We start from the raw sequence: 56722 nt of genomic DNA on the forward strand, positions 1-56722 counted from the left end.
GCGCCGTACCTGCGCGGCCGTTCGCGCCAGCTGTTCGACGACCTGGTCTCGGGCAAGCTGCCGAAGCGCCAGTTCACCGACTACCTGCCGCCGCGCGACGGCTCGCCGCGCCCCGCCGACAGCCCCGTCGTCACCGGGCAGGCACCCGCCAAGGATTCCAAGCAATGAAGGCAGTCTGCGTTTACTGCGGCTCGTCGCCCGGCGTGCGGCCCGTCTATGCCGACGCCGCGCGCGCATTCGGCCGCGCGCTCGTCGATGCGGGCCTCACGCTCGTCTACGGCGGCGGCCGCGTCGGCCTGATGGGCGTGATCGCCGACGAAGTGATGGCTGCCGGCGGCCATGCGGTCGGTGTGATCCCGGAACTGCTCGTCGACAAGGAAGTCGGCCATACGGGGCTGTCGGAACTGCACGTCGTGCCCGACATGCACCACCGCAAGAAGATGATGGCCGACCTCTCCGACGCGTTCGTCGCGATGCCCGGCGGCGCCGGCACGCTCGAAGAGCTCTTCGAGGTCTACACGTGGGCGCAGCTCGGCTATCACCGCAAGCCCGTCGCGGTCTACAACATCGATTCGTTCTACGATCCGTTGATCGCGCTGCTGCGCCATACGGTCGACGAAGGCTTCATGCGTCCGGCCTATTTCGACGCGCTGTGCGTCGAATCCGAGCCCGTCGCGCTGATCGAGCGGCTGCGCCGCTACCAGCCGCCCGCCCGCGACAAGTGGGCGCCCGACGCCGCGAAGTAATCGTCACCGGAAGCCGCACGCCATGACCGCACCGTCCGATCGCAAGGCCGTCCTCATCACCGGCGCGAGCCGCGGCATCGGCCGCGCGACCGCCGTGCTCGCGGCCGAACGCGGCTGGGACGTCGGCATCAATTACGCACGCGACGCGGCAGCGGCCGAACTCACCGCGCAAGCCGTGCGCGACGCGGGCGGCCGCGCGTGCATCGTCGCGGGCGATGTCGCGAACGAGGCGGACGTCATCGCGATGTTCGACACCGTCATGGCCGCGTTCGGACGCCTCGACGCGCTCGTCAACAACGCCGGCATCGTCGCGCCGTCGATGCCGCTCGCCGACATGCCGGTCGACCGGCTGCGGCGGATGTTCGACACCAACGTGCTCGGTGCGTACCTGTGCGCCCGCGAAGCCGCGCGCCGGCTGTCCATCGACCGTGGCGGCCGCGGCGGCGCGATCGTCAACGTGTCGTCGATCGCGTCGCGGCTCGGTTCGCCGAACGAATACGTCGACTATGCGGGGTCGAAAGGCGCGGTCGACTCGTTGACGATCGGCCTGGCGAAGGAACTCGGCCCGCACGGCGTGCGCGTCAACGCGGTGCGCCCCGGCCTGATCGAGACCGATATTCACGCCAGCGGCGGCCAGCCGGGCCGGGCAGCCCGCCTCGGCGCGCAAACGCCGCTCGGCCGCGCGGGCGAAGCGCAGGAGATCGCCGAAGCGGTCGTCTGGCTGCTCGGCGACGCGGCGTCCTACACGACGGGCGCCCTGCTCGACGTCGGCGGCGGCCGGTAATCTCGCCCGCGCGGCGCGCGCGACGCGCCGCCAGCAGCGATCTGTCGTCACGACACCACAAATCTCCACAATTTCGTGACGGTTTCAGTAAACATCCGTAATAGTTCCGTGCTCTACTAGCGGGCAATCAGACAGGCGTCGTAAACGCTTGGACTTCGCCACCCTGATGTGGCCCTTATCGGTCCTGCCCAAGTCGCGGACCGCTCGACTCGACCCGAGATCTTTTCCATGCCTGGAACCGCAGCGCCCAGCCGGCGACGCACGTCTGTGCCCGCGCCGGCCCAGCTCACCCGTTCGACCGCCGACGCCGACACCGCCGCGAAGCTCGACGCCGCCGGCACGCCCGTCGTGGCGTCGACCGCCGCCCCCCGCACCGTGCGCGACCGCTCGGCCCTGCTCGGCTGGCGGGCGTGGCTGTTCGTCGTCGCGCTGGTCTGCGCGTACACGCTGCCGGGCGTGCTCGGCCACGATCCGTGGAAGCAGGACGAAACCTACACGTTCGGCATCATCCAGCACATGCTCGAGACCGGCGACTTCGTCGTGCCGACCAATGCCGGCCTGCCGTTCATGGAAAAGCCGCCGCTTTACGCATGGGTCGCGACGAGCCTCGCGTGGCTGCTGCAGCGGGTGATGCCGCTGCACGACGCGGCGCGGCTCGCGAGCGCGCTGTTCGCCGCGCTCGCATTCGGCTTCATCGCGCGCGCGGCGCGCGTCGCCAGCCGTGCGGACAGCTGGTTCGACCTGCGCGTGCTCGGCCCCGTCGTGCTCAGCGCGGGCACGCTCGTCGTCATCAAGCACGTGCACGACATGATGACGGACGTCGCGCTGTTCGCCGGCACGGCGATGGGCTTCTGCGGGCTGCTCGAACTCGTGATGCAGCACGTCGCGCGCGCACAGCAGATGCGCCACGGGCTGCCGGTCCGGCCGTCGGGCCGCTGGGCGGCGCCGATCTTCGGCGCGGGCGTCGGCATCGCGCTGATGACGAAAGGGCTGTTCGTGCCGCTCGTGTTCGCGGCCACGCTCGTCTGCACGCTGGTGCTCTACCCGGCCTGCCGCACCCGCTCGTTCGCGCGCGCGCTCGGCGTCGCTGCGCTCGCGTTCGCGCCGTTCGCGCTGATCTGGCCGACCGCACTGTTCCTGCGCTCCGAACCGCTGTTCATGACGTGGTTCTGGAACAACAACGTCGGCCGGTTCTTCGGCTTCTCCGTCCCCGAACTCGGCGCGGAAAACGACAAGCCGTTCTTCATCCTGCGCGCGTTCCTGCTCGTCGGCTTCCCGGTCGCGCCGCTCGCGATCGTCGCCCTCGCGCGCGGCGCATGGCGCGACTGGCGCACGCCGCGCATCGCGCTGCCGGTGCTGTTCGCCGGTATCGGGCTCGTGGTGCTGCAAGTGTCCGCGACGTCGCGCCAGCTCTACATCCTGCCGTTCTTCGCACCGCTCGCGCTGGTCGCCGCGCAGGCGATCGAACGCCTGCCGCGCCGGCTGCATCTCGCGTGGGACTACTTCAGCCGCGTGCTGTTCGGCACAACCGTCGCGCTCGCGTGGGCGATCTGGGCCGTGATGGCCGATCCGGCCGCGTCGCGCGCGGATCTCGCACTGCTCGGCCGCTGGCTGCCGCTCGACTGGACGATGCCGATCCAGCCCGCGCTCGTGATCGGCGCGCTCGCGCTGACCGTCGGCTGGCTGACGCTGCTGCCGAAGCTGCGCACGACGGGCCTGTGGCGCGGCGCGCTGTCGTGGGGCGCCGGCGCACTCGTCGCCTGGGGCCTCGTCTATACACTGCTGCTGCCGTGGCTCGACGTCGCGAAGAGCTATCGCTCGGTGTTCGACGACCTGAACGCGCATCTCGCGCTCGAATGGACCGACGGCGACTGCATGGCGAGCCTGCACGGGCTCGGCGAATCGGAAGCGCCGATGCTGTACTACTTCTCCGGCATCCAGCACACGCCGATCGACGACGCGAAGTCGACGCGCTGCACGTGGATGATCGTCCAGGGCGTGCGCGCCGTCGATCCGGCGCCCGGCAACGAATGGAAACTGTTCTGGACGGGTGCCCGCCCGGGCGACAACGAGGAACTGCTGCGCGTGTACGTGCGTACGCCCGAACAGCACCTGCAGTAACGCGCGACGGCGCGATGCGCCGTCATGCCTGCCTTCATCTTTCGCAACGGTAGAGCGCGCCCGTCCGGCCGGTGCGCGACCTTTGCGCGATACCCGCCTTCGAGGCACCCGCGCCAATCCGCGGGAACGCCCGGCCCCTGCGCTTTACGCCGCTGCCCGGATCGTCAGAACGACGAACCGGGCTCGCGCAGAAACGCGGTCTCCTCGTCGGTCGAGGCACGACCGAGAATCGCGTTCCGGTGCGGAAAGCGGCCGAAGCGCTCGACCACGGCCGCGTGCAGCAGCGCGAAACGGTGATAGCTCTCGCATCCGGCCTCGTCGCGAATGCCCGCGCACAGGCGCACGGCTTCGCCTTGGCTCTCGACCGATTCGTCGTGCTCGAACGGCAGGTACGCGAACGCGCGGTGATGGCCGCTCGGCAACTGCGCGTCCCAGCCGGCCGCGACGACCCGGCGTGCGAGCGCGAGCGCCTTCGGATCGGCGGCAAACGCGCGCGGCGTGCCGCGATGGATGTTGCGCGAAAACTGGTCCAGCACGACGATCAACGCCAGCGCACCCAATGGCGAGTCGGCCCAGTGATCGCAGGCGCCGTCGCACGCGGCGTCGAGCAACGCGCCGTAGCGCGTGCGCAGCACATCGTCGAACGTCGCACCGCCGTTGAACCACACCTTGCGTTCCTGCCCGAATTCGGCCGAGCCCGGCTCGCCGAACCAGAAATCCAGAATCTCCCGCGCTTGCGGATCCAGCACCGCCGCGCCGGCCTTGCCGGTGTCGATCGTCATGCAAACTCCAGTACGAGGCGCCGTGTCCGCGCGCTCTTCTTTTCCAGTTTCGCGACCCGCAGCCCGCCGATTTCGGACGTGTTGCGCACATGCGTGCCGCCGCACGGCTGCAGGTCGACATTTTCAATGCGCAACAGCCGCACGCGGCCGAGGCCCATCGGCGGCTTCACGCTCATCGTGCGCACGAGTTCTGGCCGCTCGGCCATCTCGTCGTCGGTGATCCATTCGGTCGTGACCGGATGCGCGCCGCCGACCAGCCCCGCGAGGCGCCGCTCGACGTCGTCGCGGTCGATCGCATCGGACGTCGCGAAATCGAGCCGCACGTAGTCGGCCGTCACGCTGCAGCCGTCGACCGCATACGGCAGCACCGCGCACATCAGGTGCGCGGCCGTATGCAGGCGCATGTGCCGGTAGCGGCGAGACCAGTCGATCGCCGCGACCACGCGCGTGCCGGGCGCGAGCGTCGCGACGCTCGCCGCCTGCCCCGGCGCCGGCACGTGCACCGCATCGTCGGGCGTCGCGCCTTCGAACTTCGCCTTGCGCGTATCGGCGATCGCGATCGTGCTGCCGTCGGGCAGCGTCAGCGTGCCGGTGTCGCCGGCCTGCCCGCCGCCGAGCGGATAGAACACCGTGCGGTCGAGCCGGATGCCGTCGTCGCCGACGGCCTGGACGACCGCGTCGCATTGCGTGAGGTACGCGTCTTCGCGAAACAGTGCTTGTGTCGTCATCGGGCGAGCCTCGTGTCCATGGGGGGAAACGGCCAGTGTCGCGCGACGCCGCACGTGCGCCCAGACGCAGATCGCCCGGCGCACGGGCAGCGGCGTACCGGTCGATCAACCGGGCCGGTTGCGCATCCAGTCGGCCGTGTCGTAGAACGAATGCATCAGCCGCTCGCGCAGCGGCTCGGCCAGCCCGACATCCTCCATCGCCCACGCCATGCAGCGCAGCCACTGGTCGCGCTCGACCGACGCGATCGGGAACGGCAGGTGCCGCGCGCGCAGCCGCGGATGACCGAACCGGCTGATGTAGTGGTCGGGGCCGCCGAGCCAGCCGCACAGGAACCAGAACAGCTTGTCGCGCGAGCCGTCGAGCGACGGCGGATGCAGCGCGCGAATTTCCGCGAACTCGGGCTCGAGGTCCATCAGGTCGTAGAAGCGGTCCACCATGTCGCGCACGCGGGCTTCGCCGCCCACGAGCTCGAACGCCGTCGGCTGCGACGGCGCATCGTCATTCACATCGGTCATACGGATAGTCGGAAAACGGGATCTTCGGGGCCGCCGGCGACGCTCATGCGTCGCGCAGCGACTGCAGCGCGGGGCGCCGCAACACATTATGCAGGCTCAGCCAGCCGGCCGCACCGGCGCACGCGACGCCGGCCGCGATGCCGGCCGGCACGAGCCACGGATCGACGGCGAGCTGGAAATCGAACACGCGCAACGCGAGCACCCAGCCGACCGCGATCGCGCCCGCCGATGCCAGCGCGCCGGCCAGCGTGCCGACCACGACGAATTCCGCGCGCTGCACCGCATTGACCTGTGCGCGCGACGCGCCGAGCGCACGCAGCAGCGCGGCCTCGCGCACGCGCTCGTCGCGCGAGCCGGCGAGCGCCGTGTACAGCACCAGCACGCCGGCCGCGAGCGTGAACAGGAACAGGAACTGCACCGCGCCGACCACCTGCAGCATCATCCGCTGCAATTGCGCGAGGATCGGCGCGACGTCGATCGCGGTCAGGTTCGGATAGCGCGCGATCAGCGGATCGAGCAGCGCGGCGTTCGACGCGGGCAAATGGAAGCTCGTCAGGTAGACGGCCGGGAAATCCTTCAGCACCGGCGGTGGCATCAGCACGAAGAAGTTGACGCGGAACGAGCCCCAGTCGAGCTTGCGCACGCTCGTGACCGGCGCGTCGACCGTCAGCCCCGTCACGTCGAAGCGCAGCGTGTCGCCCGGCTTCACGTTCAGCGTCTTTGCAAGGCCGGCCTCGATCGATATCTGCGGCGTGGCCGCGGTGCCGAACCAGTCGCCTTCGACGATCCGGTTGTCGGACGGCAGTTCGGTCGTATACGACAGGTTGAACTCGCGGTCGACGAGCCGGCGCGCCTCGTCGGACGGATACGCATCCGGATTCACCGGCTTGCCGTTGATCGCGACGAGGCGGCCGCGCACCATCGGCGCGGGCGCCGCATCGCGCACGCCGTGCGCGGCCAGATAGGCGGCAACGTCGTCGCGCTGGTCGGGCTGGATGTCGATCAGAAACTGGTTCGGCGCATCGGGCGGCGTCGACTGCCGCCAGCCCGCGACGAGATCGTTGCGCGTGATCGCGATCAGCAGCAGGCACATCAGGCCGAGCGCGAGCGCGGTGATCTGCAGCGCGCTGGCCGTGCCGCGCCGGTGCAGCGACGCGAGCGCATAGCGCCAGCCGACGCCGGCGGCCACGCGCGCGTTGCGTACCGCACGGGCGGCCGCGAACAGCACGAGCCGCGCGATCATCGCGAAGCCGACCAGCGCGCCGGCGAAGCCGCCCGCGACGATCAGGCCGAGCTTCAGGTTACCGGCCGCGACGATCAGCAGCCCCGCGAACAGCACGACGCCGATCGCGTACGCAGCCCATGCGGTGCGCGACGCATCGCCCCACTCGCGTCGCAGCACGCGCACCGGCGGCACGCGCGTGAGCGGCACGAGCGGCGGCAGCGCGAAGCCGAGCAGCAGCACGAGCGCGGCGCCCATGCCGATCAGCGCCGGCCACAGCGTGGGCGGCGGCAGCGCGACGTCGATCAGGCTGCCGAGCGCGGCCAGCAACGCCCAGTGACCGCCGTAGCCGAGCAGCGCGCCCGCGGCGCCCGAGACGATGCCGATCCCGGCGAATTCGAGTGCGAACAGCGCGCCGAGCGTGCGGCGGCTCACGCCGAGGCAGCGCATCGTCGCGCAGCCGTCGAGATGGCGCCGCATGTAGCGCTGCGCGGCCATCGCGATCGCGACCGCCGCGAGCAGCGCGGTCAGCAGTGCGACGAGCGTCAGGAAATGGCGCGCGCGATCCAGTGTCTGCCGCACCTGCGGCTGGCCTTCCTGCAACGACTCGAGCCCGACGCCGCGCAGTTTCCCGCCGTCGACGCGCGCGTGCGCATACGCTTCGAAACGCGCGACGGCCGCTGCGTCGCCGGCGACCAGCAGCCGGTAGGTGACGCGGCTGCCGTAGCCCGTCAGCCCGGTGGCGGCGAGGTCGTCCGCGCGCATCATCAGCCGCGGCGAAAAATTGACGAACGAAAAGCCGCGATCGAGCTCGCGGGCAATCGACGCGGCGACCTTGAACGTGCGCAACCCGACGCGCACCGTATCGCCCGCCTTCAGGTGCAGCGCGTCGAGCAGCGCGGGATCGGCCCACACGGTGCCGGGCGCGGGAATCGCCGCCGCCTTCTGCGCGGCGGCGGCGCCGGCCGGCACGATATCCACGGCGCCGCGCAGCGGATACCCGGGCGACACGGCCTTCACGGCCGCGAGGCGCGACGGTGCGGCCTCGGCCGCCTGCCCGCCCGGGGCAGACGCGATCATGCTCGGGAAAATGGCGGTCGTCGCGGTACGCAGGCCGAGCGCCCGGGCCTGCCGGTCGAACGACGGATCGACGGGACGATCGGCGCGCACGACGAAATCGGCGCCGAGCATCTGGCGGGCGTCGCGTTCGAGCCCCTGGCGCAGGCGGTCGGCGAGGAAACCGACGCTCGTCAGCGCCGCGACGGCCAGCACCAGCGCGAGGACGAGCAGCGTCAACTCGCCCGCGCGCCAGTCGCGCGCGGTCATCCGCGCGGCCTGGCGGATCAGGTCGTGCAGGCCGAAGCGACCGGCATGCGCGGGCCTGTCATGGCCGGGCTGCCCGGCCGGCGGCTGCGCCGCGGGTTGCCGCTCGTTCAATCGCGCTTGCCCCCGATCGAGTTGAGCCGCGACACCATGTGGTTCGCCATCCCGCGGAAGCCGCCCGACACGCCGCGCCACAGGCGCGGCAGCGCCCACGCCGACGCCGCGATGAACGCGGCGAGCAGCACGAGGAACGCGAGCGGGACGAAGAATGCCAGCACGAGCCCGCCGACGACGAGGCCGTCCTCGGTCGACGAGGCGACCCAGTTCGAAATCGGTTCGGGAGACAGGTTGATCAGCGCGCGCGTACCGGCCTTCGCGACGTGCGCGGCACCGGCCAGCGAGCCGCCGGCGAGCCCCGCGACCGCGAGCACGGTCGGATCGGCATGGCCGAGCGCACCGGCTGCCAGTACGGCGCCGGCGGGAATGCGGATGAAGGTATGCACGGCATCCCACAGCGAGTCGAACGCGGGGATCTTGTCGGCCAGGAATTCGGTGATGGTGAGCACGGCCGCCGCGCCGATGACCCACGGCGACATCAGGACGGCCAGCGTATCGGGCAGATGGAGCCAGCCGAACCGCGCCAGCACGCCGGCGATCAGCACCGTCAGGTACAAGCGCAGCCCGCTCGCCCACGCGAGCCCCGCGCCGAGCGAAATGGCTTCGATCATCGCCCTCTCCTTGCACTTTCCGTGCGATTTGCCGATTGATCGGATCGAGTCGGACAGGCCGGCCGCAGGGCGCGTGGCGACCGGCACCGCGTGCCGCGAGAAGCGCGACGGAATTCAGGCCCGAATGCGTTCCATTATAGACAGGCTATCCGGGGGACCGGCGCAATTCCGCAGCGCGATATCGTGGGCGGGCGCGCACTCGGACGCCGACGCCCGAATGCCCCGCGTCAGGCGGCCGACGACAGCTTGAGGCCGATCAGCCCCGCGACGATCAGCGCGGCGCTCGCGACGCGCGCGGCGGTCAGCGCCTCGCCCATCATCACGATGCCGAACACGAACGCCCCGACCGCGCCGATGCCCGTCCACACCGCATAGGCCGTGCCGAGCGGCAACTGGCGCATCGCAACCGCGAGCAGCCCGAAGCTGGCCAGCGCCGTCACGATCGTAAACACCGACGGACCGAGCTTCGTGAAGCCGTCCGACGATTTCAGGCCGGCCGCCCAGGCCACTTCCAGCATACCGGCGATCAACAACCATACCCACGCCATCTCGACGTACTCCGTATCGGATGGGGCCGTCCCCGTTGAAGCGAATGACCCGGGGTCGTCCCCGGGCGGCGCCGAGTATAACAAGTTGCTTACGGACGCATCGACTGCGGGGCAGGCCGACGGCCGATCGGGGGCGCGATCGGCCGGGCCCGGCCAGTTCGGTCAGTTCGACACGCGCTTCGGCGCGCCGCCGCCGACGCAGCGGTCGTCGCGGTACAGCGCCCATTCCTCGCACACGCGGCCATCCTTGAACACGCACATGCCGACCTGCCCGCTCGACAGGTTGCGGATCACATGGCGACCGCCGAGCTTCTCGCAGTTGACCGACGCAGGATTGGCCAGCGCCGCCTTCGCGGGCGGCTGCTGCCCGGGTGGCAGCGGCTGGGCGAACGCGCCGGGCGCGGCGAGCGCCAGCGCACAGATGACGACCAGACGGACGGACATTGCACGCTCCTCGTTTTCGTTCGCGGAACGGTCAGGATAACGGGGAATGAGCGCGCGGTGTGCGAGGCCGGCGCAGGTCACAAAACTGTCGCGCCGGCGCAACCGTGCCGGTGCGCAACGTCATGCGCCCGTCCGCCGCTGGCGCCCGCCCCGCCCCTTCACGCGGCGCCGACGAGCCGGTAGCCGACGCCCGTCTCGGTGACGATGTACTCGGGCTGCGCGGGATCGAGTTCGAGCTTCTGCCGCAGGTGCGCCATGTAGATGCGCAGGTAGTGATGGCTTTCGACGTGCGACGGCCCCCACACGTCGCGCAGCAACTGGCGGTGCGTGAGCACGCGCCCCGCGTGCCGCACGAGCGTCGCGAGCAGCCGGTATTCGAGAGGCGTCAGGTGCACGATCTCGCCGTCGCGCCACACCTGGCGCAGCGCGAGATCGACGATCACCGTGCCGAAGGTCACCTTCGGCGACTCGTTCGCGCCGCCCTGGTTGCGCCGGCGCAGCTGCGCGCGAATCCGCGCGCGCAGTTCGGACACGCCGAACGGCTTGGTCAGGTAGTCGTCGGCGCCCGCGTCGAGCGCGGCGACCTTCTCCTCTTCCTGGGTGCGGGCCGACAGCACGATCACCGGCACCTCGGACCAGCCGCGCAGTTCGCGGATCACGTCGAGGCCGTCGGTATCGGGCAGGCCGAGGTCGACGATCACGAGATCGGGCTTGCGCGTCGCCGCGTCGATCAGCCCCTGCTTGCCCGTCTCGGCCTCGAACACCGCGATGTCCTCCTCTTCGAGCGCGGCGCGCACGAAACGGCGGATCTGCTTTTCGTCCTCGATCAGGACGACGGTCAGGCTGGGTTCACTCATGGTCTGGCAATGACTCGGATGGGGACGATGCGCCCGGCACATCGGATTCGTCGTCGGGCACGGCAGGCGCGGCCGGCGGCGTCTCGATCGGCAGCGTGAACCAGAAGCGCGCGCCCGTCACGCGGCCGTCGGGCGCGGTGCGGTTGAGCGCGCCGATTTTACCGCCGTGCGCCTCGACGATCGCACGGCAGATCGCGAGGCCGAGCCCGATGCCCGGCGTCGCGGACTCCTTCTCGCCGCGCGTGAACTTGTCGAAGATACGCGTTTCCATCCCGGCCGGCAGGCCCGGGCCGTGATCGTCGACATGCACGCGCACGAACGGCAGCCCGTCGTCGGTCACGCGCTCCGCGCCGATCTCGATCGGCGTATCGGGCGGCGTGTACTTCGCCGCATTCTCGAACAGGTTGGTGAACAGGCGCTCCATCAGCACCGCGTCCATCTGCAGCAGCGGCAGGTCGGCCGGCAGCGCGACGCGCGCCGGATGACGCGCGAGCACGCGCTTGCACGCGGCGAGCGCGGCGCCGACGGTCTCCTCGAGCAGCGACCACTGGCGCTTGAGCTGCAGGCTGCCGGCCTGCAGCCGCGCCATGTCGAGCAGGTTCGTGACGATGCCCGTCATCCGCAGCGCCTCGTCGTGGATCGCGTCGACGAGTTCGCCCTCGCGCTGCGCGAACCGCTCGGCCGCCGCCGTGTCGCCGCCCTGCGCGGCCGCGCGCCCGTTCGCGAGCATCGACGAGAAGCCGACGATCGTCGTCAGCGGCGTGCGCAGGTCGTGCGAGATCGCCGACAGCAGCGAGTTGCGCAGCCGCTCGGATTCCATGTTGACGAGCGCGTCGCGCGCGATCTCCACGTAGTGCACGCGTTCGAGCGCGAGCGCGATCTGCGCGGCGAACGCGTCGAGCATCCGCTGCTGCTCCGGCACCTCGAGTTCGCGCGGCTCGCGCGACGCAACCGCGAGCACGCCGCGCGTGCGCATCGGCGCCTTCAGCGGCAGGTACAGCGCGGCCGTCGCGGGCAGCGTGTCGGTGCCGCGTCCGGCCGGCCTCTGCTGGTCGTACACCCACTGGCCGACGTCGCTGTCGAGATCGGCGCCCGTCAGCGTGACGGCCGCATCGGGCTCCTCGATCTTCTGGCGCACCTTGTCCGCGCTGTCGGGCAGCAGGAACGCGACGCGCGCACGGAACACCTCGCCCACGTGGCGGCTACCGATCTCGACGATCTGCTCGGTCGTCAGCGCCGCGCCGAGTTCGCGCGCCATCGCGTAGATCGCGCCGGTGCGGCGCTCGCGGCGCTGCGCGACGCTCGCCTGGCGCGTCAGCGTCGACGTGAGGTGACTGATCACGAGCGAGGTCAGCAGCATCCCGAAGAAGGTCAGCAGGTATTGCGTGTCGCTGACCGAGAACGACATGCGCGGCGGCACGAAGAAGTAGTCGAACGCGGCCACCGACAGGAACGACTGCAGCACGCCCGGGCCGCGACCGAGCCGCACGGCCGAGAACACGACGCCGAGCAGGTACAGCATCACGAGGTTCGTCAGGTCGAGCCGCTCGGACACGAGGCTCGCGACGACCGTGATCGCCGCGCAGATCGCGGCCGCATACACGTAGTGCCGCGGCGGCGAACGGTGCGTGCCGAACTGCGCGAACGCATCGCGCCAGTCGCGCGCCCGCGCATCGAGCGGCGCGGCGCGCGCCTCGTCGCTCGCGGACGCACGAATCAGCATCAGGTCGACATCGCCCGCGCGTTCGGCGAGCTGCTCGCCGAACGGCCGCGCGAGGCGGCGCATGAGCCCGGCCTTCGGCGAGCCGCCCGCGACGATCTTCGACACGTTGCGCACCTTCGCATAGCCGATCAGCGCGGCCACCGCGTCGGCGCCGGCGAGCGTGGCCGTTTCCGCGCCGAGTTCGGCCGCGAGCTTCAGCGCATCGAGCGTGCGCTGCCGCCGCGCATCGGGCAGCCGCTGCAGGCGCGGCGTCTCGACATAGACGGCCAGCCAGTCGGCCTTCAGGCTCGCGGCGAGCCGCGCGGCCGCGCGCACGAGCGTCGGCGCCTCGGCGCCCGGCCCGACGCACACGAGCAGCCGCTCGCGCGCCTGCCAGATCCGCTGGATCGAGCGGTCGGCGCGGTATTCGCGCATCTGCGCGTCGACGCGGTCGGCCGTGCGCCGCAGCGCGAGTTCGCGCAGCGCGATCAGGTTGCCCTTGCGGAAGAAGTTGCGCACCGCGCGCTCGGCCTGCTGCGCGAGGTAGACCTTGCCGTCGCGCATCCGCTCGAGCAGCTCCTCGGCCGGCAGGTCGACGAGCGTGACTTCGTCGGCCGCATCGAACACGCGGTCGGGCACGGTCTCCCACACGCGGATGCCGGTGATCGCGCCGACCACGTCGTTCAGGCTTTCGAGGTGCTGGACGTTGACGGTCGTGTACACGTCGATGCCCGCGTCGAGCAGCTCGTAGACGTCCTGCCAGCGCTTCAGGTGCCGCGCGCCCTGCACGTTCGAATGCGCGAGCTCGTCGACGAGGATCAATTGCGGCGCACGCGCGAGCGCGCCGTCGAGATCGAATTCGGCGAGCGTGCGGCCGCGATAGTCGATGCGCGCGAGCGGCAGCACGTCGAGGCCGTCGAGCAGCGCGGCGGTCTCGCCGCGGCCATGGGTCTCGACGATGCCGACGACGACGTCGACGCCTTCCTGCAGCCGCTGGCGCGCGGCCTGCAGCATCGCGTAGGTCTTGCCGACACCGGCCGATGCGCCGAAGAAGATCTTGAGCTGGCCGCGCCGCTGCTTTTCTTCGTCTCGCTGCAGCTTGTCGAGGAGTTGGTCTGGATCGGGACGGTTCATGCGTCAGGAAAGCGGAGCGCCCGGATGCGCGCGAGTACGAGCATTGTTGTTCCAAATCGCCGCAAAAGGCAAAGACGGCGCAAGCGCCGTCGGGAAAAGGCGCGTCCGGCGCGGATCATGCCGCACCGGACGCCGGACACCGGTCGTCGCCGGAAGCCCGGCCGCGCGCTCAGTGCGCGGCCTGCGCCGCGTCGAGCGCGAGGTTCAGCTTCAGCACGTTCACGCGCGGCTCGCCGAGCACGCCGAACTGGCGGCCCGCCGTGTTCGCGGCGACGAGCTGCGCGACCGCGTCCGGCGCCAGGTTGCGCGCCTTCGCGACGCGCTCGACCTGGTACGCGGCGGCGGCCGGCGTGATCTCCGGATCGAGGCCGCTCGCCGATGCCGTCACGAGGTCGACCGGCACGGGCTTCGACAGGTCGGTGCCGGCGTCGCGCAGCGCGGCGATGCGCCCCTTCACCTGGTCGGCGAGCGACGGGTTCAGCGGGCCGAGGTTCGAGCCGCCGGAGCCGGTCGCGTTGTACGGCATCGGCGCAGTGGCCGACAGCCGGCCCCAGAAGTACTTCGGCGCATCGAACTGCTGGCCGATCAGCGCGGAGCCGACTGCCTTGCCGTCCTTCTCGATCAGGCTGCCGTTGGCCTGCGACGGGAACACGGCCTGGCCGAACACGGTCATCACGGCCGGGTAAGCCAGGCCCGTCACGGCGGTCAGGACGACGAAGAGCACGATGAGCGGGCGAATCAACGTTTTCATGATGTTTCCTTCAAGTACGGCCGGATCAGGCCCAGCCGAGTGCGGCGAGCGTCATGTCGATCAGCTTGATGAACGGGAACGGCAGCAGCACGCCGCCGAGGCCGTAGACCAGCAGGTTGCGGCGCAGCAGCGACGCGGCGCCGAGCGGCCGGTACGTGACGCCCTTCAGCGCGAGCGGGATCAGCGCGACGATGATCAGCGCGTTGAAGATCACCGCCGACAGGATCGCGGACGCCGGCGACGTCAGGTGCATGATGTCGAGCACGCGCAGTTGCGGGTAGGTCGTCACGAACGCGGCCGGGATGATCGCGAAGTACTTCGCGATGTCGTTCGCGATCGAGAACGTCGTCAGCGAGCCGCGCGTCATCAGCATCTGCTTGCCGATCTCGACGATCTCGATCAGCTTCGTCGGATTCGAGTCGAGGTCGACCATGTTGCCGGCTTCCTTCGCGGCCTGCGTGCCGGTGTTCATCGCGACGGCCACGTCGGCCTGCGCGAGCGCCGGCGCGTCGTTGGTGCCGTCGCCCGTCATCGCGACGAGCCGGCCGGCGGCCTGGTGTTCGCGGATCGTCGCGAGCTTGGTTTCCGGCGTCGCTTCCGCGAGGAAGTCGTCGACACCGGCTTCCGCGGCGATCGCCGCGGCCGTCAGCCGGTTGTCGCCCGTCACCATCACGGTCTTGATGCCCATCTTGCGCAGTTCCGCGAAGCGCTCCTTGATGCCGCCCTTCACGATGTCCTTCAGCTCGATCACGCCGAGCACGCGCGCCGCCCCTTCGTGCAGGTCGGCCACGACGAGCGGCGTGCTGCCGCGGCGCGCCACCTCGTCGACCGCACGGCGCACTTCCTCCGGGAAGCGGCTGCCGTGCGTCTCGACGTAGCGGCGGATCGCATCGGCCGCGCCCTTGCGGATTTCGCGGCCGGGCAGGTCGACGCCGCTCATCCGCGTCTGCGCGGAAAAACCGAGGAACGTCGCATGCAGTTGCGCCATGTCGCGCTGGCGAATGTTGAAGCGCTCCTTCGCGAGCACGACGATGCTGCGGCCTTCCGGCGTTTCGTCGGCGAGCGACGACAATTGCGCGGCATCGGCCAGCGCTTCCTCGGTCACGCCCGGCGCCGGCACGAACGTCGACGCCTGGCGGTTGCCGAGCGTGATCGTGCCGGTCTTGTCGAGCAGCAGCACGTCGACGTCGCCAGCCGCTTCCACCGCGCGGCCCGACGTCGCGATCACGTTCGCCTGCATCATCCGGCTCATGCCGGCCACGCCGATCGCGGACAGCAGGCCGCCGATCGTCGTCGGGATCAGGCACACGAGCAGCGCGACGAGCGCGGTGATCGTCACCACGTGGCCGGCCTTCATCGCCTCGACCGAGAACATCGAGAACGGCAGCAGCGTGGCAGTGGCCAGCAGCATCACGATCGTCAGCGCGACCAGCAGGATCGTCAGCGCGATCTCGTTCGGCGTCTTCTTGCGCTTCGCGCCCTCGACCATCGCGATCATCCGGTCGAGGAATGCCTCGCCGGGGTTCGCGGTGACCTTGACGACGATCCAGTCCGACAGCACGCGCGTGCCGCCCGTCACCGACGAGAAGTCGCCGCCCGACTCGCGGATCACCGGCGCGGATTCACCGGTGATCGCCGATTCGTCGACCGACGCGACGCCGTCGACGACCTCGCCGTCGGCCGGGATCACATCGCCGGTCTCGACCAGCACGACGTCGCCTTTACGCAGGTCGGACGCGGTCGTGATGCGGATCGGCGACTTCGGATGCGGCTCGTTGAGCTTCTTCGCCATCACGTCCTTCTTCGCGCTGCGCAGCGAGGCCGCCTGCGCCTTCGAACGCCCTTCGGCGAGCGCCTCGGCGAAGTTCGCGAACAGCACGGTGAACCACAGCCACAGCGCGATCGCGAGGATGAAGCCCGCGGGCGCCTCGGCCTGGCCGGCGAGCGCCGCGATCCACAGGATCGTGGTCAGGATGCTGCCGACGTACACGCAGAACATCACCGGGTTGCGGAACTGCGTGCGCGGCGTGAGTTTCTTGAACGAGTCCACGATCGCGGGGCGCAGCAGCGCCGGATCGAACATGGACCGTGTTGCGGAATGTTGAGTCATTGCGATCTCTTCAAGCTCTTCAGTCTTTTCAATGTGTCGCCATGCGGGCGCGCATCACGCGCCCAGCCACATCATCAGGTGCTCGACGCCCGGGCCGAGCGCAAGCGCCGGCACGTAGGTCAGCGCGCCCACCAGCAGCACGGTGCCGAGCAGCAGCACGACGAACAGCGGACCATGCGTCGGCAGCGTGCCGCTCGTCACCGCAATGCGCTTCTTCGCGGCGAGCGAACCGGCGATCGCCAGCACCGGCACGATCGTGCCGAAGCGGCCGAACCACATCGCGATCGCGGTCGTCCAGTTGTAGAACGGCGTGCCGACCGTCAGGCCCGCGAACGCGCTGCCGTTGTTGTTCGCGGCCGAGCTGAACGCGTAGAGGATTTCCGAGAAGCCGTGCGGGCCGGGGTTCGCGATGCCGGCCTTGCCCGCATCGGCGAGCACGGCAATCGACGTGCCGACCAGCACGAGCAGCGGCGTGAGCAGCACGACGATCGACACCATCTTCATCTCGTACGCTTCGATCTTCTTGCCGACGTATTCCGGCGTGCGGCCGATCATCAGGCCGGCGACGAACACCGCGAGCAGCGCGAACACGAGCATCCCGTAGAGGCCCGAGCCGACCCCGCCGAACACCACTTCGCCGAGCTGCATCAGCAGCATCGGCACGAGGCCGCCGAGCGGCGTCAGCGAATCGTGCATCGTGTCGACCGCGCCGCACGATGCAGCCGTGGTCGCGACCGTGAAGATGCCGGTCTGCGCGATGCCGAAGCGCGTTTCCTTGCCTTCCATGTTGCCGCCCGGCTGCAGCGCGTTCGCCGACTGGTCGACGTGCAGCGCGGCGAGCGTCGGGTTGCCGCCCTGCTCCGCATTCACCTCGACGCCGATCGCGATCACGAATGCGACCGTCATCGCCGCGAGCACCGCGATACCCTGCCGGCGGTCGCCGATCATGCGGCCGAACACGAGGCACAGCGCGGCCGGGATGATCAGGATCGCGAAGATCTGGATGAAATTCGCAAACGGTGTCGGGTTCTCGTACGGATGCGCGGAGTTCGCGTTGAAGAACCCGCCACCGTTGGTGCCGAGCATCTTGATCGCTTCCTGCGACGCCACCGGGCCCATCGCGAGCGTCTGCTTCGTGAGCGGGGTCGGCACCGTGACCGCGTTACCCTTGTCGTCCTTCACCGGGTTGCCCTGCGCGTCGAGCTTCGGCGCCGCATAGGTGCTCGCCTGCAGCACCGGCACGTCCTGGTAGGCCTTCATGTTCTGGATCACGCCCTGGCTCATCAGCAGCGCGGCGATCACGACCGACATCGGCACGAGCACGTACATCGTCACGCGTGTCAGGTCGACCCAGAAGTTGCCGATCGTCTGCGCGGTGTGGCGTGCGAAGCCACGGATCAGCGCGATCACGACGACGATGCCGGTCGCCGCCGACAGGAAGTTCTGCACGGTCAGGCCGAGCATCTGCGTCAGGTAGCTGACGGTCTGCTCGGGCGTGTAGTCCTGCCAGTTCGTGTTGGTGACGAAGCTGACAGCCGTGTTGAACGCGCCGTCGACCGTCATCGCGCCGAATTGCTGCGGGTTGCCGGGCAGGACGCCCTGCAGGCGCAGCAGGCCGTAGAGGAACAGCGCCCCGAGCGCGTTGAACGCGATCGTCGCGACCGCGTACTGCTTCCAGTTCATCTCGCTGCCGGCGTCGACGCCGGCGATGCGGTACAGCGCGCGTTCGAGCGGCCCGAACACGCGCACGACGCGCGAGCTGCCGTCCATCACCGCCGACAGGTAGCGCGCGACCGGCACGGCCGCCGCGAGCAGCACGACGATGAAGAGCAGCGTTTGAAAGAGATTGTTCGCGTTCATTCGATGTCCTCCGCGCGCAGCAGCGCAAAGACGAGATACGCGAACAGCAGGGCCGTCGAGGCGCCCGCCAGCCAAAGCATCCAGGTCATGCCCGCCCCCCGCGACCGTATTGCACGAGCTTGTCGCAACCGGCAACCAAGCCGAGGATCAGCGCGGTGAAGAGCACCAGAGCGCCGATGAAAACCCCATCCATTTTGTGTTCTCCGTCGTCGAAATCAGACGACTAGAACATTATGGGAACGCACGTAAAGGACGGGTCAAAGGTGTCGGGGCGGATATAAAAAACGTGTAAACACGCGGACGGGGCAAACCGGGAGGCGGGACGGACGGCGCCGCAGCGCCGCCCGCATGGGCGCGTGCCGGCATGACGCCGGCACGGGGGGGAAGGCTCAGGGAACGAGGATCGTCGAGCCGGTGGTCTTGCGCGCTTCGAGATCGGCATGCGCCCGACCGACTTCCGCGAGCGGATAGCGCTGGTTGATGCTGGTCTTCACCTTGCCCGACAGGATCACGTCGAACAGCTCGGCGGCCCCGGCTTCGAGATCGGCGCGCTTCGCGATGTACGAGAACAGCGTCGGCCGCGTGAAGAACAGCGAGCCGCGCGACGAGAACTCCTTCGAGTCGATCGGCGGCAGCGGGCCCGACGCGCTGCCGAAGCTGACGAAGTAGCCGAGCGGCGCGAGGCAGTCGAGCGAGCCGAGGTAGGTGTCCTTGCCGATCGAATCGTAGACGACCGGCACGCCCGCGCCGTTCGTGATCTCCTTCACGCGCTGCGTGAAGTTCTCGCGCGTGTAGACGATCGGGTGATCGCAGCCGTGCGCCTTCGCGAGTTCGGCCTTTTCGTCGGAGCCGACCGTCCCGATCACGGTCGCGCCGAGCGCCTTCGCCCACTGGCACACGAGCAGGCCGACGCCGCCGGCCGCCGCGTGGATCAGGATCGTGTCGCCGGCCTTCACCGGGTAGGTGCGGCGCAGCAGGTAGTGCGCGGTCAGGCCCTGCAGCATCACCGATGCCGCATCGTCGTAGCTGATGCCGTCGGGCAGCTTCACGAGCCGCTCGGCCGGCATCACGCGCTCCTGCGCATACGCGCCGGGCGGCTGCCCGACATACGCGACGCGGTCGCCCACCTTGAGCGCGGTCACGCCGTCGCCGACGGCCGTCACCTCGCCCGCCGCCTCCATCCCGAGGCCGCCGGGCAGCGGTTGCGGATAAAGGCCGGTGCGGAAATACACGTCGATGTAGTTGAGCCCGACCGCGTGCTGCCGGATGCGGACTTCGCCCGCCTTCGGCTCGCCGACCTCGACATCGACCCACTTCATCACGTCCGGGCCGCCCGGCTGGTCGTATCGGATTGCTTTCGGCATCGTTTCGCTCCTCGTCTGTCAATCGGTCAGAAAAATCGGGGTCGCCGATGCGCGGGCCGGCCGATTCATGCAGGAACCGGGCGGCAGGTGCGCGTCGCGACGCACGATTCTCGCGCGTCGCCACCGTCCGTGCATGGCCCTGCCGCGAGCAGGGGCAATCGGCCGCGGTGCGTGACCAGCTAGCAAACGTCCTGCATGTTGCGCGCCAGGTCGTCGAGCAGCATGCGCGCGGTGGCGACGTTGGTCGCAACCGGCACGTCGTGCACGTCGCACGCGCGCACGAGCGCGGTGATGTCGGGGTCGTGCGGCTGCGCGGTCATCGGGTCGCGCAGGAACACGACGATGTCGACGCGGCCCTCGGCCAGTTCCGCGCCGATCTGCAGATCGCCGCCGAGCGGGCCCGACAGCTTGCGCTCGACCTCCAGCCCGTGCGCGGCCGCGATGCGGCCGCCCGTCGTGCCCGTGCCGACCAGCCGGCATTGCGCGAGCGTCGCGCGATACTCGCCCGCGAGCGCGACGATCTCGTCCTTCTTCGCGTCGTGCGCAATCAATGCGATGCGGGGTTTGCTCATCTCCAGTTCCTTCGTCGTTCGGTTGTCGTCGTGATCATGAATCGCAAGGCGCGGTCAGAACGTCCCCGGATACGCGCCGCCGTCGAGCAGCCAGTTCTGCCCGGTGATGTAGCCGGCATGCACGCTGCACAGGAACGCGCAGGCGGCGCCGAATTCGGCGCGCGTGCCGAGGCGGCCGGCCGGAATGTCGTGCGCGCGCCGCGCGCGCATTTCGTCGACCGTCACGCCCTGCGCCTTCGCCGATGCGGCGAGCGTCGTCGCGATCCGGTCGGTGTCGAACAGCCCCGGCAGCAGGTTGTTGATCGTCACGCCCTGCCCTGCGACCTTGCGCGACAGCCCGGCGACGAAACCGGTCAGCCCCGAGCGCGCGCCGTTCGACAGCGCGAGTACGTCGATCGGCGCCTTCACGGCCGAACTCGTGATGTTGACGATCCGGCCGAAGCGGCGCGCGATCATCCCGTCGACGGTCGCGCGGATCAGCTCGATCGGCGTCAGCATGTTCGCCTCGAGCGCGCGGATCCAGTCGTCGTGCGAGAAGTCGCGGAAGTCGCCGGGCGGCGGGCCGCCGGCATTGTTCACGAGAATGTCCGGCTGCGGGCATGCGGCGAGCGCGGCCGAGCGGCCTTCCGGCGTCGTGATGTCGCAGGCGACTGCCGTGATCGACACATTCGACGCCGCGCGGATCTCCTCCGCGGTTTCCTCCAGCGTGTCGCGCGTGCGCGCGACGATCACGAGGTTCACGCCCTCGGCGGCCAGCGCTTCCGCGCAGCCGCGACCGAGACCCTTGCTGGCCGCGCATACGAGCGCGGTCTTTCCTTCGATACCGAGATCCATCGTCGACTCCCTGGTGGCGACGCGCGCCGGGACGTCCCCGCCGCGCCGGTGGACGGCGAACGGGCGGGCGCGGCGCGCGGATTGTCGTGAGACGTCGATAATATCCGGATCATGCGGCGCGCCTTGGTAAAATTGCGGCCATAAGCGGCAGCCGGCTTGCGCCCGCCGCCGCCCCGATCCCCTTTTGCCGCCAGCGCGCCCCCGTCATGAAACAGGACAGCCGTTTCCCGAATCTCTTCATCACCGATCACCCGCTGATCCAGCACAAGCTCACGCACATGCGCGACAAGGACACGTCCACGCGCACGTTCCGCGAGCTGCTGCGCGAAATCACGCTGCTGATGGGCTACGAGATCACCCGCAACCTGCCAATCACGACCAAGCGGGTCGAAACCCCGCTGGTGGCGGTCGACGCGCCCGTGATCGCGGGCAAGAAGCTCGCGATCGTGCCCGTGCTGCGCGCGGGCATCGGGATGTCGGACGGCCTGCTCGACCTGGTGCCGTCCGCGCGCGTCGGCCATATCGGCGTATATCGTGCCGAAGACCACCGCCCGGTCGAATACCTGGTGCGCCTGCCCGACCTGGAAGACCGCATCTTCATCCTGTGCGACCCGATGGTCGCGACCGGCTATTCGGCCGTGCACGCGGTCGACGTGCTCAAGCGCCGCAACGTGCCGGCCGCGAACATCATGTTCGTCGCGCTGGTCGCCGCGCCCGAGGGCGTCCAGGTGTTTCAGGACGCACACCCCGACGTGAAGCTGTTCGTCGCATCGCTCGATTCGCACCTGAACGAGCACGCGTACATCGTGCCCGGCCTCGGCGACGCGGGCGACCGCCTGTTCGGCACCAAGAACTGAGCGCCGGCGCGGCCGCGCGGCGCGCGGCCCGGTCCGCGGCGGCCTGGCCGGCCGTTCGGCCAGGCGCGGCGGCCCCGAACCGGCGGTCGCCGCGTGATAAAATCACGATCCACTCGATACGCGCGGCCCCGCGGCTTCATGCCCGCCGACACGGCCGCCGACTCAACGACACATTGAAACAATCGCCCGCGCAGCGCGCCCGGGCACGGAGAAAGGTATGGCTGGTCATTCGAAATGGGCCAACATCAAGCATAAGAAGGCAGCGGCCGACGCGAAGCGCGGCAAGATCTGGACCCGCCTGATCAAGGAAATCCAGGTCGCGGCGCGCCTCGGCGGCGGCGACGTCAACTCGAACCCGCGCCTGCGTCTCGCGGTCGACAAGGCAGCCGACGCGAACATGCCGAAGGACAACGTCAAGCGCGCGATCGATCGCGGCGTCGGCGGCGCGGACGGCGCGAACTACGAAGAAATCCGTTACGAAGGCTACGGCATCAGCGGCGCGGCGATCATCGTCGACACGCTGACCGACAACCGCACGCGTACGGTCGCGGAAGTTCGCCACGCATTCTCGAAATTCGGCGGCAACATGGGCACCGACGGCTCGGTCGCGTTCATGTTCGATCACGTCGGCCAGTTCCTGTTCGCGCCCGGCACGTCGGAAGACGCGCTGATGGAAGCCGCGCTCGAAGCCGGCGCGAACGACGTGAACACGAACGACGACGGCTCGATCGAAGTGCTGTGCGACTGGCAGGAATTCTCGAAGGTGAAGGACGCGCTCGAAGCCGGCGGCTTCAAGGCCGAACTCGCCGAAGTGACGATGAAGCCGCAGAACGAAGTCGAGTTCACCGGTGACGATGCGGCGAAGATGCAGAAGCTCCTGGACGCGCTCGAGAACCTCGACGACGTGCAGGACGTGTATACGAACGCCGTCATCATCGAGGAATGAGATGCCGGCCGTCGCGCGCAGCGTTGCGACGGCGGCCCGACCGATTTCGCGGCCGGCGCGCCTGAGCGTGCCGGCCGCCCTGTTTTCTAGTCTGCGGGGAATCCCATGAAACTACTCGTCGTCGGTTCCGGCGGCCGCGAACATGCGCTGGCGTGGAAGCTCGCGCAATCGCCGCGCGTCCAGATGGTCTACGTCGCGCCCGGCAATGGCGGCACGGCGCAGGACGAGCGTCTGAAGAACGTCGATATCACGTCGCTCGACGCACTCGCCGATTTCGCGGAAAGCGAAGGCGTCGCGTTCACGCTCGTCGGGCCGGAAGCACCGCTCGCGGCCGGCATCGTCAACCTGTTCCGCGCACGCGGCCTGAAGGTCTTCGGCCCGACCCGCGAAGCCGCGCAGCTCGAAAGCTCGAAGGATTTCGCGAAGGCGTTCATGAAGCGCCACAACATTCCGACGGCCGACTACGAAACCTTCGCCGATGCGACGGCCGCCCACGCGTACATCGACGCGAAGGGTGCGCCGATCGTCGTGAAGGCCGACGGCCTCGCGGCCGGCAAGGGTGTCGTCGTCGCGATGACGCTGGAAGAAGCGCATGCAGCGGTCGACATGATGCTGTCGGGCAACAAGCTCGGCGATGCCGGCGCGCGCGTCGTGATCGAGGAATTCCTCGACGGCGAGGAAGCGAGCTTCATCGTGATGGTCGACGGCAAGCACGCACTGGCACTGGCTTCGAGCCAGGACCACAAGCGCCTGCTCGACGAAGACCGCGGCCCGAACACCGGCGGCATGGGCGCGTATTCGCCCGCGCCGATCGTCACGCCGCAGATGCACGCACGCGTGATGCGCGAGATCATCATGCCGACCGTGCGCGGCATGGAGAAGGACGGCATCCGCTTCACGGGCTTCCTGTACGCGGGCCTGATGATCGACAAGGACGGCAATCCGCGCACGCTCGAGTTCAACTGCCGGATGGGCGACCCGGAAACGCAGCCGATCATGGCGCGCCTGAAGAGCGATTTCTCGAAGGTCGTCGAGCAGGCGATCGCGGGCACGCTCGACACCGTCGAGCTCGACTGGGACCGCCGCACCGCGCTCGGCGTCGTGCTGGCCGCGCACGGCTATCCGGACGCGCCGCGCAAGGGCGACCGCATCAACGGGATCCCGGCCGAGACCGAACAGGCCGTGACGTTCCATGCGGGCACGACGCTCGGCGAAGGCGACAAGCTCGTAACGTCGGGCGGCCGCGTGCTGTGCGTGGTCGGCCTGGCCGATTCGGTGCGCGAAGCGCAGCAGCATGCGTACGACACGATCAACCAGATCAATTTCGAGGGCATGCAGTACCGCCGCGACATCGGCTTCCGCGCGCTCAACCGCAAGAGCGTGTGACGTCGCCGTCGCCGCCCCGTCCTCGCGCGGCGGCGGCTCCTCTGCCGGGGTTCGATAGAATGCCCGGCAGATGCCTTTTTTACGGCCCCCGCTTCGGGCGGGGGCACCCAGTCCAGACATGACCGATTCGACCTACGACGTGGCGCGCGTGCGCACGTACCTCCAGGGCCTGCAGACACGCATCGCCGACGCGCTCGGCGCGCTCGACGGCACGCCGCTCGCCACCGACACGTGGCAGCGCGGGCCGGACGAACGCCTGCGCGGCGGCGGCTGCACGCGGATTCTCGAAGGCGGCCGCGTGTTCGAGCGCGCGGGGATCGGCTTTTCCGACGTCGCGGGCGACGCGCTGCCGCCGTCGGCGAGCGCGGCGCGCCCGCAGCTCGCGGGCCGCGGGTTCGAGGCGCTCGGCGTGTCGCTCGTGCTGCATCCGCGCAATCCGTACTGCCCGACCGTCCACATGAACGTGCGGATGCTGATCGCGACGAAGCCCGGCGAGGAGCCCGTGTTCTGGTTCGGCGGCGGCATGGATCTGACACCGGTTTACGGTTTCGAGGACGACGCGCGTCATTTCCACCAGACCTGCAAGGATGCGCTCGACCCGTTCGGTGCCGAGCTCTACCCGCGCTTCAAGCAGTGGTGCGACGAATATTTCTTCCTGAAGCACCGCAACGAGATGCGCGGCATCGGCGGGATCTTCTTCGACGATTTCTCCGAGCCCGGATTCGAACGCTCGTTTGACCTGATGCAAAGCGTCGGCGATGCGTTCCTGCAGGCTTACCTGCCGATCGTCGAGCGCCGTGCCGAGCTGCCGTACGGCGAGCGCGAGCGCGACTTCCAGGCGTATCGTCGCGGCCGCTACGTCGAATTCAACCTCGTGTTCGACCGCGGCACGCTGTTCGGCCTGCAAAGCGGCGGCCGCACCGAGTCGATCCTGATGTCGATGCCGCCGGTCGCGAACTGGCGCTACAACTGGCAGCCCGAGCCGGGCACGCCCGAAGCGCGCCTGTACAGCGACTTCATCGTGCCGCGCGACTGGGTCTGAGCCCGCGCGCCCCGCTGCCCCAAGGAAAGGACGCCGTTTCTGGACACCACCGCCCGCCCCGCCCCGCTGCCGCGTCGTATCGGCTTGCTGGGCGGTACTTTCGACCCGATCCACGACGGCCATCTCGCGCTCGCGCGCCGGTTCGCCGAGTTGCTCGGCCTGACCGAACTCGTGCTGCTGCCCGCCGGGCAGCCGTACCAGAAGCGCGATGTGTCGGCCGCCGAGCACCGGCTCGCGATGACGCGTGCGGCCGCCGGGTCGCTGTCCGTGCCGGGCGTGACCGTGACCGTCGCCACCGACGAGATCGAGCACGCCGGCCCGACCTACACGGTCGAGACGCTCGCGCGCTGGCGCGAGCGGATCGGCCCGGACGCGTCGCTGTCGCTGCTGATCGGCGCCGACCAGCTCGTGCGGCTCGACACGTGGCGCGACTGGCGCAAGCTGTTCGACTACGCGCACATCTGCGTGTCGACGCGCCCGGGTTTCGACCTGGGCACGGCGCCGCCGGACGTTACGCGGGAAATCGCCGCGCGGCAGGCCGGCGCCGACGTGCTGAAGGCCACGCCGGCCGGCCACCTGCTGATCGATACGACCCTTTCGTTCGACATTGCCGCGACCGACATCCGCGCCCACCTGCGCGAATGCATCGCGCGCCATGCGCAAATGCCCGATGCGTCGGCCGAGCATGTGCCGGCCGCCGTATGGGCCTATATTCTTCAACATCGCCTCTACCATTCCTGAATCCATGGATATTCGCAAACTGCAGCGCGTGATCGTCGACGCCCTCGAAGACGTCAAGGCGCAAGACATCAAGGTGTTCAACACCAGCCACCTGACCGAACTGTTCGACCGCGTGGTCGTCGCATCGGGCACCTCCAACCGCCAGACCAAGGCTCTCGCGTCGAGCGTGCGCGACAAGGTCAAGGAAGCCGGCGGCGACATCGTCAGCTCCGAAGGGGAAGACACCGGCGAATGGGTGCTGGTCGATTGCGGCGACGCGGTCGTGCACATCCTCCAGCCGGCCCTGCGCCAGTACTACAACCTCGAGGAAATCTGGGGCGACAAGCCGGTGCGGATGAAGCTCGGCGGCGGCAAGGGCCCGAACGGCTTTGCCACGGCCAGCGAAGACGAGGAAGACGAAGAGGAAGCCGCGCCCGCCCGTCCGGCGCGCAAGACGGCCGCCCGCCGCCGTTAAGCCGTCACGCGTCTTCCGATGAAGCTTTTCATCCTCGCGGTCGGCCACAAGATGCCGGGCTGGATCGCATCCGGCTTCGACGAATACACGAAGCGGATGCCGCCCGAGCTGCGCATCGAGTTGCGCGAGATCAAGCCCGAACTGCGTTCGGGCGGCCGCAGCGCCGAAAGCGTGATGGCGGCCGAGCGGCAGAAGATCGAGGCGGCGCTGCCGAAGGGCGCGCGCCTCGTCGCGCTCGACGAGCGCGGCCGCGACTGGACCACGATGCAGCTCGCGCAGGCACTGCCCGGCTGGCAGCAGGACGGCCGCGACGTCGCGTTCGTGATCGGCGGCGCCGACGGGCTCGATCCGGAACTGAAAGCGCGTGCCGACGTGCTGCTGCGCATCTCGAGCATGACGCTGCCGCACGGGATGGTGCGCGTGCTGCTCGCCGAACAGCTTTACCGGGCGTGGAGCATCACGCAGAATCACCCCTACCACCGCGCATGACGTGTCGTCCTCGAGACGCGCGCCGCGCGCGCTCAACGAGATAACGACACCATGCCGTCCAGCACGTCCCCCGCGCTTTTCCCGATCCTTTACCTCGCTTCGCAAAGCCCGCGCCGCCAGGAGCTGCTGCAGCAGATCGGCGTACGCTTCGAACTGCTGCTGCCGCGCCCCGACGAAGACGCCGAAGCGCTCGAAGCCGAAGTGCCCGGCGAAGCCGCCGAGGCCTACGTGCGGCGCGTGACCGTCGCGAAGGCCGAAGCCGCGCGTGCGCGCCTCGTCGCGAGCGGCAAGCCGGCCGCGCCGGTGCTGGTCGCCGATACGACCGTGACGATCGACGGCGCGATCCTCGGCAAGCCGGCCGACGCGGACGACGCGCTCGCGATGCTCACGCGCCTCGCGGGCCGCGAACACGCGGTGCTGACCGCCGTCGCCGTGATCGATGCCGGCGGAGAACTGCTGCCGCCCGCGCTGTCGCGCTCGTCGGTGCGCTTCGCGCCCGCGTCGCGCGACGCCTACGCGCGCTACGTCGAAACCGGCGAGCCGTTCGGCAAGGCCGGCGCGTACGCGATCCAGGGCCGCGCGGCAGAATTCATCGAGCGAATCGACGGTTCCCATTCAGGTATCATGGGTCTGCCCCTTTTTGAGACTGCCGCGTTGCTGCGCACCGCACGCGTCGCCTTCTGAACCGCACATGAACGAAGAAATCCTGATCAACCTCACGCCGCAGGAAACGCGGGTCGCACTCGTCCAGCAAGGCGCGGTGCAGGAGCTTCACGTCGAGCGCACGCTGTCGCGCGGGCGGGTCGGCAACATCTATCTCGGCAAGGTCGTGCGCGTGCTGCCCGGCATGCAGTCGGCGTTCATCGACATCGGCCTCGAGCGTGCGGCCTTCCTGCACGTCGCCGACATCTGGCATCCGCGCCTCGCGGGCGAGCCGCAGTCGGGCGCGCCGCACCAGCCGATCGAGAAGATCGTGTTCGAGGGCCAGACGCTGATGGTCCAGGTGATCAAGGATCCGATCGGCACGAAGGGCGCGCGGCTGTCGACGCAAGTCAGTATCGCGGGCCGCACGCTCGTCTACCTGCCGCAGGAACCGCATATCGGCATCTCGCAGAAGATCGAGAGCGAGGCCGAACGCGAGGCCGTGCGCGCGCGCCTGACGGCCGTGATCCCGCCGGACGAGAAAGGCGGCTACATCGTGCGCACGATCGCCGAGGATGCAACCTCCGACGAACTGGCCGGCGACGTCACGTACCTGCGCAAGACCTGGGCGACGATCGTCGCCCAGGCGCAGCGGCTGCCGGCGACGAGCCTGCTGTACCAGGATCTCGATCTTGCGCAGCGCGTGCTGCGCGATTTCGCGAACGACGACACGACGCGCATCCAGGTCGATTCGCGCGAGACGTACCAGCGCCTGTCGGAATTCGCGGGCGAGTTCACGCCGGCCGTGAGCCCGAAGCTGCACCACTACACCGGCGAGCGGCCGTTGTTCGACCTGTACAACATCGAGACGGAGATCCAGCGCGCGCTGTCGCGCCGCGTCGACCTGAAGTCGGGCGGCTACCTGATGATCGACCAGACCGAGGCGATGACGACGATCGACGTGAACACGGGCGGCTACGTCGGCGCGCGCAACTTCGACGACACGATCTTCAAGACCAACCTCGAGGCCGCGCATACGATCGCGCGCCAGCTGCGGCTGCGCAACCTCGGCGGGATCATCATCATCGACTTCATCGACATGGAGAACGCCGAGCATCGCGACGCGGTGCTGTCCGAGCTGAAGAAGGCGCTGTCGCGCGACCGCACGCGCGTGACGGTCAACGGCTTCTCGCAGCTGGGGCTCGTCGAGATGACGCGCAAGCGCACGCGCGAATCGCTCGCGCACGTGCTGTGCGAGCCGTGCCCGACCTGCCAGGGCAAGGGCCAGGTGAAGACGTCGCGCACCGTGTGCTACGACATCCTGCGCGAGATCCTGCGCGAGTCGCGGCAGTTCAATCCGCGCGAATTCCGCGTGATCGCCGCGCAGCAGGTGATCGACCTGTTCCTCGACGAAGAGTCGCAACATCTCGCGATGCTGATCGACTTCATCGGCAAGCCGGTGTCGCTGCAGGTCGAGTCGAACCTGAGCCAGGAGCAGTACGATATCGTGCTGATGTAACGCTGCGCTCTGCTGCGGTTGCGCGATTCCTGCCCGGCATGGGAGGGAATTCGCGCAACCTGCATGCAATGGCGAACGGCTATTCCGCGCGGCCCCCTTCCCGTGCGAAACGCTCGATCGCTTCGGTATCCCATCGGCCGAGACGCATCGCTTCTTCCAGCATGCCGAGTGTAAGCGGTACACGCGGCGGCTTACGGTAACGCTCCGAAAACAGCGCGAGAAACGTCGTCACCATGTCCTGGCCCTCAGGGCCGAAGTAGCGGTCGTAAGGGAACTCAGTGACATACACACCGAACGTTTCTGCCCACTTGTCGATGAACTCGACTGCGTCGACTCCCGTCACGCCCAGATCCTCTTCGAGGCGTGAGAATGGTTCGATCCTCAGCTGACCGCCGAACAACGGTCGACCCAGCTCTTCACGTGTAAATATGGCCAGCTTTTCCCACATATCGGTCGGCACGATCAGAACACCCTGTCTTCTGGTTTGGCGACGGCGTCGTACCGGCGCACCGTGTTGACTGCGATCCAGAAAAGCAACTCCCCCGGCGTGAGATCCTCACGCCCCTCGTACGAATAGCGATTGTCCGACATACGGCCCTCGTTGTTGTTCGAATGACCGCAGACCTTAGCAAAGCGGAACACGCTCGCCATCCCTGTATCATTCGGTCAGGCGTGCAATAGGCCGCTTGACCAGGCCACACGGCGAAAGGCGCATCGCGCAATTGTTTAAGAACAGTTTCGAAAACGGTCCTGCGATACACCCGCTTTCGCCGCCAGCCTCGCCCATGCCGCATGTCGACTGGGCGCCCGCGCCATCCGCCGCGCTATCCTTTCTCACCTCTCATTCACTCATCACACACCATGAGCCAAGGCCACAACCGCCGCCAGCGCAAGAAACTCCACATCGGCGAATTCCAGGAACTCGCGTTCAACGCCACCGCGCATTACCGCAACGAAATGACCGACCTCGCGCGCGGCGAGCTGATCGACGCGTTCATCGACTTCGTCGAAGCGAACGGGCTGATGACCGTCGCGTCCGCGGACGAAGGCATCGGCGCGTATGTGATCTCCGGCGCGCCGCGCGGCACGACGACCGACGCCGATCGCGAACTCGTGCGCGGATGGCTCGCCGCCCGCCCGGAACTGACGGACGTCAAGGTCAGCGAGTTCACCGACGCGTGGTATCCGGACGCCTGATTTCCCCCCCCTTCACCCTGCTTCACGCAGCGCTCGCGCCTGCCCGCCATGACGGCGGGCCAGGCCGGTGCGGCACCACTCCCGCCTTCGCCCCCCGCCTCTCCGGCACCGATTCACACGATTCGCATCGCGTCGACCGTGATTACCCCGATTTCCGCATTGAATCGGACGCTTACTTCAATTTAACGATCATTAAAAGACGCCTCGCATCGGCGGACCTACTCTGATTGCCAGGAATCCGGTGTTTTCCGGCGCGATCGGCAAGCAATACGAAAGAATGTGAATCGCTCGCCCGACAGGCGCTCCGGATTCCGGTACGGGCGAAATGCGACACGGCGACGGGCAATCAGGGAGACAACCGACAACGCGCCAGCCGCTTCCCGTTCGCAGCGACGACACGTCGGCGCACGCGACGGCCGCCTGACCCATTCCATCAAGCGAGACAAGACGAGGACGACATGACGACGCCGACCATCCATCAAGCAGGACTCCGAATGATCATGATCGCGGCGGGCGCCGCGGCGCTGATGTCGCTGTCCGCCTGCGGCGGCTCCGGCTCGCTGAGCCAGGGCACCGGCGGCAGCGGCTCGGGTTCGGGCGACACGACCGCGACGACCGGCGGCACGGGCGCCGGCAACGGAAGCGGCAGCGGCAGCACGTCGGGCAGCAGCTCGACCGCGGGCGGCACGGGGAGCGGCACTGGCAGCACGTCCGGCACCAGCAAGTCGGCCAATGCGCTCGGCCAGACGATCGATGCGTCGAGCAACGTCGTGACGGCCGCGGGCGGCACCGTATCGGGCGTCGGCACGGTGATCGCGGGCCAGTCGCTGCCCGGCACGAACGCGGCGACCACGCAAGGGCTCGGCACCGTCGTGCAGGATGCCGGCGCGGCCGTCACGACGCTCGGCACCGGCATCGGATCGGGGCTCGGCCAGCTCGGCGCATCGTCGAATCCTGTCGGCACGACGGTCGCGAGCACGGGCGGCGTGGTCACGAATCTCGGCAACGCGGTCGCGGCGACTGGCGGTGTCGTGTCGAGCCTCGGCGCCAGCGGCTCGGCACTGGCCCCGCTCGCCCCCATCACGTCGCCCGTCGGCGGCGCGATCACGACGCTCGGCAATACGATCGCGGGCGGCGGCGCAACGCTCGGCACGCAGCTGTCGACCGGCCCCGTCGCGCAGGTCACGGGCGCCGCCAGTTCGGCGATCACGCCGATCACGACGACGGTCGGGTCGGTCACGCAGACCGTCGCGGCGAGCACGCCGCTCGGCGCGCCGCTCACGAACCTCGTGACGACAGTCGGCAACGGAGTCGCGAACGCCGGCACGACGATCGCGAAGACCGGCGGCAATCCGGTCACGACCGGCATCGGCAACGTGGTGACGGCAACCGGCAACACGGTGGCCACGGCCGGCACGGCGCTGCTCGGCGGCGGCGCTGCCGCGGCGAATCCGCTCGCGCCGGTCACGGGGCTCCTGTCGACCGGCGCACTCGGCGGCGCGACGGGCGGCAGCAACCCGGCCGGCGCGCTCACGACGGCGGTCGGCACCGTGACGGGCGCCGTGTCGGGCGCGGCCGGCGGCTCGCCCGTCGCGGGATTGACGGGCGGCACCGGTACCGGTGCGCTCTCGAAGACGGTGGGCGGCGTGCTCGCCCCGGTCACGACGACGCTCGGCTCGCTGGTCAAATAAGCCGCTCGAAGACGCGGCGCCCGCATCGTCACCGACGATCGGGCGCCGCGGCTGCAACCCTCCCCGGGGCGCATCCGGCCGCGCCCGCCCCCTCCGATCCCTACCTTTTCCCCACAGTCCGCCTGCAACCGGCCATCGAAATCGGTCCGGAAAGCAAGACACGTTAAACTCTCACCTCGCGTGGTGCGCCGCCCGCACCCGCCATCCATCGCCAGCCGCGTGCCCTCGGGCCGCCCCCGACCCATGGAGTGAGTGTCAATGAGCGGCGGACTCCCGTTTCCCGCATCCCGCAAGTCGTTGCCGTCCTCGACGGTCTTCCTGATTCTCGCCGCCGTCGCGTTGCTGTCCGGCTGCGGGCTGCTGCCGGTCCAGAACCCGCCCGCGCCGATCAGCGAGGCGCTCGTCGAGCCTGTCGAGGAAACCGCCGGCGAGCCGCTGACGATGCCGCCCGTGCCGGCGCCGACGCAACCGGAGGCGCCGGAAGCGCCGAAGAAGCCGCACCGCGAAGTGACGCGGCCGAAACCTGTGCAGCACCCCGAAACACCGACGCCTGCGCCGCCTCCGCCCCCGCCGATCGTCGCGACGCGCCCGCTCGACCGCACCCAGATCCATGCGCTGCTCGACAGCGAAGTCGCGCGCCGCAACGGCAAGGTGATCGGCCGCGCGGTCGACATGGTGACCGATGCGAGCGGCAAGCCGCGCGAGATGATCGTCAACCTGCAGGGTTTCATGGGCGTCGGCGACCGCAAGGTCATCTTCCCGTGGAACGTGTTCCGCTTCACGCCGGGCGGCAAACAGGAGCCGATCGTGCTCGACGTGCCGTCGGGCGACCTGCCGCCGGCCGCGCGGCCGAAGGCCGTGCCGCTGTCGGGTTCGGCCGCGGCCTCGCCCGCGACGCGGCTGCCGATGCTCGACAGCGATGTCGAGCGCCCGAACGGCACGAAGATCGGCCGCATCGTCGACGTGCTGATCGACCGCGCCGCGCAGCCGCAGGCCGTCGTGCTCGACCTCGGCGGCCTCGTCAATACCGACCGCCGTTCGATCGCCGCGAGCTGGGGCGCACTGCGCTTCGTCACGCGCGACAAGGCGCTGCACCCGCAGCTGGACCTGAACGACGCGCAGATCAAGGCATCGCCGCCCTACGCGGCCGACAAGCCGATCGTCGCGGTCTTCCCGCCCGTTGCCCCGGCCCCGGCTTCATCTGCGAGTGCCACCCGATGACGATCAAGCATTCCGTCAGCGTTCGCAGCCTGCGGTCCCTCGACTGGCTCAACTTCTTCGTTGCAAACGTGCAGACCGGGTTCGGCCCGTTCATCGCGTCCTACCTCGCGTCGCACAAGTGGACGCAGGGTGAAATCGGCATGGTGCTGTCGATCGGCACGATCAGCGCGATGGTCAGCCAGGTGCCGGGCGGCGCGGCCGTCGACGCGCTGAAGAACAAGAAAGGCGCGGCCGCCTGGGCGATCGCGGCCATCATCCTGTCCGCGGTGCTGCTCGCGTCGAGCCCGACGATCGTGCCGGTGATCGCCGCCGAGGTGTTCCACGGCTTCGCGAGCTGCATGCTCGTGCCGGCGATGGCCGCCATCTCGTTCTCGCTGGTCGGCCGCGCCGACCTCGGCGACCGGCTCGGCCGCAATGCGCGCTGGGCCTCGATCGGCAGCGCGGTCGCGGCGGGCCTGATGGGGCTCACCGGCGAATACTTCTCCGCGCGCGCGGTGTTCTGGCTGACCGCCGTGCTGGCGCTGCCCGCACTGTTCGCGCTCGCGATGATCCAGCCGACCCACGAAGTGATCCCGCAGTCGTCGAGGCCCGACGATCACCACGACGAAGCCGGCGAACGCGAGACGCTGCTCGAGCTGCTGCGCGACCGCCGGATGCTGATCTTCGCGGCGTGCGTCGTGCTGTTCCACCTGTCGAACGCGGCGATGCTGAACCTCGCGGCCGGCGAAGTCACGGCCGGGATGGGCGAAAACGTGCAGCTCGTGATCGCCGCGTGCATCATCGTGCCGCAGGCGATCGTCGCGATGCTGTCGCCGTGGGTCGGCCGCTCCGCGCAACGCTGGGGGCGCCGGCCGATCCTGCTGCTCGGTTTCTCCGCGCTGCCGGTGCGCGCGCTGCTGTTCGCCGGCGTGAGCAGCCCGTACCTGCTCGTGCCGGTACAGATGCTCGACGGCATCAGCGCGGCCGTGTTCGGCGTGATGCTGCCGCTGATCGCGGCCGACGTCGCGGGCGGCAAGGGCCGCTACAACCTGTGCATCGGGCTGTTCGGGCTCGCGGCCGGGATCGGCGCGACGCTCAGCACGGCCGCCGCCGGCTATGTCGCCGATCACTTCGGCAACGCGGTCAGCTTCTTCGGGCTCGCGGGCGCCGGCGCGCTCGCGGTGCTGCTGGTCTGGCTCGTGATGCCCGAAACACGCGTCGAGAACGGCGACACGGCGGCCGACGAACCGGCTGCCGCATCGCCCGAACAGGCGCACTGAACGCGGCGCGCCGCCGTTACCCGCTTCTTGGCCGACTCACGATGGATACGATCAGGACACTCAACGAAGCCCGCCAGCAGATCCAGCAGTCGATCTTCGATCTGTTCAAGGGGCTGTCATTCAGCGAACGGCTCGCGCAAGGCGGGCTGATGGCGCTCCAGGCCGTCTGCAGCGCGTGCCTCGCGTATGCGATCGGCCGTGCGATGCACACCGAGCAGGCCGTGTGGGCGGCGATCACCGCGATCGCCGTCACGCAGCACAACTACTCGGACACGATGTCGCTGTCGCGCGACCAGTTCGTCGGCGCGATGGTCGGCGGCGTGCTCGGCTTCGCGGGCGCGGCGGTCGGCGGCGATCGCCTCGTCACGTATGCGATCACGGTCGCGGTCGTGATCGTCTGCTGCTGGTGCCTGAACGTCGGCAGCGCGGCACGGCTCGGCGGCGTGACCGCGACGATCGTGCTGCTGTTTCCGGGCAACGGCCCGCTGTGGGATGTGCCGCTGATGCGGCTCGGCGAGGTGACGCTCGGCACCGTGTGTGCGCTGGGCGTGTGCTGGGTGATGTCGAGGATCGAGCGGCGCTGGTTCCGCCACGCGCAAGCGAAGTGACGCGGCGGGCCGGCTGCCCGGCGCGCATCGCGGCATCGCGGCATCGCGATACGTGCCGGGCGATCGGCAAGGTCAGTCGCCGATTCGCAGCACGATGCCGGAACCGATCTGCACCAGCAGGTGATCCCCGCCGACGCCGACCCATTGATAGCCGCGCGGCGGCGGGCTCAGGCGATAGCCGCGCCAGTCGTCGATCACGTATTGACGATCGCGGAACTCGGGGGGAAGCCGGTCGCCCTTGTGCCACTCGCGGCGCGGCTGGTCGGCCCAGCGCTGCGGCACGTCGTCCTCATGACGCATCTGGCCGGGCGGCATGTGTTTCGGGCCGTGGCCACGCTGCATGCCGTGGCCGCCGTGGTCGTCGTGGTTGTCGTGGTCCTGCGCCATCGCGGCCGGCGCGGCGAAACCGGCCGCGATCACCGCGGCCAGCACCATCCCGTGCATCTTGTTCATCGTGCTTTCCCTCCGTGTTGTCACGTCGAACGAACACTCGAACTGCCCGATGGAGACTAGCACACGGCACTGCGCTGGCGCATGACCGCGCGTCAAGCCGCCTGCTGCTGGTACTGGATCCGGTGCAGGTGCGCGTAGAGGCCGCCGTGGCGCAGCAGTTCATCGTGGCTGCCCTCCTCGACGATCTTGCCGGCCTCGAGCACGAGGATGCGGTCCGCGCGCTCGATCGTCGACAGCCGGTGCGCGATCACGAGCGTCGTGCGGCCTTCCATCAGCCGTTCGAGCGCCGCCTGCACGTGGCGCTCCGATTCCGAATCGAGTGCCGACGTCGCTTCGTCGAGGATCAGGATCGGCGCGTCCTTGTAGATCGCGCGCGCGATCGCGAGCCGCTGGCGCTGGCCGCCGGACAATCGCATCCCGTTGCCGCCGACGAGCGTGTCGAGCCCGTCGGGCATCGCGGCGACTGCATCGGCGAGATTGGCGGCCTCGAGCGCGGCCTGCACGCGCGCGCGGTCGGGCGTCTGCCCGTACGCGACGTTCGCCGCGATCGTGTCGTTGAACAGCACGACGTCCTGGCTGACCATCGCCATCTGGCTGCGCAGCGCATGAAGGTCGTAGTCGGAAACCGGCACGCCGTCGACCAGGATCGCACCGTCGGTCGGGTCGAAGAAGCGCGGCAGCAGGTTCACGAGCGTCGTCTTGCCGCTGCCGGACGGGCCGGCCAGCGCGATCATTTCACCCGGCGCGACCTTGAACGAGATGCGGTCGAGCGTCGGCCGCTCGGCCGCGCCATAGTCGAACGACACGTTGCGGAATTCGATCTCGCCGCGCGCGTGCGGCAGCGGCCGGCCGCCGCCTTGCGGTTCGGCCGGCTCGTCGATCAGCCCGAAGATCAGCTCGGCGGCCGTCATCCCGCGCTGCAGCGGCTGGTTGACGTCGATCAGGTGCTTGAGCGGCGAGATCACCAGCAGCATCGACGTGACGAACGCGACGAAGCCGCCGACCGTCGTCTGGTCGTTCGACGACTGCACGACCGCGATCGTGATCACGACCGCGAGCGCGATCGACGCGAGGAACTGCGTGAGCGGCTGCGCGAGGCCGCCCGAGATCGTCATGCGCATCGCGTAGCCGCGCAGGCGCTTGCTCATCGTCGTGAAGCGGTCCATCTCGTACGCTTCGCCGTTGTGCACCTTGACGACCTTGTAGCCGCCGACCGTCTCCTCGACGATGTACGACAGCTCGTTGGTGAGCGTCTGGTGCTCGCGGTTCAGGCGCCGCAGGCGGCGGTTGATCTTGCTGACGAGCCAGCCGATGCCGGGCAGGATCACCGCGACGATCAGCGTGAGCCGCCAGTTCAGGTAGAACAGGTAGCCGAGCAGGAAGATCACGGTCAGCGAGTCGCGCACGAGCGTCACCATCACGCCGGTCAGCACCGACAGGATCTGGTTGACCTCGAACACGATCGCGTTGATCACCGTGCTCGCGGTTTCGCGCTGGAAGAACGATGCGCCGGTGTGGAGCATCCGCTGGAACATCTCGAGCCGCAGTTGCAGCAGGATGCGGTTCGATACGTAGTTGAGCAGGTAGTTCGACGTGTACTGCGACACGCCGCGCACGAGCGCGAGGCCGATCACCGCGATCGGCACGTACCATTTCGCGCTGTCGCTGCCGTGCGAGCCGAAGCCGTGGTCGAGCAGCGGCTTGAGCAGCGCCGGGATACCGGCTTCGGTGGCCGCGACGACGCCCATCGTCATCACGGCGAGCACCACGATGCCGATCAGCGGCCGGATGTACGGCCACAGGCGCTTGAGGACCGTGACCGGCGAGGTGCCGGTGCCGTCCATCGGTTTGCGAAGTGTGTTCTGGGTTTCCAAGGCAATCCTTCTTGAGCCGCGATGCGGCGCCCGGCGCGTGGCCGCCCGGGAGTTCGCCCCCGTCGGGCGGATGCCTAAAAGGGCCCAACATTATAGCCGCACCGCCCCCGCCGGCACGGGCATGGCCGATGCGGCCGGCGGCCGGGCCGCGGGTATACTGCCGCTCACCGTTTTCTCCGCCTTTCCGACGATTTCATGGCTGAATCCTCCCTCGGCGTCGCCCTCATCGCCCTCAACGCGTCCGCCCGGCTCGCGCAGTGCCTCGATGCGCTGTCGTTCGCCGACGATGTCGTCGTCATCGACGGCGGCAGCACCGACGATACCGTCGCGATCGCGCAGGCGCACGGCGCGCGCGTGATCGTCGAGCGCGACTGGCCGGGCTTCGGCCCGCAGAAGAACCGCGCGCTCGACGCGCTCGGCACCGACTGGATCCTGTCGCTCGATACCGACGAAGTCGTCACCGCGGAGCTCGCGCAGTCGATCCGCGACACGATCCGCACGCCGGCCGCGCAGGTCTATGCGGTCGACCGGCTGTCGAGCTTCTGCGGCCAGTGGATCCATCACAGCGGCTGGTATCCGGACTGGGTGCCGCGCCTGTTCCGGCGCGGCGCCGCGCGGTTCTCGGACGACCTCGTGCATGAGCGCCTCGTGTTCGACGGCGCCGCGCAGCGCCTGGCCGGCAAGCTGATGCACTATTCGTACGAGGACTTCGAAACCGTCGTGCGCAAGCTCGACGCGTATTCGACGGCCGGCGCGCGCCAGCGCCGCGCGGCCGGCCAGCGCGGCGGCTTCGGCAAGGCGGTCGCACGCGGCGCATGGGCGTTCGTGCGGACCTACGTGCTGCGGCGCGGGTTCCTCGACGGCCGCGCCGGCTTCATGATCGCCGTGTTCAACGCGGAAACCGTGTATTACCGCTTCCTGAAACTCGGCCACGAAGCCGCGCGCTGAGCCGCCCGCCCCGCGCACCGCCGGCGCGCGCGCGGCCCGGCGTTACAATGCCGGGCTGCCCGCGCCGCGCGAGCCCGCCCGAGAGGCGCCGCCGCGCGCCGCCCGCCACGACGACCACCGACTCCGACCGCCATGTTCTCCATCATCATTCCGACCTGGAACAACCTGCCGTACCTCAAGCTCGTCGTCGACAGCCTGCGCCGCCATTCCGCCCATGACCACCAGGTCATCGTGCACGTGAACGACGGCTCGGACGGCACGCTCGACTGGGTACGCAGCGAAGGCATCGAGCACACCGCGTCGCCGGCCAACATCGGCATCTGCCATGCAGTGAACTGGGCCGCCGCGCGTGCGACGCGCGACTACGTCGTCTACATGAACGACGACATGTACTGCTGCCCAGGCTGGGACGCGGCGCTCGTGCGCCGCATCGAACAGATGCCGACCGACCTCTTCATGCTGTCGGGCACGATGGTCGAGCCGGTCGACACGCGCAACCCGTGCGTCGTCGTCAGCAATTTCGGCCGCGACGCCGAGCAGTTCGACGCGGCGGGCCTCGTCGCGGCGACGCCGAAGCTCGCACGCGCGGACTGGCTCGGATCGACCTGGCCGCCGACGCTCGTGCACCGCGACTGGTGGAACCGCATCGGCGGCTACAGCAGCGAGCTGTCGCCCGGCATGAGCAGCGACAACGACTTCTCGATGAAATTCTGGGACGCCGGCTGCCGGATCTTCCTCGGCGTCGGCGACAGCCTCGTCTACCACTTCCAGCAGAAGAGCACGGGCAAGATCGTCAAGAACGACGGTCGCCGCCAGTTTCTCAACAAATGGGGCATGACCCAGGCGACGTTCGACCGCTACTACCTGCATCGCGGCGAGCCGGCCGGCCCGCAAATCGCACTCGCGACGCCGGCCGTGGAAGGCCGCCTGAAGCGCGCGCTGCTGCGCTCGCGGATCAAGCGCGCCTTCAGCTGATCGAGCCCCGAAAACGACACAGAAACCTGTCCTGCTTCGCGTATACTGCGCCGTTCGTCCCGGATCTCCCGCCGGGATGCGCGGCGCGCCGCACGATGCCGGCAAGCCGCATTCGTCCATTCGACAGGTTCCGATGCTTTCGTTTTCCGCTCCCGCCTCGCGGCGCCTGACCGCCGCCCGTGCATTCGCCGTCGCCGCGCTCTGCATGGTGCCCGTCTCGACCGCGCTGACCAACGTGTTCTGCGGGCTGTTCGCCGCCGCGCTCGTGATCTCCCCCGAATTCTGGCGCGACCTGCGCTCGCTCGTCACCGATCAGGCGTCGCTCGCCGCGCTGCTGATCCTCGCGGCGCTCGCCGTCAGCATCACGTACACGGTCGCGCCGCACGGCAAGGCGTGGAGCTGGGTCGCCAAGTACGACAAGCTGCTGTTGCTGCCGTTTGCCGTGCTCGCGTTCCGTCATTCGAACTGGGCGCCGATCGTGCAGCGCTGCTGGTTCGGCACGCTGTGCGTGATCCTGCTGCTGTCGACGACCAACTATCTCGGGCTGACCGCGATCGGGCCCGCGCACGCGTCCGATCTGCCGTTGTCGCGCGCGTGGGTGTTCAAGAACCATATCGCCGCCGGCATGTTCGGCGCGCTGCTGTTCTACCAGGCCGCCGATCTCGCGCTGGCGGCCCGCACGGCGCTGTCGCGCGTCGCGTACGCGGGCATCGCCGCGTGGTCGCTCGTCAACGTGTTCGTGATGTTGCAAGGACGCACGGGGCAGGTCATCGCGCTGCTGCTGATCCTCGTCGTCGCCGTGCGTTTCGTGCTGCTGCTGCGCCGGCAGTCGGCGCTGCGCGCCGGGCTTGCCGCCGGCGTATTCGCACTCGCCGGCGTCGCACTCGTGGTCGCCGCGTGCACGGTTCACAACGGCCGGCTCGTGAAGGTCGTGACGGAAGTGCAGCAGTACCGGCAAAGCGATGCGGCCACGTCCACGGGCCTGCGTCTCGAGTGGTACAAGAAGGGGCTCGAACTGTATCGCCAGCGCCCCGTGATCGGCTACGGCGCGGGCGGCCTCGAAACCGAATTCGAGCGGCTCACGGCCGGCAAGACGGCAGCCGAAGGGCAGCTCACGTCGAACCCGCACAACGAATACCTGCTGATGGCCGTCCAGCTCGGCACGGTCGGCCTGCTGCTGTTCATCAACCTGATCGTGCAGATCGCGCGCGGCAGCCGTGCGCTCGATCCGCGCTCACGGCACCTGCTGCTCGGGTGGCTCGCGATCTTCGCGATCGGCAGTCTCGCGAACTCGCTGCTGCTCGATTTCGCCGAAGGGCACCTGATCGTGCTGCTGGCCGGCATCCTGCTCGGTTGCGGCGAACGCGGCGAAGCGCTGCCGCGCGAAACGTCGGCGATCCGGCGCAGCGCGTAACGCACCACGACACGGGTTCCGCTGTCGGCCGGCTCCGGCAGCGACGCCAGCCCGGCGTCGACGCGAGCGGGCAGCGTGCCGTCGGCGCTGCTCGTCGCGGCCCTGCTCCCCTTCGAATTCAGGAAAACGCGCGTCCCCCGCGCGTCAGTCGGACCGGGCGCGATGCAGTCGCGACGTGTCGACGACGGCATCCGCCGCACCGGGCGGATTCAGCCCGAGCATGTCGGCCGCCGCGGCCTTCACGCGCTGCGCGCCGAGATTGGCGAGGCAGTCGCTGCGACTGTCGACCTTGCGCTCGCAGCCTTCGTGCCGGCACGGCACGCAATCGCCCTCCCCCTGCAGCAGCCACACGTTCCCGTGCCGCCCCGAGCCGCGCAACGGCCAGGGGTTCTCGGTCGCGGGCCAGTGCTGCGGCCACGGCCCCCAGCGCACGGGGTCGGACGGGCCGAACAGCGCGATCGTGTCGGTGCCCGTCGCGGCCGCGACGTGCGTCGCGCCGGTGTCGGGCCCGATGAAGAGCCGCGCGCGCCGCACGAGTTCCGCGCTCTCGCCGAACGTCAGCCGGCCGACCAGGTTCAGCACGTCGCCGCCCGCTTCGGCCGCGACCTGCTCCGCATACTCGCGCTCGCTGTCGGCCGGGCCGCCCGACAGCGCGACCGCGAAGCCGTGCTCGCGCAGCCAGCCGATCATCTCGACCCAGCCGTCGAGCCGCCATTGCTTGTAGCGGAACATCGGATACGGATGCAGGACGACCAGCGGCTTGCCGTCGCGGATCGCCGGCGACTCGGCGAGCCACGCGTCGAAGCGCGCGCGCCGCGCGGGATCGTCGCCGATACCGGGCGCAACGACCTCGGACACCGGCTCGATGCCGATCACCGGGGCAAGTGCGAGCGTGCTGACGACCGTATGCGCGGACTCGTGATGATTGATCGCGATCCCGTTCAGCATCATTCGCGTGAGCCACGTGACGCGATCCGGATCGACGAGACCGACCCGCTTGCGGCCGGCGAACCAGCTGTAGAAACGCGGCCGGTCGGAACTCAGCGCCGCGCACGCGAGATCGTAGCGGCGCCACATCGACAACGCGTCGCGCAGCCGTTCGCGGAATCCCGCACGTTGCGCGACGACGATCACGCGGCGCACGTCGGGATTGTGCTCGAGCACGCCCTCGGTGCCGCGAAACACCAGCATGTCGATCTGCGCCTCCGGCCAGCGGGCCTTCAGCGAACGCACGAGCGGCGTCGTCAGCAGCACGTCGCCGATCCGGCGCGGTGCGGCAACGAGAATGGTTCTGGGCGGGCGGGCAGAGGAAAACAGGGCCACGGCGATCTGTCTGGCTGGCTGAACAAGGCTGGCAATGTACAGGATTTTGCCGCAGCCGGCGCGGCGTGGCGCGCCGGCCGTGCACGCTGCGTCGAAACGGCCACGCTGCAGCGCGCCGGCAGGCTGCGCCGACGCCCGTGCCGTGCGGGTGCGGGTGCGGGTGCTACGAGGCGATCGTCATGACCGCAGGCGCGGCGGCAGCCGGCTGCACATGCCCCGCAGCAGCAGCCGGCTCGTCGCGATGACCGGCCTGCGGCAGCAGATGGCGCACCGCCCGTTCGACCGCGTCGACGTCGATCGCGTCGACGGTCGCACCGGCGCGCAGGATCACGTGAGGCACGCCGAGCGGGTGCCAGCGGAGGTATTTCTCGGGACGGTCCTCGAACAGCGCGGCGACCGGCACGCCGAGCGCCGACGCGAGATGCACGGGCGCGCTGTCGGCCGACACGATCACGTCGAGCAGGCTCGCGGCAGCCACCAGCTCGGCAACCGACGACGGCGCCACCTGCCGCGCATCCACGTCGCGCCACGTATCGACCTCGGCACACTTGCCGATCGCCGGATCGCGAAACACGATCACGTCGGCGAACGGCGCGAGCCGCACGCCGAGGTCGCGCCAGCGGTCCGCGGGCCAGCGGCGCTCGACCGCCTTGTTCGACACGAACAGCCCGACACGCGGCTTCGTGCGCGCGCCGAGCAGCCGATGCCATGTATCCTGCAGCGCAGGGTCGGGGTGAACCGACAGTTCGAGGCGGTCGAGATCCGCACGGCCGAGTTCGGGCACGAGCCGGAAACCCGACAGCGCCTCGTGACACATCTGCCGCTGCGCGACATGCTCGGGCTTGCGATCGTCGAATTCGGTGTCGGCATCGTGCCAGCGGCAGTCCTTCGCGCGAAGCTGGCGCGCGAACTGCATGCTGCTGCGATGCATGCCGCCGTTCGGCACGACCACGAGGTCGAACCGCAAGCGGCGCAGGCGGCGCACGAGCCGCAGCCGGTCGAAGAATGCGCGCATCCGCCCGGGACGGTCGTTGCGCTCGCACTGTCGGCTGTAGACGTATGTATGGATCGCATGCACGTCCGGGTTGCCGGCCAGCGCGGCCGCGTTGTAGCGGTTCGCGACCACATGGAGCTCCGCGCCGGGCCAACGCTCCTTCAGCGCGCCGAGAAACGCCGTCGTGCACAGCATGTCGCCGAGAAAATCAATCCGGATCACGAGGATCCGCTGCGTCGGGTTCCCATTGGCCATGGTCATATGGAGACAGTCGGTTTTTTTATCGTCGCGACGGGCCGTTTCACGGCGTCCTGATCCGGGGCGGTCGTATCGCACATCACATGGATCCGCCCCCGTTTATGCACACCATGGCAGCGCCGTGCGTCGCGCGAACCCGCGGCGGGCGCCGCGCATGTGCAGCTAGCGCCGGATTGTATAGCGTCCGGATGACCAGCCCAAGGCCCGATTACCCTCAGACGTAAAAACGGCCCGCCGCACCGCTCGATGGCGATGCGACGGGCCGCCTGTCGCGACAGCCGTCGAAACGGGGCGCGATCAGTAGGTGATTTCGACGACGCTGCCGTCGAACGCCGCGCGCAGTTCCGCGAGCAGCACGTCGCTCGGCTTCACGCGCCACGCGTCGCCCAGGCGCATTTCGCCTTGCGCCCGCGCATTGCTGTAGTGGATCTGCACCGCGAGCCCGTTCGGCAGCGGCGCCTGCGGACGACGGCCGCCATCGCGCCCGCCGCCGCGCGGCGCCGGCGTTTCGAACGCGGCGGCCGCCGGATCGTCCTTCGACACGTGCGGCTCGAGCACGCGGCGCAACGCGACCGCGTCGGCATTGCCGTTCATCGTCAGCCGCACGGCCTGCGCATAGCGGCTGCGTGCACGTTCGAGATCCATCACGGTATCGGCCGTGAAGCGAAGGCCGCCGGTGAACGCGTCGTTACGCGCCTGCCCCTGCACGATCAGCAGCTCGTCTTCCTTGAACAGCGCCTTGTTGGCCTCGAACTGTTCGTTGAAGATCGTGATCTCGCACTGGCCCGAGCCGTCGTCGAGCAACGCGATCAGCATCTTGCCGCGCTGGGTCATCTGCGTGCGCAACGACGCGATGATGCCCGCGACGAGCTTGTCGCGCCCTTCCTTCAGGTCGCCGACCTTCTGCCGCACAAAGCGGCGGACTTCGTCGCGATAGGCGTCGAACAGGTGGCCGGACAGGTAGAAGCCGAGCGCGCCCTTTTCCTCCTGCAGGCGGCGCTTGTCGTCCCACGCGGGTTCGTCGACGAGCGCATGCGCGTGCGGCGACTCGGCGCCCATGTCGAACAGGCCGGCCTGCATCGCGTTCGCCTCGGCCTGGTCGGCCGCTTCCATCGCGAGCGGCACCGACGCGATCAGCTGCGCACGGTTCGCGTTCAGCGAGTCGAACGCGCCGGCGCGGATCAGCGCCTCGACCGTACGGCGGTTGACGACGCGGCGGTCGATCCGTTCGCAGAAGTCGAACAGGTCGGTGAACGCCTTTTCCTCGCGCGCCCGCAGGATTTCCTCGATCGCGTTCTGGCCGCTGCCCTTCACGGCACCGAGGCCGTAGCGGATCGTGCGCGAGCGCTTGCCGTCGGCTTCGGCGACCGGCTCGAACCGGTAATGCGACTGGTTGATGTCGGGCGGCAGCACGGCGAGGTTGTTCACGACGCAGTCGTCGAACAGGATCTTCACCTTGTCGGTGTCGTCCATCGCGAGCGTCATGTTGGCCGCCATGAATTCGGCCGGATGGTGCGCCTTCAGCCACGCGGTGTAATACGCGAGCAGTGCATACGCGGCCGCGTGCGACTTGTTGAAGCCGTAGCCCGCGAACTTCTCCATCAAGTCGAAGATCTCGTCGGACTTCTCGCGCGTGAGGCCGTTCTTCGCTGCACCTTCGGCGAAGATCTCGCGGTGCTTGGCCATCTCCTCGGGCTTCTTCTTGCCCATCGCACGACGCAGCAAGTCGGCGCCGCCGAGCGAGTAGCCGCCGATGATCTGCGCCATCTGCATCACCTGCTCCTGATAGACCATGATGCCGTAGGTCTCTTTCAGGACGGGTTCGACGCGCGGATCCGGATAGTCGACCTTCTCGCGGCCGTGCTTCCGTGCACAGAAGCTCGGGATCAGGTCCATCGGGCCCGGACGGTACAACGACACGAGCGCGATGATGTCCTCGAAGCGGTCGGGCTGCGCATCCTTCAGCATGCCCTGCATCCCGCGGCTTTCCAGCTGGAACACCGCGACCGTGTTGGCCTTCTTCAGGATCTGGAACGAGGCCGGATCGTCGAGCGGCACCTGCGCGAGCGACCAGTCGGCCTTCGACGGATCGAGCCGGCGGATGTAGCGCTCGGCCCAGTCGAGGATCGTCAGCGTCGTCAGGCCCAGAAAGTCGAACTTCACGAGGCCGACGGCTTCGACGTCGTCCTTGTCGTACTGGCTGACCACGCCGCCTTCGTCGCCTTGCGTGTACAGCGGGCAGAAATCGGTCAGCTTGCCGGGCGCGATCAGCACGCCGCCCGCGTGCATCCCGACGTTACGCGTGAGGCCCTCGACACGCTGCGCGAGATCGAGCAGCTGGTGGACTTCGTCCTCGTGGTCGTAGCGCTCCTGGAGCTGCGGCTCCTCCTTCATCGCGTCGGCGATCGTCACGTGCTTGCCCGGCTTGAACGGGATCAGCTTCGCGATGCCGTCGGTGAACATGTAGCCGAGGTCGAGCACGCGGCCGATGTCGCGCACGGCCGCCTTCGCGGCCATCGTGCCGAAGGTGGCGATCTGCGACACGGCGTCCGCGCCGTATTTTTCCTTCACGTACTGGATCACGCGATCGCGGCCGTGCTGGCAGAAGTCGATGTCGAAGTCGGGCATCGACACGCGTTCCGGGTTCAGGAAGCGCTCGAACAGCAGGTTGTAGCGCAGCGGATCGAGATCGGTAATGCCGAGCGCGTACGCGACCAGCGAACCGGCGCCCGAGCCGCGGCCCGGGCCGACCGGCACGCCGTTGTTCTTCGCCCAGTTGATGAAGTCCGCGACGATCAGGAAGTAGCCGGGGAAGCCCATCTTCGTGATGGTCCCGCACTCGAATTCGAGGCGCTTGTAGTACGTGTCGCGCTGCGCGTCGCGCTCGGCTTCGACCGGATACAGCTGCACGAGACGGGTCTCGAGCCCTTCCTTCGACAGCTGGACCAGGTAGTCGTCGAGCGACATGCCGTCCGGCGTCGGGAACAGCGGCAGTTTCGGCTTGCCGAGCTCGAGCTTCAGGTTGCAGCGCTTCGCGATCTCGACCGTGTTCGCGACTGCCGACGGCAGGTCGGCGAACAGCGCGACCATGTCGTCCTGCGTGCGGAAATACTGGTCGGTCGTGAAACGCTTCTGGCGCCGCGGATTCGCGAGGATGTCGCCTTCCGAGATACACACGCGCGCCTCGTGCGCGGTGAAATCGTCGTCGGTCATGAACTGCGTCGGGTGCGTCGCGACGACCGGCAGCTTCAGCGACGCGGCGAGCGTCGCGGCCTGCTGGATGTACGCCTCGGCGCCCGGCTGGCCGTAGCGCTGCAGCTCGATGTAGAAGCCGCCCGGGAACACCTTCGCCCAGCGCTCGGCGTGGCGGCGCGCGGCTTCCTCGTTGCCCGCGGCCAGCGCGAGCCCGATATCGCCCTGCTGCGCGCCCGACAGCGCGAGCAGCCCTTGCGAGAGCTCGCCGTCGAGCCAGCTCGCGTCGAGCTCCGCGCGACCGCGGTACTGGTTCGTGAGCCACGCCTTCGACAGCAGCTCGCAGAGATTCAGGTAGCCGACCTTGTCCTTGACGAGCAGCAGCAGCCGCGACGGCTTGTCGCGATCGTCGGGATTGGCGATCCAGACGTCGCAGCCGGCGATCGGCTTGATGCCCTTGCCGCGGGCTTCCTGGTAGAAACGGACGAGGCCGAATGCGTTGCCGAGATCGGTGAGCGCGAGCGCGCCCTGACCGTCCGCGGCCGCCGCCTTGACGATGTCGTCAATGCGCACGATGCCGTCGGCAATCGAGAATTCGGAGTGAACGCGAAGATGGACGAAGCGGGGATCTGACATGGGCGCTATTGTAGCCGCCCCGCCGCGCAGCCTGCCCAAAAAATGCCCGTTCCGGCCGTTCGGCCGATGCACGCGGCGACGCGTCGCGCGGCTGGCCGATCGGCCGGATACCGATGCCCGTGCCGTTTGCGGGATAATACGGTTTTTCGAATCAACGCCCCGGCTTCGCACCCTTTTTTGCGGGCCGCCGTGCGGCCGTTTTCCCGTCGGACCATCATGACCATCGTCAACCTCGCCGCCTACCACTTCGTGTCGCTCGACGCGAACGAGCAATGGCGCCCGCTCGTCACCGCCCGCTGCAACGAACTCGGCCTGCGCGGCACGATCCTGCTCGCGCCGGAAGGCATCAACCTGTTCATCGCCGGCCCGCGCGAAGCCACCGACGCGTTCATCGCCTACCTCCGCCATGATCCGCTGTTCGAAGGCAAGTTCGCGACGCTGCAGTTCAAGGAAAGCCTGTCCGACTCGCAACCGTTCCGCCGCATGCTCGTGCGCCTGAAGCGCGAGATCATCACGATGAAGAAGCCGGCGATCAAGCCGGAGCTCGGCCGCGCGCCGTTCGTCGACGCCCGCACGCTGAAGACGTGGCTCGACCGCGGCCACGACGACACGGGCCGCCCGGTCGTGATGCTCGACACGCGCAATGCGTTCGAGGTCGACGTCGGCACGTTCGACGACGCGCTCGACTACCGGATCGACAAGTTCAGCGAATTCCCTGAAGTGATCGACGCGAACCGCGCCGACCTCGAAGGCAAGACGGTCGTGTCGTTCTGCACGGGCGGCATCCGCTGCGAGAAAGCCGCGATCCACATGAAGGAAATCGGCATCGAGAACGTGTACCAGCTCGAAGGCGGGATCCTGAAGTACTTCGAGGAAGTCGGCGGCGCGCACTACCACGGCGACTGCTTCGTGTTCGACTACCGCACCGCGCTGAACCCGCAACTCCAGCCCACCGAGAACGTCACGTGCTTCGCGTGCCGCGCGGTCGTCACGCCGGAAGCGCAACAATCGCCGAGCTACGTGCCCGGCAAGTCGTGCCCGGCCTGCGCGCAGGCAGCCAGCGCCGCGTAAGCGCGCGACCCGCGCCCCGATGAACGGCTATCGCGGCCGCTTCGCGCCGTCGCCTACCGGCCCGCTGCACTTCGGCTCGCTGGTCGGCGCGCTCGCGAGCTGGCTCGACGCGCGCGCGCATGGCGGCACGTGGCTCGTGCGCATCGAGGATCTCGACGGCCCGCGCACGGCACCCGGCGCGGCCGACGACATCCTGGCGACGCTCGCGCATTTCGGCATGACGCCCGACGAACCGCCCGTGTGGCAAAGCACGCGCGATGCGGCGTACACGGCCGCGCTCGAGCAGCTCGTCGCGGCGGGGTGCGTCTATCCGTGCGGCTGCACGCGCAAGGAAATCGCCGATTCGCTGCGCGCCGCGCACGAACGCCACACCACGCTCGCGTATCCGGGCACGTGCCGCACCGGCCTGCACGGCAAGCCCGCGCGCGCGTGGCGCCTGCGCGTGCCCGACGGTGACGACGCGATCGTCACGTTCGACGACCGCTGGCAGCACACGCAATCGCAGAACCTCGCGACCGAAGTCGGCGATTTCGTGCTGAAGCGCGCGGACGGCCAATGGGCCTACCAGCTCGCGGTCGTCGTCGACGATGCCGATGCACGCATCACGCATGTCGTGCGCGGCGCGGACCTGCTCGATTCGACCGCCCGCCAGATCCATCTGCAACGCTGCCTCGGCGTGCCGACGCCCGAGTACCTGCACGTGCCCGTCGTCGTCGATGCGAACGGCGAAAAGCTCAGCAAGCAGACCGGTGCGACCGCGCTCGAACGCGGTGCTCCGCTGCCGGCGCTGCGAGCTGCGGCCGAGCATCTCGGCCTGACGGACGACGGCGTTCTGTCGAGCCGGACGATGGACGCGTTCTACGCGGCCGCGACCGCTGCGTGGGCGCGTCGCTTCGGGCTTCGTGCCGGTTGAATCGCTGCCAGAACGCGGCCCGTACCGGCCGCGTTCCTGCCTCCGTCGGCGTCGAACCGGATCGCATGAGTACGTGACGCAAGCCCGGGCGCCACGCCCGCCGACGACACGGCATCGACATCCCCCTGCCTCGCGCGACCGGCCATCGCCCGCCCGCGCAGCCCCTTCCCGATCGCGTCGCCCAATGAAAAACGGGCACATGCTCATCGCATGCACCCGCTTCTGCGGCAGTGTTCGCGCACCGCCTCGACCGCTTGAACCGTCCGGTTACGCCGACGGCTTGCGCGGCATCCCGAACCCGCCGAGCAGCGCCGCAACCTGACGCTTCGGCCCTTTCTTCTCGGGCTGCTGCGCGGGCTGTGCGTCGTCCGCCTGCTTCGCCGGCGCCGACGGCTCGTACGGCTTCAGGAAGAAATCGTCGACCGGCGCTTCGTGGCGACGGGGACGACCGCCACGCTCGGCACCGGCCGAGCGGTGTCCCGACGCGCCGCGATGCTCGTCGCGATCGCGACGACCGCCCCGTTCGCCACCGCGTTCGCCGTGGCGATCGCCGCCACGGTCACCACCGCGCTCGCTGCCACGGTCGTCGTGACGCGGGCGTGCCGGCTTGTTGAGCGCGAGCGTCTGCACTTCGAGCGGACGCTTGATCAGCTTCTCGATATCGGCGAGCTGCTTGCGCTCGTTCGGGCTGCACAGCGACAGCGCGTCGCCCGTCGCCCCGGCACGGCCGGTACGGCCGATCCGGTGCACGTAGTCTTCCGCGCTGAACGGCAGGTCGAAGTTGATCACGGCCGGCAGCTCGGCGATGTCGAGGCCGCGCGCGGCCACGTCGGTCGCGACCAGCGCTTCGATCTCGCCGCGCTTGAATGCGTCGAGTGCCTGCATCCGTTCGATCTGCGTCTTGTCGCCGTGAATCGCCGACGCGACCACGCCGTCGCGCTCGAGGTTGCGCGCCAGGCGGCTCGCGCCGATCTTGCTGTTGCAGAACACGATCACCTGCTTCAGGCCGCGATCGCGCAGCAGCTGGACGACGGCCGCCTGCTTGTCGCCTTCGGCGACGTCGTAGACGATCTGCGTGACGTTCGCGTTCGTCGAATTGCTGCGCGCGACCTCGATCGTCTGCGGATTGCGCAGGTAGGTCGATGCGAGCTTCTTGATTTCGCCCGAGAACGTGGCCGAGAACAGCAGCGTCTGACGCTCCTTCGGCAGCAGGTTCAGGATGCGCTGCAGATCGGGCAGGAAGCCCATGTCGAGCATCCGGTCGGCTTCGTCGAGCACGAGGATCTGCACCTGGCCGAGGTTCGCCGTCTTCTGCTGCACGTGGTCGAGCAGGCGGCCCGGCGTCGCGATCAGGATCTCGACACCGCGGCGCAGCTCTGCCGACTGCGGGTTCATGTCGACGCCGCCGAACACGACCGCGCTGCGCAGCGGCGTGTGCTTCGCGTACGCGTGCACGTTCGCGGCGACCTGGTCGGCGAGTTCGCGGGTCGGCGTGAGGATCAGCGCACGCACGGGGTGGCGCGCCGGGGACGCGCTCGTGTTGGCCTGCGGCAGCAGGCGCTGGATGATCGGCAGCGAGAAGCTCGCGGTCTTGCCGGTACCCGTTTGCGCGGCGCCCATGACGTCGCGGCCGGCGAGCACGACCGGAATGGCCTGCGCCTGGATCGGCGTCGGCGTCGTATAACCCTGCTCCGCAATGGCTTTCAGGATATCGGCGGCAAGGCCGAATTGATCGAAGGTTGCGTCGACGGGCTTGGCGACAGAATCGGACATGGTGGCGTTTCGCTCAAAAGGCGCGGCGGGGACATCGTGCGTCAGGCCAGCCGGGCCTGCGCTCATCACAATTCGGAAATAGACGGAGCCGCGGCGCGCCGCGCGGCGCCGCTCTGGCGCTTGGGACCGGTTCAATGTGAACGCTGGACGCCAGGCCGTGCGGACTCCGTTCGGCGCGAATGCCGACGGAAAGGGCCGTATTGTAGCACTGCGCAGCCATCTGTCCGTGACAACGCCGCGAACGGCCGCAACGGCGGTTCGCGCGGCGGGCACGGTACGGGCCCGTGCGGGCAATGGACGGCCCGATCGGGCTATCCCGATCGGCCGGCGAGCAATATCGGGGGTCCGATCCCTGATCATCGTATCCGGACGCCCGCCGCCTGCCCGCGTACCGGGCGGTCAGGCCCGGCAGCCGGTCAATACGACGAGCGCGGACGATCCGCGACCGCACGCGGCGCTCAGCCCTTCTTCTTTTTCTTCTCGACCTGCACGCAGTCGCCCAGCAGCGGCGGCGCCTTCTCGTCGGCGATCTCGTCGCGCAGCGTCGCTTCCTTGCCCTTCGTCCACCACGTATAGCGGCCGGCCTGGTAGCGCGCGCCCGACGCCGATACGGTGTCGACGAACAGCATCTGCTTCCCGTTAACCGGCACGAGCGCGAAGCTCTGGCCGTTGCCCGCGAGCCAGTACGACACGCGCACGGGCTGCTTCTGGTTCGCGCACTGGTAGACGGTCTGCTGGCGCGAATCGGCGTCGATCTCTTCGACGGTCAGTTGCGCGGCGTGCGCGACGGAAACGGCGGTGCCGGCCAGCGCGAGCGCGGCGAGGGTTCGGCGAATCATGCAGGTCCTCTCACGAGACAGATGGAAACGCGCCCTCGCGGGGCGCGCGGTCATTTATGGTTGGCAGCGAATCGAGTCGGTCGTCGCGATCAGGGATCGATGACGTCGGCGCATGCGTCGGTCGGCGCCGCTGCAACGTGGCCGACGAGCGGCACGATCTTGAGCCCGGCCGAAGCCACCCGGCACGGTGCGGCCGCGAGACCGCAACCCGCGAGACTCGCGACAAGCGCCAGCGCAACGCCCAGCTTTCCGATACGCAACCACCTCGACGCCATCGCCCTCTCCTCGTTCCGTCAGCGAGCCGACACGGGCCGGACGGCCGCGGCGGCGCGCTTCGCGCGTTCGCGGGCTTCGTCGACGGTCGCGCCGGTCGCCAGCGCGACGCCCATGCGCCGCTTCGCAAAACTTTCCGGCTTGCCGAACAGGCGCAGGTCGGCGCCCGGCACGGCGAGCGCGTCGCGCACGCCTTCGAACGCGATGCCGCGCTCGTCGAGCCCGCCGTAGATCACGGCCGACGCGGCCGGCGTCCCGAGCGCCGGATCGACCGGCAGCCCGAGAATCGCGCGTGCGTGCAGCTCGAATTCCGACTGGCGCTGCGATGCGAGCGTGACGAGGCCCGTATCGTGCGGCCGCGGGCTCACTTCCGAGAACCATACGTCGTCGCCGCGCACGAACAGCTCGACGCCGAACAGCCCGCGCCCGCCAAGCGCCTCGGTCACCTTGTGCGCGATCTCGCGCGACTTCTCGAGCGCCGCGGCGCTCATCGGCTGCGGCTGCCACGATTCGACGTAATCGCCCGCAACCTGCACGTGGCCGACCGGCTCGCAGAAATAGGTGCGCGTGTCGAGCGTCGCCGGATCGATCGCGCGTACGGTCAGCTGCGTGATCTCGTAGTCGAAATCGACGAAGCCCTCGACGATCACGCGGCCATGGTTCACCCGCCCGCCGGCCATCGCGTAGTCCCACGCGGCCCTCACGTCGGCGTCGGTCTTCACGACCGACTGCCCCTTGCCCGACGACGACATCACGGGCTTCACGACGCACGGCATGCCGATCTTCGCGACCGCCGCACTGAATGCGTCGAACGAATCCGCGAACGCATACGGCGACGTCGGCAGGCCGAGTTCCTCGGCGGCGAGCCGGCGGATCCCTTCGCGGTTCATCGTGAGCTGCGTCGCACGCGCGGTCGGGATCACCTCGGCAAGACCGGCCGCCTCGATCGCCGCGAGCGCGTCGGTGGCGATCGCCTCGATTTCCGGGACGATCAGGTGCGGACGTTCGGCCTCGACGATCGCGCGCAGTGCAGCGGCGTCCGTCATGTCGATCACGTGCGCGCGATGCGCGACCTGATGGCCCGGTGCGTCCGGATAGCGGTCGACCGCGATGACTTCGACACCGAGACGCTGCAACGCGATGATGACTTCCTTGCCGAGCTCGCCGGCGCCGAGCAGCATGACGCGCGTGGCCGAGGGTGAAAGCGGCGTACCGAGCCGCTGACCGATCTGCATGTGATTTCCCGCTTCTGGTGGAGGACGAAAACGGCTCCGATGTTAACACGCGCGATGACGCCGGTTTTGGCCGTTTCGACGGGCCGGTGCCCGACCGCGCACGGCACGCGGACGGGCTGCGAACGTTTTCATCGGTGAAGTGTCGGCTCGCCTGCCGCGGGGCGGGTGCGTTACTCTTACGCCTTGATCAGAATCCGATGAGGAACGAGGCTCATGTCCCACCTGTCCGCAGCCGCACGCGCACGCACCGGCCTGCTTCGCCCGTTGCGCGCGCCGCTCTGCGCGTTGACGCTTGCCACGCTTCTCGCCGCCTGCGCGATGCCGACCCATCCCGATTCCGCCGCCCCCGCACCCGACCCGTACAACCCGGCCGCCGTCCAGCTGCTCGACGACACGAGCTGGGAACTCACCAGCTGGACGAATGCCGACGGCACGCAGCGCGCGATCCCGCACGGCGACAACGGCGAGCCGATCAAGCTCGCGCTGTCGACCGAATCGGGCATCCGGCGCGCCAGCGGGTTCTCGGGCTGCAACCGCTACATGGGCACCTACGCGATCAAGAACGGCCTGCTGAGCTTCGGGCCGCTTGCCGGCACGCGGATGGCCTGCCCGAATTCGCTCGGCGGCCAGCTCGAGCACGCGTACCTCGACGCGCTCGCGCATGTCGACAAGACCGGCGTGCAGATGCGCGAGCCGCAGCAATTGCAGATCGTGACCAACGCCGGCGCAACGCTCATTTTCACGCACCGGAGCCCCTGATGCATCACGCACGCGAAGGCCGGCCGACCGCCTTCGCGTCGCGTGTCGCGCGCCTGTGCCGAACGCACATGCCGCACGGCGTGAAACGAATTCACGCCGCCCGAGAATCTTGTTCGCCGGCCGGTTAAACTCGGCGGGTCGCGCCTCGCGCGCCCCGCCCCACTCCTGTTTCAAAGCATGCACACGGTTGTCTTCGGCTGGTTCGGCATCTCCGCCGTCTGGTTCCTCCTCCTCTTCTGGCGTCTCGTGCAGGCGATGCTGCCCGGCGGCGGCGGCCTCGCCGGCCGCGGCTCGATCCGCCTGTGGCTCGGCTTCGCCGCGGTATTCGTCGCAAGCTGCACGCTGACGAGCCCGCTGTCGGGCCCCGACACGAACGCGCTCGGCCATGCGTTCTCCTCAGGCTTCGCCCATCTGCTCGGCCCGATCGGCACGCCGGTCGCGATGGTCGTCCTGTTCTTCGCCGGGTTGCCCTGGCTGACCGGCATCGGCTGGCGGCAGTTCGCCGCGTGGGTCGACACGTCGTTCGGCGTCAAGCTGTCGCGCGACGGCGGCGACGACGACGCACGCGGGATCGCCGACCTGCCGCGCAGCGCGCTGCATCGCGACGACGACATCGTGCAGCCGACCACCGCGCATACCGTCAACTCGATGGCGCCGCGCCAGAACGGCCGGTATTCGCGCCCGACGCTGTGGAAACCCGACCCGCAGGCGCGGCCGAAGCCGCGCAGCAAGACGCCGCCGCGTCCGCACACGGAACCCGTCGCGCCGTCTGGCTGGCTGAAGCCGACCGCGCCGCAGCGCACGCCGGTGGCGCCCCCCGCGCCGATCCCGACCAGCGCGATGCCGCCGCCCACGACCGGCAGCACCGCGAGCCTCGCGCGCGCGGCCGCAAACTCGCAAGTGCCGCGCCCCGATCCGGCCCCGCTTCCAGTCGGTTTCGAACCGGTCCGGCCGCGGCCGACTGCCGCGCGGCCGGCCACCGCTGCGCTGAAGCAGACGCCGCCGCGTGCCGCGGTCGCGCCGCGCGCGGCCGGCACGTCGCCGCAGCGCCCGCCGGTACGTCCGGTCACGGGAACGGCCGCGGCCGGCGTGTCGCAAGACACGGCGCGCCGCCGCCCGGTGCCGCCCGCGCCGGCGCGTGCGCCGCTCTATGCGTGGACGGAAAAGCCCGCCGCGCCGATCACGCCGGCGCCGAGCGTTCACGACACGCTGCGTTCGATCGAGGCCAGCACCGCGCAATGGGCGACGCTGGGTGGCGCGCAGTCGGCCGATGCAACGCCGGCAATGACGGCCGCCGCGGCCGTGGCCGGGGTGGCCGCGACAGCAGGCAGCGTTGCCGCACCGGCAGCGGCAGCCGTGTCGAACGCATTCGTCTCCGCAACGCACGGTCTCGCAGCCCATGACGCCGGCGTTCCGGTCGAACACGATGCCGCGCCTGCATACGACGACGGCGCGCCGATCGTGCTCGATGCGTTCATGCCGGCAGAGCCCGGCATCCCCGCGACGATCGCCGATTGGGGCGCCCCGACGTTCGACGACGCCGCACCGCACGCGCTGTCGAATGCCGGCACCGGCAGCGACGATGCCGCGTTGTCGCATCACGCCGACGACGCCATCCGTCACGTCGACGATGCGCCCGCCGCACCCGCACACGGGATCGCGCCGGCGCCGTCGTTCGATGCCGCCGTCGATCTCGCGCCGTGGGAAGACCTCGGCAGCCCGTCGGTTTCCGCGTTCGACGCATCGGCCGGGCACCCGCTTGCGGAATCGCCGGCAGGCGCGGCGAAAGCGGAGCCGGCCCCCGCCGCCTTCGCACAACGGGCGGACGAAGCGGCGGTCAACGAGATCCCCGCACGCAATCCGGCAGTGTTCGTCGATACCGGCGCCCCGGTAATCGATCGGCCTGCATCGGCCTACGCGCCGCCGAGTGCCGATGGCGCGCACGCCGACGTAACGCCCGCCGGCGGCATCGCTCCGTCTGCGGCCCTCCCCTCTGCGTCGATCGCCGGCACACCGGCGCGCGCCGTATCCGGGACGACGCCGGTTGCGACGACGTCGGCATTGCCCGCGTCGAGCCCCGCACCTGAAGCAGCCCAACCGGCCGCGACGGAGCGTGCGGCACCGCTGTCGGCCAGCGCCGAAGCCAGCACGCCCGTCACGCACTGGACGCCGCCGGTTTCGCCGACGGTGCAACCGGCAACGGCCCCTGCGACCGCTTCCGCACAACTGCCGACATCACCGGCGATTCAACCGTTTGCCGCGGCACCGGCCGCGTCGGCCGCGACTGAGTCGCCGTTCGTCGGCACGGCCTACGGCTCGACCGCACCGGCACCTGTCTCCGCTTCGAGTGTCGCGCCTGACGCCTCCGCAACGTCACCGGCCGGCGTGACCGGCACGGCATCGACTTCGCCGTCGCAACCGGCCTCATCGCCGTCGACCATTGCATCCGCCGCGTCGGCGGCACCGGTCGGCGTTACGGGCATGACTTACGGTTCGGTCTCCCGCGCATCGACGCCCGAGACGACCACGACACCCGCCGCGACGCCGTCGACGACCGGCGCGCCGGGTTCGACCGCGCAAGCACCCGCAGCACCGGCGCCCGTGAATTTCACGT

52 protein-coding genes (2 of these 52 running past the window's edge) are annotated in these 56722 nt (G+C 69.2%); 25 read left to right on the forward strand and 27 right to left on the reverse strand.

Annotated features, from left to right (window positions below):
* From U5798_RS18475 to U5798_RS18490, 4 genes are all read left to right on the forward strand, one after another.
* Positions 1–168 carry the final stretch of a TetR/AcrR family transcriptional regulator gene (locus U5798_RS18475; protein ID WP_021161119.1) on the forward strand. The gene continues 591 nt to the left of window position 1, outside the view, so the window shows 168 of its 759 coding nt (coding positions 592–759); the start codon falls outside the window, past its left edge; it ends in the stop codon at positions 166–168.
* Positions 165–746, forward strand: a complete 582-nt coding sequence (locus tag U5798_RS18480) for a TIGR00730 family Rossman fold protein (protein ID WP_124453039.1) — start codon at positions 165–167, stop codon at positions 744–746. The genes U5798_RS18475 and U5798_RS18480 overlap by 4 nt, the downstream gene beginning before the upstream one ends.
* 22 nt (positions 747–768) lie before the next feature.
* A complete protein-coding gene (locus tag U5798_RS18485) occupies positions 769–1530 on the forward strand; it encodes an SDR family oxidoreductase (protein ID WP_322082821.1) in 762 nt (253 codons plus the stop codon).
* A gap of 228 nt (positions 1531–1758) precedes the next feature.
* The gene (locus U5798_RS18490; RefSeq protein WP_322082822.1) at positions 1759–3651 is read left to right on the forward strand and encodes a glycosyl transferase; all 1893 of its coding nucleotides are present in this window, start codon (positions 1759–1761) and stop codon (positions 3649–3651) included.
* A 164-nt stretch (positions 3652–3815) separates the two neighbouring features.
* Here the strand turns inward: U5798_RS18490 and U5798_RS18495 are convergent, their stop codons facing one another.
* The 16 genes from U5798_RS18495 to U5798_RS18570 form a co-directional block, all read right to left on the reverse strand.
* Positions 3816–4433, reverse strand: a complete 618-nt coding sequence (locus tag U5798_RS18495) for a DUF924 family protein (RefSeq protein ID WP_322082823.1) — start codon at positions 4431–4433, stop codon at positions 3816–3818.
* Complete coding sequence (locus U5798_RS18500; protein ID WP_322082824.1) at positions 4430–5161, reverse strand: alanyl-tRNA editing protein; 732 nt, start codon at positions 5159–5161, stop codon at positions 4430–4432. Before U5798_RS18500 ends, U5798_RS18495 begins: the two co-directional genes overlap by 4 nt.
* Before the next feature lie 105 nt (positions 5162–5266).
* A complete protein-coding gene (locus tag U5798_RS18505) occupies positions 5267–5677 on the reverse strand; it encodes a group II truncated hemoglobin (protein WP_124453029.1) in 411 nt (136 codons plus the stop codon).
* Between the two features lie 43 nt (positions 5678–5720).
* Positions 5721–8225, reverse strand: coding sequence for an ABC transporter permease (locus U5798_RS18510; RefSeq protein ID WP_415859504.1), 2505 nt, complete (start codon positions 8223–8225; stop codon positions 5721–5723).
* A gap of 107 nt (positions 8226–8332) precedes the next feature.
* Complete coding sequence (locus U5798_RS18515) at positions 8333–8950, reverse strand: DUF4126 domain-containing protein (protein ID WP_124453025.1); 618 nt, start codon at positions 8948–8950, stop codon at positions 8333–8335.
* 227 nt (positions 8951–9177) lie between these two features.
* Entirely contained in the window at positions 9178–9498 is a 321-nt protein-coding gene (gene sugE, locus U5798_RS18520) for a quaternary ammonium compound efflux SMR transporter SugE (protein ID WP_124453023.1), read from the reverse strand.
* Between the two features lie 162 nt (positions 9499–9660).
* Entirely contained in the window at positions 9661–9942 is a 282-nt protein-coding gene (locus tag U5798_RS18525) for a DUF333 domain-containing protein (RefSeq protein WP_124453021.1), read from the reverse strand.
* A 158-nt stretch (positions 9943–10100) separates the two neighbouring features.
* Positions 10101–10799, reverse strand: a complete 699-nt coding sequence (kdpE, locus tag U5798_RS18530; RefSeq protein WP_124453019.1) for a two-component system response regulator KdpE — start codon at positions 10797–10799, stop codon at positions 10101–10103.
* The gene (locus tag U5798_RS18535) at positions 10792–13635 is read right to left on the reverse strand and encodes a DUF4118 domain-containing protein (RefSeq protein WP_124453017.1); all 2844 of its coding nucleotides are present in this window, start codon (positions 13633–13635) and stop codon (positions 10792–10794) included. Before U5798_RS18535 ends, kdpE begins: the two co-directional genes overlap by 8 nt.
* Before the next feature lie 169 nt (positions 13636–13804).
* A complete protein-coding gene (gene kdpC, locus U5798_RS18540) occupies positions 13805–14386 on the reverse strand; it encodes a potassium-transporting ATPase subunit KdpC (protein ID WP_124453015.1) in 582 nt (193 codons plus the stop codon).
* Between the two features lie 25 nt (positions 14387–14411).
* Positions 14412–16496, reverse strand: a complete 2085-nt coding sequence (kdpB, locus tag U5798_RS18545; protein ID WP_124453013.1) for a potassium-transporting ATPase subunit KdpB — start codon at positions 16494–16496, stop codon at positions 14412–14414.
* 54 nt (positions 16497–16550) lie between these two features.
* Positions 16551–18356 (reverse strand): potassium-transporting ATPase subunit KdpA, encoded by a 1806-nt coding sequence (gene kdpA, locus U5798_RS18550; RefSeq protein WP_124453011.1) that lies wholly within the window; start codon positions 18354–18356, stop codon positions 16551–16553.
* Positions 18353–18445, reverse strand: a complete 93-nt coding sequence (gene kdpF / locus U5798_RS18555) for a K(+)-transporting ATPase subunit F (protein ID WP_006752209.1) — start codon at positions 18443–18445, stop codon at positions 18353–18355. The genes kdpA and kdpF overlap by 4 nt, the downstream gene beginning before the upstream one ends.
* A 300-nt stretch (positions 18446–18745) precedes the next feature.
* Positions 18746–19720 carry a quinone oxidoreductase family protein gene (locus U5798_RS18560; protein WP_124453010.1) on the reverse strand — a complete coding sequence of 325 codons (975 nt, stop codon included), beginning with the start codon at positions 19718–19720 and terminating at the stop codon, positions 18746–18748.
* A 179-nt stretch (positions 19721–19899) separates the two neighbouring features.
* Complete coding sequence (locus U5798_RS18565) at positions 19900–20292, reverse strand: methylglyoxal synthase (RefSeq protein ID WP_059233571.1); 393 nt, start codon at positions 20290–20292, stop codon at positions 19900–19902.
* A 54-nt stretch (positions 20293–20346) separates the two neighbouring features.
* Positions 20347–21126, reverse strand: coding sequence for an SDR family oxidoreductase (locus tag U5798_RS18570; RefSeq protein WP_124453008.1), 780 nt, complete (start codon positions 21124–21126; stop codon positions 20347–20349).
* Positions 21127–21332: 206 nt separating this feature from the next.
* Here U5798_RS18570 and upp point away from each other — a divergent pair, with 206 nt between their 5' ends.
* From upp to rng, 9 genes are all read left to right on the forward strand, one after another.
* Positions 21333–21983, forward strand: a complete 651-nt coding sequence (upp, locus tag U5798_RS18575) for a uracil phosphoribosyltransferase (protein ID WP_006478229.1) — start codon at positions 21333–21335, stop codon at positions 21981–21983.
* A gap of 217 nt (positions 21984–22200) precedes the next feature.
* Positions 22201–22929, forward strand: a complete 729-nt coding sequence (locus U5798_RS18580; protein WP_059233569.1) for a YebC/PmpR family DNA-binding transcriptional regulator — start codon at positions 22201–22203, stop codon at positions 22927–22929.
* A 105-nt stretch (positions 22930–23034) separates the two neighbouring features.
* Complete coding sequence (gene purD / locus U5798_RS18585; protein ID WP_124453006.1) at positions 23035–24315, forward strand: phosphoribosylamine--glycine ligase; 1281 nt, start codon at positions 23035–23037, stop codon at positions 24313–24315.
* 118 nt (positions 24316–24433) lie between these two features.
* Entirely contained in the window at positions 24434–25357 is a 924-nt protein-coding gene (gene hemF / locus U5798_RS18590; RefSeq protein ID WP_124453004.1) for an oxygen-dependent coproporphyrinogen oxidase, read from the forward strand.
* Between the two features lie 39 nt (positions 25358–25396).
* Positions 25397–26098 carry a nicotinate-nucleotide adenylyltransferase gene (locus U5798_RS18595; RefSeq protein ID WP_124453002.1) on the forward strand — a complete coding sequence of 234 codons (702 nt, stop codon included), beginning with the start codon at positions 25397–25399 and terminating at the stop codon, positions 26096–26098.
* Positions 26099–26102: 4 nt separating this feature from the next.
* Positions 26103–26552, forward strand: a complete 450-nt coding sequence (rsfS, locus tag U5798_RS18600) for a ribosome silencing factor (protein WP_124453000.1) — start codon at positions 26103–26105, stop codon at positions 26550–26552.
* 18 nt (positions 26553–26570) lie between these two features.
* Positions 26571–27041 (forward strand): 23S rRNA (pseudouridine(1915)-N(3))-methyltransferase RlmH, encoded by a 471-nt coding sequence (gene rlmH / locus U5798_RS18605; RefSeq protein ID WP_006484265.1) that lies wholly within the window; start codon positions 26571–26573, stop codon positions 27039–27041.
* A gap of 51 nt (positions 27042–27092) precedes the next feature.
* The gene (locus U5798_RS18610; protein WP_322082826.1) at positions 27093–27725 is read left to right on the forward strand and encodes a Maf family protein; all 633 of its coding nucleotides are present in this window, start codon (positions 27093–27095) and stop codon (positions 27723–27725) included.
* Positions 27726–27732: 7 nt separating this feature from the next.
* Positions 27733–29202 (forward strand): ribonuclease G, encoded by a 1470-nt coding sequence (rng, locus tag U5798_RS18615; RefSeq protein ID WP_011545847.1) that lies wholly within the window; start codon positions 27733–27735, stop codon positions 29200–29202.
* A 79-nt stretch (positions 29203–29281) separates the two neighbouring features.
* Here the strand turns inward: rng and U5798_RS18620 are convergent, their stop codons facing one another.
* Together U5798_RS18620 and U5798_RS18625 are read right to left on the reverse strand one after the other, a co-directional pair.
* Positions 29282–29662 (reverse strand): DUF1493 family protein, encoded by a 381-nt coding sequence (locus tag U5798_RS18620; protein WP_322082827.1) that lies wholly within the window; start codon positions 29660–29662, stop codon positions 29282–29284.
* A gap of 2 nt (positions 29663–29664) precedes the next feature.
* The gene (locus U5798_RS18625) at positions 29665–29853 is read right to left on the reverse strand and encodes a hypothetical protein (RefSeq protein WP_322082828.1); all 189 of its coding nucleotides are present in this window, start codon (positions 29851–29853) and stop codon (positions 29665–29667) included.
* Between the two features lie 210 nt (positions 29854–30063).
* On the opposite strand from U5798_RS18625, the gene U5798_RS18630 reads away from it, so the two are divergent.
* The 5 genes from U5798_RS18630 (at position 30064) to U5798_RS18650 (ending at position 35178) form a co-directional block, all read left to right on the forward strand.
* A complete protein-coding gene (locus tag U5798_RS18630; protein WP_124452991.1) occupies positions 30064–30399 on the forward strand; it encodes a YggL family protein in 336 nt (111 codons plus the stop codon).
* A 458-nt stretch (positions 30400–30857) separates the two neighbouring features.
* Positions 30858–32090, forward strand: a complete 1233-nt coding sequence (locus tag U5798_RS18635; protein ID WP_322082829.1) for a collagen-like triple helix repeat-containing protein — start codon at positions 30858–30860, stop codon at positions 32088–32090.
* A gap of 258 nt (positions 32091–32348) precedes the next feature.
* Positions 32349–33311: a PRC-barrel domain-containing protein gene (locus tag U5798_RS18640; protein WP_322082830.1), complete on the forward strand. Its 963-nt coding sequence runs from the start codon at positions 32349–32351 to the stop codon at positions 33309–33311.
* Positions 33308–34570 carry an MFS transporter gene (locus U5798_RS18645; protein ID WP_124452984.1) on the forward strand — a complete coding sequence of 421 codons (1263 nt, stop codon included), beginning with the start codon at positions 33308–33310 and terminating at the stop codon, positions 34568–34570. The genes U5798_RS18640 and U5798_RS18645 overlap by 4 nt, the downstream gene beginning before the upstream one ends.
* Before the next feature lie 41 nt (positions 34571–34611).
* Positions 34612–35178 (forward strand): FUSC family protein, encoded by a 567-nt coding sequence (locus U5798_RS18650; RefSeq protein WP_124452982.1) that lies wholly within the window; start codon positions 34612–34614, stop codon positions 35176–35178.
* 72 nt (positions 35179–35250) lie between these two features.
* Here U5798_RS18650 and U5798_RS18655 read toward each other — a convergent pair whose 3' ends face one another.
* Complete coding sequence (locus U5798_RS18655) at positions 35251–35631, reverse strand: RcnB family protein (RefSeq protein WP_124452980.1); 381 nt, start codon at positions 35629–35631, stop codon at positions 35251–35253.
* A gap of 92 nt (positions 35632–35723) precedes the next feature.
* The gene (gene msbA, locus U5798_RS18660; RefSeq protein WP_260434915.1) at positions 35724–37475 is read right to left on the reverse strand and encodes a lipid A export permease/ATP-binding protein MsbA; all 1752 of its coding nucleotides are present in this window, start codon (positions 37473–37475) and stop codon (positions 35724–35726) included.
* A gap of 225 nt (positions 37476–37700) precedes the next feature.
* Here msbA and U5798_RS18665 point away from each other — a divergent pair, with 225 nt between their 5' ends.
* From U5798_RS18665 to U5798_RS18675, 3 genes are all read left to right on the forward strand, one after another.
* The gene (locus tag U5798_RS18665; protein ID WP_322082831.1) at positions 37701–38453 is read left to right on the forward strand and encodes a glycosyltransferase family 2 protein; all 753 of its coding nucleotides are present in this window, start codon (positions 37701–37703) and stop codon (positions 38451–38453) included.
* Between the two features lie 132 nt (positions 38454–38585).
* Positions 38586–39428 carry a glycosyltransferase family 2 protein gene (locus tag U5798_RS18670; RefSeq protein WP_124452974.1) on the forward strand — a complete coding sequence of 281 codons (843 nt, stop codon included), beginning with the start codon at positions 38586–38588 and terminating at the stop codon, positions 39426–39428.
* Between the two features lie 133 nt (positions 39429–39561).
* Positions 39562–40842 carry an O-antigen ligase family protein gene (locus U5798_RS18675; RefSeq protein ID WP_124452972.1) on the forward strand — a complete coding sequence of 427 codons (1281 nt, stop codon included), beginning with the start codon at positions 39562–39564 and terminating at the stop codon, positions 40840–40842.
* A 144-nt stretch (positions 40843–40986) separates the two neighbouring features.
* Here the strand turns inward: U5798_RS18675 and U5798_RS18680 are convergent, their stop codons facing one another.
* The 3 genes from U5798_RS18680 to dnaE all read right to left on the reverse strand — a co-directional run bounded on the left by U5798_RS18680 (position 40987) and on the right by dnaE (position 47245).
* Positions 40987–42165: a glycosyltransferase family 9 protein gene (locus tag U5798_RS18680; protein WP_322082832.1), complete on the reverse strand. Its 1179-nt coding sequence runs from the start codon at positions 42163–42165 to the stop codon at positions 40987–40989.
* Between the two features lie 163 nt (positions 42166–42328).
* Positions 42329–43414, reverse strand: coding sequence for a glycosyltransferase family 9 protein (locus U5798_RS18685; protein ID WP_322082878.1), 1086 nt, complete (start codon positions 43412–43414; stop codon positions 42329–42331).
* 300 nt (positions 43415–43714) lie between these two features.
* Complete coding sequence (gene dnaE, locus U5798_RS18690) at positions 43715–47245, reverse strand: DNA polymerase III subunit alpha (protein ID WP_322082833.1); 3531 nt, start codon at positions 47243–47245, stop codon at positions 43715–43717.
* Between the two features lie 216 nt (positions 47246–47461).
* Here dnaE and U5798_RS18695 point away from each other — a divergent pair, with 216 nt between their 5' ends.
* Together U5798_RS18695 and gluQRS are read left to right on the forward strand one after the other, a co-directional pair.
* Positions 47462–48316 carry a sulfurtransferase gene (locus U5798_RS18695; protein ID WP_124452966.1) on the forward strand — a complete coding sequence of 285 codons (855 nt, stop codon included), beginning with the start codon at positions 47462–47464 and terminating at the stop codon, positions 48314–48316.
* A 19-nt stretch (positions 48317–48335) separates the two neighbouring features.
* Entirely contained in the window at positions 48336–49229 is an 894-nt protein-coding gene (gene gluQRS, locus U5798_RS18700) for a tRNA glutamyl-Q(34) synthetase GluQRS (RefSeq protein ID WP_322082834.1), read from the forward strand.
* Positions 49230–49496: 267 nt separating this feature from the next.
* Here the strand turns inward: gluQRS and U5798_RS18705 are convergent, their stop codons facing one another.
* From U5798_RS18705 to purT, 4 genes are all read right to left on the reverse strand, one after another.
* Positions 49497–51068 carry a DEAD/DEAH box helicase gene (locus U5798_RS18705; protein WP_124452962.1) on the reverse strand — a complete coding sequence of 524 codons (1572 nt, stop codon included), beginning with the start codon at positions 51066–51068 and terminating at the stop codon, positions 49497–49499.
* Positions 51069–51460: 392 nt separating this feature from the next.
* Positions 51461–51841, reverse strand: a complete 381-nt coding sequence (locus tag U5798_RS18710; RefSeq protein ID WP_124452960.1) for an MliC family protein — start codon at positions 51839–51841, stop codon at positions 51461–51463.
* Positions 51842–51930: 89 nt separating this feature from the next.
* Complete coding sequence (locus U5798_RS18715) at positions 51931–52116, reverse strand: DUF6726 family protein (protein ID WP_006489604.1); 186 nt, start codon at positions 52114–52116, stop codon at positions 51931–51933.
* Between the two features lie 18 nt (positions 52117–52134).
* A complete protein-coding gene (purT, locus tag U5798_RS18720) occupies positions 52135–53349 on the reverse strand; it encodes a formate-dependent phosphoribosylglycinamide formyltransferase (protein WP_124452958.1) in 1215 nt (404 codons plus the stop codon).
* A gap of 213 nt (positions 53350–53562) precedes the next feature.
* Between purT and U5798_RS18725 the strand changes: the two genes are divergently transcribed.
* Together U5798_RS18725 and U5798_RS18730 are read left to right on the forward strand one after the other, a co-directional pair.
* Positions 53563–54108, forward strand: a complete 546-nt coding sequence (locus tag U5798_RS18725) for an META domain-containing protein (RefSeq protein ID WP_322082835.1) — start codon at positions 53563–53565, stop codon at positions 54106–54108.
* Positions 54109–54558: 450 nt separating this feature from the next.
* Positions 54559–56722 carry the 5' portion of a DNA translocase FtsK gene (locus U5798_RS18730; protein WP_415859505.1) on the forward strand. It continues 1997 nt past the right edge of the window, so 2164 of the gene's 4161 nt are visible here — the first part of the coding sequence; its start codon is at positions 54559–54561; its stop codon lies off the right edge, out of view.

Source organism: Burkholderia sp. BCC1972, from assembly GCF_905339605.1.
GTDB lineage: Bacteria > Pseudomonadota > Gammaproteobacteria > Burkholderiales > Burkholderiaceae > Burkholderia.

What these genes read in the sequence shown, in the direction of transcription:
- U5798_RS18580 (WP_059233569.1), top strand. Translation starts at nt 22,201, where the DNA reads ATGGCTGGTCATTCGAAATGGGCCAACATCAAGCATAAGAAGGCAGCG.
- U5798_RS18485 (WP_322082821.1), top strand. Translation starts at nt 769, where the DNA reads ATGACCGCACCGTCCGATCGCAAGGCCGTCCTCATCACCGGCGCGAGC.
- sugE (WP_124453023.1), bottom strand. Translation starts at nt 9,498, where the DNA reads ATGGCGTGGGTATGGTTGTTGATCGCCGGTATGCTGGAAGTGGCCTGG.
- hemF (WP_124453004.1), top strand. Translation starts at nt 24,434, where the DNA reads ATGACCGATTCGACCTACGACGTGGCGCGCGTGCGCACGTACCTCCAG.
- U5798_RS18625 (WP_322082828.1), bottom strand. Translation starts at nt 29,853, where the DNA reads ATGGCGAGCGTGTTCCGCTTTGCTAAGGTCTGCGGTCATTCGAACAAC.
- U5798_RS18715 (WP_006489604.1), bottom strand. Translation starts at nt 52,116, where the DNA reads ATGGCGTCGAGGTGGTTGCGTATCGGAAAGCTGGGCGTTGCGCTGGCG.
- kdpC (WP_124453015.1), bottom strand. Translation starts at nt 14,386, where the DNA reads ATGAAAACGTTGATTCGCCCGCTCATCGTGCTCTTCGTCGTCCTGACC.
- U5798_RS18505 (WP_124453029.1), bottom strand. Translation starts at nt 5,677, where the DNA reads ATGACCGATGTGAATGACGATGCGCCGTCGCAGCCGACGGCGTTCGAG.
- U5798_RS18725 (WP_322082835.1), top strand. Translation starts at nt 53,563, where the DNA reads ATGTCCCACCTGTCCGCAGCCGCACGCGCACGCACCGGCCTGCTTCGC.
- U5798_RS18645 (WP_124452984.1), top strand. Translation starts at nt 33,308, where the DNA reads ATGACGATCAAGCATTCCGTCAGCGTTCGCAGCCTGCGGTCCCTCGAC.
- U5798_RS18515 (WP_124453025.1), bottom strand. Translation starts at nt 8,950, where the DNA reads ATGATCGAAGCCATTTCGCTCGGCGCGGGGCTCGCGTGGGCGAGCGGG.
- U5798_RS18630 (WP_124452991.1), top strand. Translation starts at nt 30,064, where the DNA reads ATGAGCCAAGGCCACAACCGCCGCCAGCGCAAGAAACTCCACATCGGC.
- U5798_RS18495 (WP_322082823.1), bottom strand. Translation starts at nt 4,433, where the DNA reads ATGACGATCGACACCGGCAAGGCCGGCGCGGCGGTGCTGGATCCGCAA.
- kdpA (WP_124453011.1), bottom strand. Translation starts at nt 18,356, where the DNA reads ATGAACGCGAACAATCTCTTTCAAACGCTGCTCTTCATCGTCGTGCTG.
- gluQRS (WP_322082834.1), top strand. Translation starts at nt 48,336, where the DNA reads ATGAACGGCTATCGCGGCCGCTTCGCGCCGTCGCCTACCGGCCCGCTG.
- U5798_RS18635 (WP_322082829.1), top strand. Translation starts at nt 30,858, where the DNA reads ATGACGACGCCGACCATCCATCAAGCAGGACTCCGAATGATCATGATC.
- U5798_RS18535 (WP_124453017.1), bottom strand. Translation starts at nt 13,635, where the DNA reads ATGAACCGTCCCGATCCAGACCAACTCCTCGACAAGCTGCAGCGAGAC.
- U5798_RS18560 (WP_124453010.1), bottom strand. Translation starts at nt 19,720, where the DNA reads ATGCCGAAAGCAATCCGATACGACCAGCCGGGCGGCCCGGACGTGATG.
- U5798_RS18685 (WP_322082878.1), bottom strand. Translation starts at nt 43,414, where the DNA reads ATGGCCAATGGGAACCCGACGCAGCGGATCCTCGTGATCCGGATTGAT.
- U5798_RS18510 (WP_415859504.1), bottom strand. Translation starts at nt 8,225, where the DNA reads ATGACCGCGCGCGACTGGCGCGCGGGCGAGTTGACGCTGCTCGTCCTC.
- U5798_RS18705 (WP_124452962.1), bottom strand. Translation starts at nt 51,068, where the DNA reads ATGAGCGCAGGCCCGGCTGGCCTGACGCACGATGTCCCCGCCGCGCCT.
- U5798_RS18610 (WP_322082826.1), top strand. Translation starts at nt 27,093, where the DNA reads ATGCCGTCCAGCACGTCCCCCGCGCTTTTCCCGATCCTTTACCTCGCT.
- U5798_RS18710 (WP_124452960.1), bottom strand. Translation starts at nt 51,841, where the DNA reads ATGATTCGCCGAACCCTCGCCGCGCTCGCGCTGGCCGGCACCGCCGTT.
- purT (WP_124452958.1), bottom strand. Translation starts at nt 53,349, where the DNA reads ATGCAGATCGGTCAGCGGCTCGGTACGCCGCTTTCACCCTCGGCCACG.
- dnaE (WP_322082833.1), bottom strand. Translation starts at nt 47,245, where the DNA reads ATGTCAGATCCCCGCTTCGTCCATCTTCGCGTTCACTCCGAATTCTCG.
- U5798_RS18655 (WP_124452980.1), bottom strand. Translation starts at nt 35,631, where the DNA reads ATGAACAAGATGCACGGGATGGTGCTGGCCGCGGTGATCGCGGCCGGT.
- U5798_RS18695 (WP_124452966.1), top strand. Translation starts at nt 47,462, where the DNA reads ATGACCATCGTCAACCTCGCCGCCTACCACTTCGTGTCGCTCGACGCG.
- U5798_RS18665 (WP_322082831.1), top strand. Translation starts at nt 37,701, where the DNA reads ATGGCTGAATCCTCCCTCGGCGTCGCCCTCATCGCCCTCAACGCGTCC.
- kdpE (WP_124453019.1), bottom strand. Translation starts at nt 10,799, where the DNA reads ATGAGTGAACCCAGCCTGACCGTCGTCCTGATCGAGGACGAAAAGCAG.
- U5798_RS18565 (WP_059233571.1), bottom strand. Translation starts at nt 20,292, where the DNA reads ATGAGCAAACCCCGCATCGCATTGATTGCGCACGACGCGAAGAAGGAC.
- purD (WP_124453006.1), top strand. Translation starts at nt 23,035, where the DNA reads ATGAAACTACTCGTCGTCGGTTCCGGCGGCCGCGAACATGCGCTGGCG.
- U5798_RS18670 (WP_124452974.1), top strand. Translation starts at nt 38,586, where the DNA reads ATGTTCTCCATCATCATTCCGACCTGGAACAACCTGCCGTACCTCAAG.
- U5798_RS18525 (WP_124453021.1), bottom strand. Translation starts at nt 9,942, where the DNA reads ATGTCCGTCCGTCTGGTCGTCATCTGTGCGCTGGCGCTCGCCGCGCCC.
- U5798_RS18490 (WP_322082822.1), top strand. Translation starts at nt 1,759, where the DNA reads ATGCCTGGAACCGCAGCGCCCAGCCGGCGACGCACGTCTGTGCCCGCG.
- kdpF (WP_006752209.1), bottom strand. Translation starts at nt 18,445, where the DNA reads ATGACCTGGATGCTTTGGCTGGCGGGCGCCTCGACGGCCCTGCTGTTC.
- U5798_RS18480 (WP_124453039.1), top strand. Translation starts at nt 165, where the DNA reads ATGAAGGCAGTCTGCGTTTACTGCGGCTCGTCGCCCGGCGTGCGGCCC.
- U5798_RS18570 (WP_124453008.1), bottom strand. Translation starts at nt 21,126, where the DNA reads ATGGATCTCGGTATCGAAGGAAAGACCGCGCTCGTATGCGCGGCCAGC.
- U5798_RS18650 (WP_124452982.1), top strand. Translation starts at nt 34,612, where the DNA reads ATGGATACGATCAGGACACTCAACGAAGCCCGCCAGCAGATCCAGCAG.
- U5798_RS18640 (WP_322082830.1), top strand. Translation starts at nt 32,349, where the DNA reads ATGAGCGGCGGACTCCCGTTTCCCGCATCCCGCAAGTCGTTGCCGTCC.
- upp (WP_006478229.1), top strand. Translation starts at nt 21,333, where the DNA reads ATGAAACAGGACAGCCGTTTCCCGAATCTCTTCATCACCGATCACCCG.
- rlmH (WP_006484265.1), top strand. Translation starts at nt 26,571, where the DNA reads ATGAAGCTTTTCATCCTCGCGGTCGGCCACAAGATGCCGGGCTGGATC.
- kdpB (WP_124453013.1), bottom strand. Translation starts at nt 16,496, where the DNA reads ATGACTCAACATTCCGCAACACGGTCCATGTTCGATCCGGCGCTGCTG.
- rng (WP_011545847.1), top strand. Translation starts at nt 27,733, where the DNA reads ATGAACGAAGAAATCCTGATCAACCTCACGCCGCAGGAAACGCGGGTC.
- U5798_RS18500 (WP_322082824.1), bottom strand. Translation starts at nt 5,161, where the DNA reads ATGACGACACAAGCACTGTTTCGCGAAGACGCGTACCTCACGCAATGC.
- rsfS (WP_124453000.1), top strand. Translation starts at nt 26,103, where the DNA reads ATGGATATTCGCAAACTGCAGCGCGTGATCGTCGACGCCCTCGAAGAC.
- U5798_RS18675 (WP_124452972.1), top strand. Translation starts at nt 39,562, where the DNA reads ATGCTTTCGTTTTCCGCTCCCGCCTCGCGGCGCCTGACCGCCGCCCGT.
- msbA (WP_260434915.1), bottom strand. Translation starts at nt 37,475, where the DNA reads ATGGACGGCACCGGCACCTCGCCGGTCACGGTCCTCAAGCGCCTGTGG.